General features: G+C 41.2%; 38 protein-coding genes, 3 tRNA genes and 1 rRNA gene. 25 read left to right on the forward strand and 17 right to left on the reverse strand.

What is annotated here, in order from left to right:
* Window positions 1-101 (forward strand): 5S ribosomal RNA (rrf, locus tag H5158_RS16065); the annotation flags it as partial.
* A gap of 163 nt (window positions 102-264) precedes the next feature.
* Here rrf and H5158_RS16070 read toward each other — a convergent pair.
* The 4 genes from H5158_RS16070 to uvrD all read right to left on the reverse strand — a co-directional run bounded on the left by H5158_RS16070 (window position 265) and on the right by uvrD (window position 6494).
* The gene (locus tag H5158_RS16070; RefSeq protein WP_182740424.1) at window positions 265-1113 is read right to left on the reverse strand and encodes a chemotaxis protein; all 849 of its coding nucleotides are present in this window, start codon (window positions 1111-1113) and stop codon (window positions 265-267) included.
* A gap of 66 nt (window positions 1114-1179) precedes the next feature.
* Entirely contained in the window at window positions 1180-2184 is a 1005-nt protein-coding gene (locus H5158_RS16075) for an ABC transporter substrate-binding protein (protein WP_259398841.1), read from the reverse strand.
* A 73-nt stretch (window positions 2185-2257) separates the two neighbouring features.
* Window positions 2258-4351, reverse strand: coding sequence for a GNAT family N-acetyltransferase (locus tag H5158_RS16080; protein WP_182740426.1), 2094 nt, complete (start codon window positions 4349-4351; stop codon window positions 2258-2260).
* Window positions 4329-6494 carry a DNA helicase II gene (gene uvrD, locus H5158_RS16085; protein ID WP_145242582.1) on the reverse strand — a complete coding sequence of 722 codons (2166 nt, stop codon included), beginning with the start codon at window positions 6492-6494 and terminating at the stop codon, window positions 4329-4331. The genes H5158_RS16080 and uvrD overlap by 23 nt, the downstream gene beginning before the upstream one ends.
* A gap of 327 nt (window positions 6495-6821) precedes the next feature.
* On the opposite strand from uvrD, the gene H5158_RS16090 reads away from it, so the two are divergent.
* From H5158_RS16090 to H5158_RS16100, 3 genes are all read left to right on the forward strand, one after another.
* Entirely contained in the window at window positions 6822-7046 is a 225-nt protein-coding gene (locus H5158_RS16090; protein ID WP_145242571.1) for a hypothetical protein, read from the forward strand.
* A gap of 111 nt (window positions 7047-7157) precedes the next feature.
* A complete protein-coding gene (locus H5158_RS16095) occupies window positions 7158-7526 on the forward strand; it encodes a YacL family protein (RefSeq protein ID WP_182719089.1) in 369 nt (122 codons plus the stop codon).
* Between the two features lie 181 nt (window positions 7527-7707).
* Window positions 7708-8331 (forward strand): dUTP diphosphatase, encoded by a 624-nt coding sequence (locus tag H5158_RS16100; RefSeq protein ID WP_149983053.1) that lies wholly within the window; start codon window positions 7708-7710, stop codon window positions 8329-8331.
* Here the strand turns inward: H5158_RS16100 and yrfG are convergent.
* On the reverse strand, window positions 8328-8978 hold the full coding sequence (yrfG, locus tag H5158_RS16105; protein ID WP_145242565.1) for a GMP/IMP nucleotidase: 651 nt from the start codon (window positions 8976-8978) through the stop codon (window positions 8328-8330). The two genes, H5158_RS16100 and yrfG, sit on opposite strands and share 4 nt — an antisense overlap.
* A gap of 61 nt (window positions 8979-9039) precedes the next feature.
* Here yrfG and nudE point away from each other — a divergent pair, with 61 nt between their 5' ends.
* The 5 genes from nudE to H5158_RS16130 all read left to right on the forward strand — a co-directional run bounded on the left by nudE (window position 9040) and on the right by H5158_RS16130 (window position 10999).
* Window positions 9040-9612 (forward strand): ADP compounds hydrolase NudE, encoded by a 573-nt coding sequence (gene nudE, locus H5158_RS16110; protein ID WP_179959231.1) that lies wholly within the window; start codon window positions 9040-9042, stop codon window positions 9610-9612.
* A complete protein-coding gene (gene cysQ / locus H5158_RS16115) occupies window positions 9605-10402 on the forward strand; it encodes a 3'(2'),5'-bisphosphate nucleotidase CysQ (RefSeq protein WP_145242561.1) in 798 nt (265 codons plus the stop codon). Before nudE ends, cysQ begins: the two co-directional genes overlap by 8 nt.
* Before the next feature lie 142 nt (window positions 10403-10544).
* A tRNA-Met gene (locus tag H5158_RS16120) sits at window positions 10545-10621 on the forward strand.
* Between the two features lie 158 nt (window positions 10622-10779).
* Window positions 10780-10856: transfer RNA gene (locus H5158_RS16125), tRNA-Met, on the forward strand.
* Between the two features lie 66 nt (window positions 10857-10922).
* Window positions 10923-10999: transfer RNA gene (locus tag H5158_RS16130), tRNA-Met, on the forward strand.
* A gap of 374 nt (window positions 11000-11373) precedes the next feature.
* On the opposite strand, the gene H5158_RS16135 is transcribed toward H5158_RS16130, so the two are convergent.
* On the reverse strand, window positions 11374-11646 hold the full coding sequence (locus H5158_RS16135; protein ID WP_145242551.1) for a hypothetical protein: 273 nt from the start codon (window positions 11644-11646) through the stop codon (window positions 11374-11376).
* Window positions 11647-11658: 12 nt separating this feature from the next.
* Window positions 11659-12234 (reverse strand): Fe-S biogenesis protein NfuA, encoded by a 576-nt coding sequence (nfuA, locus tag H5158_RS16140; RefSeq protein ID WP_145242549.1) that lies wholly within the window; start codon window positions 12232-12234, stop codon window positions 11659-11661.
* Window positions 12235-12379: 145 nt separating this feature from the next.
* Here nfuA and H5158_RS16145 point away from each other — a divergent pair, with 145 nt between their 5' ends.
* Complete coding sequence (locus tag H5158_RS16145) at window positions 12380-14932, forward strand: M14 metallopeptidase family protein (protein ID WP_182719090.1); 2553 nt, start codon at window positions 12380-12382, stop codon at window positions 14930-14932.
* Window positions 14933-14948: 16 nt separating this feature from the next.
* Here the strand turns inward: H5158_RS16145 and H5158_RS16150 are convergent, their stop codons facing one another.
* On the reverse strand, window positions 14949-15650 hold the full coding sequence (locus tag H5158_RS16150; protein ID WP_182719106.1) for a ComF family protein: 702 nt from the start codon (window positions 15648-15650) through the stop codon (window positions 14949-14951).
* Window positions 15651-15708: 58 nt separating this feature from the next.
* On the opposite strand from H5158_RS16150, the gene bioH reads away from it, so the two are divergent.
* From bioH to H5158_RS16175, 5 genes are all read left to right on the forward strand, one after another.
* The gene (gene bioH, locus H5158_RS16155; protein WP_182719091.1) at window positions 15709-16446 is read left to right on the forward strand and encodes a pimeloyl-ACP methyl ester esterase BioH; all 738 of its coding nucleotides are present in this window, start codon (window positions 15709-15711) and stop codon (window positions 16444-16446) included.
* Window positions 16447-16546: 100 nt separating this feature from the next.
* Window positions 16547-16855 carry a hypothetical protein gene (locus H5158_RS16160; protein ID WP_145242541.1) on the forward strand — a complete coding sequence of 103 codons (309 nt, stop codon included), beginning with the start codon at window positions 16547-16549 and terminating at the stop codon, window positions 16853-16855.
* Window positions 16856-16861: 6 nt separating this feature from the next.
* Window positions 16862-17740 carry a putative metalloprotease CJM1_0395 family protein gene (locus H5158_RS16165; protein ID WP_182740427.1) on the forward strand — a complete coding sequence of 293 codons (879 nt, stop codon included), beginning with the start codon at window positions 16862-16864 and terminating at the stop codon, window positions 17738-17740.
* A gap of 160 nt (window positions 17741-17900) precedes the next feature.
* Window positions 17901-18629, forward strand: a complete 729-nt coding sequence (locus H5158_RS16170) for a hypothetical protein (protein WP_182719094.1) — start codon at window positions 17901-17903, stop codon at window positions 18627-18629.
* A 69-nt stretch (window positions 18630-18698) separates the two neighbouring features.
* Window positions 18699-19484: an outer membrane beta-barrel protein gene (locus tag H5158_RS16175; protein WP_182740428.1), complete on the forward strand. Its 786-nt coding sequence runs from the start codon at window positions 18699-18701 to the stop codon at window positions 19482-19484.
* A gap of 64 nt (window positions 19485-19548) precedes the next feature.
* Here the strand turns inward: H5158_RS16175 and H5158_RS16180 are convergent, their stop codons facing one another.
* The 4 genes from H5158_RS16180 to greB all read right to left on the reverse strand — a co-directional run bounded on the left by H5158_RS16180 (window position 19549) and on the right by greB (window position 23610).
* On the reverse strand, window positions 19549-21882 hold the full coding sequence (locus H5158_RS16180; protein WP_145242535.1) for a Tex family protein: 2334 nt from the start codon (window positions 21880-21882) through the stop codon (window positions 19549-19551).
* A 163-nt stretch (window positions 21883-22045) separates the two neighbouring features.
* Complete coding sequence (locus H5158_RS16185) at window positions 22046-22627, reverse strand: CBS domain-containing protein (protein WP_145242533.1); 582 nt, start codon at window positions 22625-22627, stop codon at window positions 22046-22048.
* A 50-nt stretch (window positions 22628-22677) separates the two neighbouring features.
* Window positions 22678-22986, reverse strand: coding sequence for a hypothetical protein (locus tag H5158_RS16190; protein WP_145242531.1), 309 nt, complete (start codon window positions 22984-22986; stop codon window positions 22678-22680).
* A gap of 144 nt (window positions 22987-23130) precedes the next feature.
* Window positions 23131-23610 (reverse strand): transcription elongation factor GreB, encoded by a 480-nt coding sequence (gene greB / locus H5158_RS16195; protein ID WP_182719096.1) that lies wholly within the window; start codon window positions 23608-23610, stop codon window positions 23131-23133.
* A gap of 196 nt (window positions 23611-23806) precedes the next feature.
* Here greB and ompR point away from each other — a divergent pair, with 196 nt between their 5' ends.
* Together ompR and envZ are read left to right on the forward strand one after the other, a co-directional pair.
* Window positions 23807-24526: a two-component system response regulator OmpR gene (gene ompR, locus H5158_RS16200; protein WP_145242004.1), complete on the forward strand. Its 720-nt coding sequence runs from the start codon at window positions 23807-23809 to the stop codon at window positions 24524-24526.
* Window positions 24527-24531: 5 nt separating this feature from the next.
* Window positions 24532-25836, forward strand: coding sequence for a two-component system sensor histidine kinase EnvZ (gene envZ, locus H5158_RS16205; RefSeq protein ID WP_145242002.1), 1305 nt, complete (start codon window positions 24532-24534; stop codon window positions 25834-25836).
* On the opposite strand, the gene H5158_RS16210 is transcribed toward envZ, so the two are convergent.
* From H5158_RS16210 to H5158_RS16220, 3 genes are all read right to left on the reverse strand, one after another.
* Window positions 25833-27008, reverse strand: coding sequence for a tryptophan 7-halogenase (locus H5158_RS16210; protein ID WP_182740429.1), 1176 nt, complete (start codon window positions 27006-27008; stop codon window positions 25833-25835). The genes envZ and H5158_RS16210 overlap by 4 nt on opposite strands.
* 4 nt (window positions 27009-27012) lie before the next feature.
* The gene (locus tag H5158_RS16215; protein WP_182740430.1) at window positions 27013-30021 is read right to left on the reverse strand and encodes a LodA/GoxA family CTQ-dependent oxidase; all 3009 of its coding nucleotides are present in this window, start codon (window positions 30019-30021) and stop codon (window positions 27013-27015) included.
* A 504-nt stretch (window positions 30022-30525) separates the two neighbouring features.
* Entirely contained in the window at window positions 30526-32568 is a 2043-nt protein-coding gene (locus tag H5158_RS16220) for a glycoside hydrolase family 97 protein (protein WP_182719099.1), read from the reverse strand.
* Window positions 32569-32778: 210 nt separating this feature from the next.
* Here H5158_RS16220 and H5158_RS16225 point away from each other — a divergent pair, with 210 nt between their 5' ends.
* The 3 genes from H5158_RS16225 to H5158_RS16235 all read left to right on the forward strand — a co-directional run bounded on the left by H5158_RS16225 (window position 32779) and on the right by H5158_RS16235 (window position 36293).
* A complete protein-coding gene (locus H5158_RS16225) occupies window positions 32779-33408 on the forward strand; it encodes a methylamine utilization protein (protein WP_182719100.1) in 630 nt (209 codons plus the stop codon).
* Window positions 33401-34624, forward strand: a complete 1224-nt coding sequence (locus tag H5158_RS16230) for a hypothetical protein (protein WP_182740434.1) — start codon at window positions 33401-33403, stop codon at window positions 34622-34624. The genes H5158_RS16225 and H5158_RS16230 overlap by 8 nt, the downstream gene beginning before the upstream one ends.
* Before the next feature lie 67 nt (window positions 34625-34691).
* On the forward strand, window positions 34692-36293 hold the full coding sequence (locus H5158_RS16235) for a methyl-accepting chemotaxis protein (protein WP_182740431.1): 1602 nt from the start codon (window positions 34692-34694) through the stop codon (window positions 36291-36293).
* A gap of 276 nt (window positions 36294-36569) precedes the next feature.
* Here H5158_RS16235 and speE read toward each other — a convergent pair whose 3' ends face one another.
* Window positions 36570-37433 carry a polyamine aminopropyltransferase gene (gene speE, locus H5158_RS16240; protein ID WP_145241990.1) on the reverse strand — a complete coding sequence of 288 codons (864 nt, stop codon included), beginning with the start codon at window positions 37431-37433 and terminating at the stop codon, window positions 36570-36572.
* A 203-nt stretch (window positions 37434-37636) separates the two neighbouring features.
* Here speE and speA point away from each other — a divergent pair, with 203 nt between their 5' ends.
* The 3 genes from speA to H5158_RS16255 all read left to right on the forward strand — a co-directional run bounded on the left by speA (window position 37637) and on the right by H5158_RS16255 (window position 41860).
* Complete coding sequence (gene speA / locus H5158_RS16245) at window positions 37637-39514, forward strand: biosynthetic arginine decarboxylase (RefSeq protein ID WP_145241988.1); 1878 nt, start codon at window positions 37637-37639, stop codon at window positions 39512-39514.
* 64 nt (window positions 39515-39578) lie between these two features.
* Window positions 39579-40460, forward strand: a complete 882-nt coding sequence (locus H5158_RS16250; protein ID WP_182740432.1) for an acyltransferase — start codon at window positions 39579-39581, stop codon at window positions 40458-40460.
* A 140-nt stretch (window positions 40461-40600) separates the two neighbouring features.
* Window positions 40601-41860 (forward strand): mechanosensitive ion channel family protein, encoded by a 1260-nt coding sequence (locus tag H5158_RS16255; protein ID WP_145241985.1) that lies wholly within the window; start codon window positions 40601-40603, stop codon window positions 41858-41860.
* On the opposite strand, the gene chrA is transcribed toward H5158_RS16255, so the two are convergent.
* Entirely contained in the window at window positions 41823-42971 is a 1149-nt protein-coding gene (gene chrA, locus H5158_RS16260; RefSeq protein WP_149983071.1) for a chromate efflux transporter, read from the reverse strand. The genes H5158_RS16255 and chrA overlap by 38 nt on opposite strands.
* 122 nt (window positions 42972-43093) lie before the next feature.
* On the opposite strand from chrA, the gene H5158_RS16265 reads away from it, so the two are divergent.
* Window positions 43094-43888, forward strand: a complete 795-nt coding sequence (locus tag H5158_RS16265; RefSeq protein ID WP_182740433.1) for an ABC transporter substrate-binding protein — start codon at window positions 43094-43096, stop codon at window positions 43886-43888.
* A 77-nt stretch (window positions 43889-43965) separates the two neighbouring features.
* Window positions 43966-44598 (forward strand): OmpA family protein, encoded by a 633-nt coding sequence (locus H5158_RS16270; protein WP_149983073.1) that lies wholly within the window; start codon window positions 43966-43968, stop codon window positions 44596-44598.
* Window positions 44599-44656 lie beyond the last annotated feature (58 nt).

A 44656-nucleotide genomic window follows, 5' to 3' on the forward strand; every position in this document is an offset into this window, starting at 1 on the left:
CGTTTTGGACCCACCTGACCCCATGCCGAACTCAGTAGTGAAACGAAACAGCGCCGATGATAGTGTAGCATTTGCTATGTGAAAGTAGGACATTGCCAGGCTCCAAATTGAGAAAGCCGCTTCAGGAATGAAGCGGCTTTTTTATGTCTGTAGGAAAGCTAATGGCTTCGAGCCGTCAGTGTTAACCTTTGACATGCGTGCGCCATTTTTAATCTTGAGAAACTAGCGCCCTTTAAAAGGGACTGCTACCTAGAAAATACACTCCTAAAACAACCCATATTCTGCTGTTTCCTCAGCATGTTGATGCATTAAGTGATCAGGTCTAAAGATTGCACTTGGGTCTATGAGTACGCTATGTTTATGCTCAAGTTTTATTAATCCTCGCATCATATTTTTGGTCTGCGGGTCAATGTCAAAACCTACATCTGTTAGCTTATCTAAAGGCTTGATATCTTCTTTTTTATAACTGATATTATCCTCGACTTTATCAACAAGTAGTCCTATATGTGGGTTTCTACCATCTTTTGTGGTAAAAATGATGATTGGCTTATAATCTAAAATAATTTGTTCTTTGGCTGATTCGAACAGTCTAATTAATTGCATAAAATTGCTGTTTCGCTCAATGTTTAGGTCAATAAGAGCTTGCTTTGGATTACCTTTTTTTACTAGTTCAATTAGCTTATTAGCACGACTATACAAGCGTGAATGAGGGATCTTAAATCGTTCTATAATCGCTTTAAGATCTTCATTTTCGGTTTTAAAGCTGCTGTACCATTTTGCAAAATTAGATTGCTGAATGTCAGTGTTGTGATTAAAGGACTGATTTTGGCTAATACTATTTTCAAGTGCGAAAAACCATTCGTGTTGTTTTTGTTCCCACTCACTAAATAAATTCACTAATGATAAGTTGGTATCTTGTGTTGATTGTTTGTTGAGAATAATACCTAGATCAAATATTGGAGTGGGGGTTTCCATATAGTCTTTAACACCAATAAAACTTTTATTATCGTTAGGTAATGAGGTTAAATTATCTTCAAAGCGTTCAGTTAAAAGTATGTCGAGAATTTTTAATGAAATTGTTTTCTGGCCTACTCTAAAATTAATTAAGTCCATAGTGTCCTCACCTCCTAAATATATAACTTAATAATAGAACATTATTTAGAAAGCGCAGCTATTTTGTTAAAACACAGAGCGATAGATAATATGCTTATTTTTATCAGTTTTATTGACGAATAACGCGTTAACTTGTTTATCTTCACTGAAAATAATATTTAGGCGCTGCATTAAGCAATCATGTTGCAGTGGTTGCGGGCAGCGTTGTGCTGCGGCGCTAAACACCATTGCATTGATATAGCCTTCAAAGTGCAGACGATTAGGTGTGTTAATTTGCGCTGCAGCCATATCTTTTAAGAATTCAGTGCACCAATAGGCGTCACATTTATTAGGGTTAGGGACTACTTCGGTCGCCATAAGTTTACTGGAGTATTTTAGGCGAGCAAATAAGTCATTGCTTGAGGCAAAAGATATGCTGGTGTAGTCAGGCATAAACTGTTGTTCATGGGCACTATTTATAAATTCAGATAATGGTTTGTATGTACCTACTAAGCAAATGGCTGTAGCACCACTGGCTTTTAGTATTTCTAAGGCGCTCATTATCTCATTACTGTTTCGTTGATAGCGCGCGACTTTAACTGGCTTTAGATTGTGTTTGGCGAGCGATTCTCGCAATCCAGATTCTACTACAAGACCAAATTCATCTGCTTGAATTAAAAATCCAATACGTGTGTGATTGTTTTCTTCGACTAGGTATTTTATTTGCTCGTCAGCTTCATCATCGTAGCTAGCTCTTATGTTGAATACATTAATTGTTGGCTGATAATGCAAAAATTTAGCGCCGCTGTAAGGCATTAAATATGGAATTTGCAGTTGTTCAAGGATTGGTAAAACAGCAAAGCTTGTTGGAGTTCCCATTGCACCGAATAGCGCATCTACTTTGTCTCGATAAATAAAGTGACGAGTATTACTTACTGCGCGTTTTGGTTCATAGCCATCGTCGGCGACTATTAATTCTACGTGTGCTCCATTGATACCTCCGTTTTTATTTAGCTTGTTAAAATAGATATTACTACCTAGGTAAAGTTGTTCACCAATTTGTTTGGCAGGTCCTGTTAACGCGGTAGACATGCCTAATTTTATCGCTGGCTTGTTCTCGGCATAGGCGAAATTGCTATGTGAAAATAAAAAGAAGAAAAGAACGCTAAGGTAATTTTTTAAGTAAGTATTGTTCATACCAATTAGTAACAGCCTGTTTGAATAGTTTATCGAGTGATTTTTTACCACGGATCTGTAAAACTATTTGTGCCTTTTGTGATGACCAGTTTTGTAATATTAGTCTAATAAAAAGACATTTGGTATTTTCATCGCAATTAGATAAGCTGCTTGGTGTGCACCAAAGTGTCCGCCATAATAAAGGTTTGATGGTAAAAATTTGGTAATCTGTTGTTAGTAATGCAGCTAGACGTGTATCTTGGATGTTATCAGCGTTATGTTGAGCACAGTCACGCAGTACTTGTTCGACTAATTGTTGATCTAACTGATTGAAATGATCAAGTAGTTGCAATGCAAAGTCTGATTGAAAATCAGTTTTCAGATTTTTAATTAGCGAGCTGCGATCAGTTAAACTTTTAGCCACAAGAGCTGCATGTTCTGCAGTCGCTTTATCTTGCATAAAGCCTAGTTTAACTAAACTAAACCCCGCCATTTGCCAAAACTTGAGTAGGCTCGCATTAGCGCCAAAGCTGGCTCCAAACCAGTCACAGCTCGATGCTAGTTGCCGTTCACAATGAGCAATAAGTTGTGAGCCAATACATTTACTATGCTGTGATGGAGCTACAGCAATGCGCACAACACGAGCACACAACCTTGTTAGTACGTCAGCATTAGCACTTAACTGTGCTAATGTTTGCGCCATCAAATGCCCCTGTGGGCGACGTTGACCACTAACAACCTGTTGACTCAAGTCTGCGGTTAAACCGCCTTCAATCGCAATTAGGCATACTGCAATAATAACGCCTTGTTGCTGACATACAAAGATGCGTTGCTCTGTCGCGTCGAGTAAGTGGCGCAAGTCATTCACGCTAGTTTGATAATGCGCTAATGCTAATAGCCCAATGACTTGACGCAGTAGTGCTTCATTTTCAGCAAGGTGTTGGGGAGTCAGTTCAGAATAGAGCAGAGCGCTGGGGTCTAGTGTAATATCTTGATAATCGGCATCAAGTGCTAACAAATTACAAATATGCTGTTCTAGCGGATCATTCGCTGCGAAGCGAATTGGTTGCTCTAGAGTAACACTATGCATATTTTTATAATGTTGCTCTAGGTAACGTTTGAATTTTAAAGTATACCCGCGGCCATTCCCTTCATAACCTACCATAGTGCTGGCAAATATAATGCGGGGATAATGCGTGAGCATTTTAATTAATAATGGTACTGGGATCGCAGCAGCTTCATCAACCAGCAATACATCACAGTCAGGTAGTTCATTTAGTAATTGATCGGGTGCGATATAATGCAAGTTGGCGAGTTGTTTATCCCGAGTTTGATAGCTTAATCCTCGTGCTGCGGCAAAGTGTTTAAAACAGCTGTGTAGGGCGTTAAACTGCTGTGCACAAATGAGTATTTTTTTATCGTTAAGTGTTGCAGCAGCAAGCCCTAAAGCCGCCGATTTTCCACGGCCACGATCGGCGCTGATCAATAAAGGGCGATTGGCTCTACCGTTGGCAGTTCTAATGATTTGCTCGATGCAAAATTGCTGTTCAGTTAGGTTTATTTTACCTGCTAGCTGGCTTGTTTCTGGTAACGTTTGCCAGCCTGATTGTTGGCTGAGGTGCAGATACAAATTACTCTGGAGTAAGCGTGCCAAGCGTTGGTTAAAATAACTCTGCTGTTGTTGTTGAGCAAATGATTGAAAGGCGGTCAGTGCTGGGTCACACCAATAGTGTAAATCATCAAGTTCTGGCAACAATACAATAAATAAACCGCCAGCCTGAACAGTGCCACTAAGAGCGGCAAATTTGTCTGGCACTAAGCCACTAAAACCGTCATAAATAACATGCTGAAATTCTTGGCCAAGAATTTGATGAGTATGTTCAGGCCAGCTACTGTCAGTGAGTTCGCCACTAGTTGATAATACCTTAACAAGCGGATGGCAAAGTTGCTTGAGTAACTCATTAGCCTGTTGATAACACCAGTTTTGTTCGCCAGTAATGAGTAGCAATTGCCTATGTTTAGCATAGGCAATTTGCGGTAGGATATTACTTATTAACGAGTTAAATGGCTTGTAGTCGTGCATAAACAGTTACTAACCACTTACTACCAAAGTCATCAAAATTCACTTGTACGCGAGATTGAGCGCCACTGCCTTCGTAATTAATAACCGTTCCCATACCAAATTTTGCATGTAATACGTGTTGTCCTAAGCTAAAGCCACTTTCTTCAAATACGGCATGACTAACTGATGAGCTAAATCGTCCTGCTGCGGGTGGTCGCGATACTTGAGTTTTAATACGAATTTCTTCAATACAATCTTCAGGCATTTCACGTAAAAAGCGTGATGGACTGTGGTACTTTTCTTGACCATAAAGACGGCGGCTCTCGGCATGGCTAATATAGAGTTTTTCCATCGCACGAGTCATCCCGACATAACAAAGACGACGCTCTTCTTCTAACCGACCTGATTCTTCATTACTTTGTTGAGATGGGAACATGCCTTCTTCAACACCAACCATAAATACGAGTGGAAACTCTAAGCCTTTCGCTGAGTGCAACGTCATCATTTGCACTGCATCTTCATGTTCTTCAGCTTGGCCATCACCTGATTCCAGTGAGGTATAAGCCAAGAATCCTTGCAGTGGTGAGCTAAACTCTTCATCTTCCGGGAGTTCGTATTGGCCACAGGCGCTGATCAGCTCTTCTAAGTTTTCTACCCGAGCGCGGCCCTTTTCGCCTTTTTCTGCTTGATACATCGCCATTAAACCAGATGTTTGAATAGCGTATTTCGCTTGCTCTTCTAAAGTGAGATCACCAATTTTATCTTCAATATGTTCTACCAGTTCAACAAACTTAGTAACAACCGTCGCCGCACGTCCTGATAAATGTTGTTGTTCTACGATGGCTTTGGCGGCGTACCATAATGGTAATGATTCGCTACGCGCACAATCGCGAATATGGCTTAAGGTCTTATCGCCAATGCCACGAGCAGGAGTGTTAATCACTCGCTCAAATGCAGCATCATCCTGACGATTACCTACGAGCCGTAAATATGCCAGTGCATCTTTAATTTCCTGACGTTCAAAGAAGCGCATACCGCCGTAAATTCGGTACTTCAAGCCTTCTTGTAACATCGCTTCTTCAAGTACCCGCGATTGCGCGTTACTACGATATAAAATCGCCGCATCTTGTAGGGCATTACCAGCGTTTAACCAGCTGCGTAATTTGCTGCTTACAAAGCGCGCTTCGTCTAATTCGTTAAAAGCGGCATAAACAGAAATAGGTTCACCATCATTGCCATCAGTCCAGAGGCTTTTACCCATTCGGTCTGAGTTATTTTGAATAAGTGCATTAGACGCTTTTAGAATCGTGGCAGTAGAGCGATAGTTTTGTTCAAGGCGAATAGTTTCGGCTTTAAAATCGGTCAAAAAGCGCTTAATGTTTTCAATTTTAGCACCACGCCAACCGTAAATACTTTGGTCATCATCACCTACGATCATGATGCTGTTGGTATCGCCGGCTAATAATTTAAGCCATGCATATTGAATGGTGTTGGTATCTTGAAACTCGTCTACTAGCATATGGGCAAAACGTTGCTGGTAGTGACGTAGTAAGGTTGGATTATTTTTTAGTACTTCAAAACTACGTAATAAGATTTCGGCAAAATCAACTAATCCTGCTCGATCACATGCTTCTTGATAAGCGGTGTAAACTTTAAGCATCATTTGTTCGTTGATGTCGTAAGCTTGGATATCTTTGGGGCGCAGACCTTCATCTTTCTTGGCGCTGATATACCAGCCAAACTGTTTTGCAGGCCATTTTTTGTCATCAATATTCATGGCTTTTAATAAGCGTTTGATCATTCTAAGTTGATCATCAGAGTCTAAAATTTGAAACGCTTCTGGTAAGTTTGCTTCGCGATGGTGGGCGCGCAAAATACGGTGTGATAAGCCATGGAAAGTACCAATCCACATACCACCTACTGGTGCTTGAAGGGCTTGTTCAACGCGCGTGCGCATTTCTTTAGCTGCTTTATTGGTAAAGGTTACTGCAAAAATACTATAAGCGGAGGCTTGCTCAACCTGCATTAACCATGCGATACGATGAACGAGTACTCGAGTTTTCCCAGAGCCTGCGCCAGCAAGCACCAGCATATTTTGGAGTGGGGCTGCAACTGCATCCCGTTGTTTATCATTTAAACCGTCGAGTAATTCTGAAACGTCCATCATCACGCCTTTTCAATCAATATTAAAAGCAGTATAACAGGTGTTTTTGTTAGGCTAAATAAAATACTGTTTTTATAACCAGTTAATTTAATACATAGTCTAAAGGCTTTAAAAACTTAATGATTCATTTATAGTCATTTTTTAGCTAAGCTAGATCAATGGTGTGAAGTGATATCGCCAATTTGACTTATATTTAGTAAAAATCACGATTTTAGCTAGTTCTTCGTATTACCGTTGATTTTAACATATTGATTTTTAATAACTAAATAATTGGCATGAAGAATGTAAGTAGATAAGAATAAAATTAAATTAATAATTGAGGTTAACATGGCAGAGCAAGGTTCAGGCGGTAATGTTATCGCAGCGATTTGTAATATATTTTTCCCAGGTTTAGGGCAGTTAGTTCAAGGCCGGATCATGGCGGCAATTGGTTTCTTCCTAGCGTGGGTTATTAGTGGCGCGCTTATTTATGTTGCGATTGGTTTTATATTACTGCCGATCGTCTATATTTGGGCAATCATTGATGCCGCGCGGTTTAGATCTTATCGGTAGCTGTATCACTTTAAAGAATAGCGCTTTTTAGCGCTATTTTTGTATCTGGCTTTATTTATTCATAGCTGACTAGGGTATAATCCCGATCATTAGTTGTATTTAGGGAACCTTATGGAATACCAGTTTATACGTGATCCAATCAGTGGCTTACGTATCAAAATTAGCAGTGAACATGCTGTTATTGGCCGTTGGCTTAATGAAGAAATCGGTAAAGATAAAATCGCCATGGTGCAGGCTTTAATCGCCTCAGTTGCTAGAAGTTTCGAGCCGCTGACACTGCAAGGTCAAGAAATTGATTTGATTTTAAATAAAGATGAAGCCATTTTTGAAGCCCATGCCTTGCATCAAGACTCTGAAGATTTATTTGCTTATCAAGACGATGAACTGATGCTTGAAGAAAATGGTTTAAGTAGCGGCTGTGGTTTTGAAGATTTTGTAGACCTGATTAATTCATGGCAAGAATTTACTACAGGCAGGTAGCCGTCAGTTTTCAGTTAGCAAAATATCCTCGGGTGCCGCGTAATGAAATGCCCTTAGCTATATTGGCAATATTTGTGTTAGCGACCTCTGCGTATTAACCACAATCAGTACGTAGAATCGATTTCATCGAAGAGTATTTATCTGTATTATTACGGCAATTAAAATAGTAACTGGAAGAGATATGTCTGCCAATTTAAACAAACTAGTGGTGATGCTAGAAATGCAAAATGCCATGAACACCAAAGTTCATGATCAATGGTTTAGCCAAGGCTTTGAATGGTATCGCGCTATTTGGGTTGAATGCGCTGAAATGCTTGATCATTACGGTTGGAAATGGTGGAAAAAGCAAACTCCAGATACCGAGCAAGTTATTTTAGAATTGGTTGATATTTTTCACTTCGGTTTATCGTTACGCATTGATGGTGAGACCAGTTATTTAGAGCTTGCTAAGCAGTTGGAACAACAGTTAAGTGCACCGCAACAAGCTGATGATTTCAAACAAACGTTAGAAATTCTCGCCGCGTCAGCCGTCGCTGAGAAAACCTTTAACGCCGCAGCCTTCGCTGGATGTATGGCGCAAATAGGTATGGATATTGATGATTTATATCGAGGCTATGTAGGTAAAAATACGCTTAATTTTTTCCGCCAAGATCATGGTTATAAAGATGGTAGCTACATTAAAGAATGGCATGGCAAAGAAGATAACGAGCATTTAGTTGAGGTCGTTAAAAGCCTGAATACGGAACATGCTGATTTTGCAAAGCTTGTATATCAAGGCTTAGAGGCTCGCTACCCTAAAAATTAAGGCAGCATGTCACGAAAATCAGTGACGCTCAAATAGTCACTGATTTCATTGTGCGGTTGTTTACTATCTGGGTTTGCAACCGCCAATAAATGGCCAATACCATATTCTTTTGCGGCGTTTAGTACCGCTAAACTGTCGTCAACGAACAGCGTACGCTGCTTATCAAAACCTAAATCGAGTTGTACTTGCTGCCATAAGCTTTGCTGCTCTTTACTCACACCATATTGATGAGTCGACACCACACCATCTAAATAGTTATCAATATTGGTTTTTTCAAACTTGAGCATGACACTTTCCGGGTGTGCGTTGGTAAGTAAAATCAACTCTTTACCCGCTTTTCGCAACGATGTTAAAAATGCTGGTACATCCTCACGCATTTTAATGAGGTGCTGATGCTGATATTTTAGCTCCATAATAGGTAAATTAAGTTGTTGTTCCCAGTAATCTAAGCAATACCATTGGATTTGACCGCTAACGGCTTGATAGCGTTTTAATATATCCGCTTGGGCTTGTGCCAAACTAATATTCTTTGCGATAGCGAGTTGCTCAGGGATCACTGTCAGCCAAAAGTGATTATCAAAATGGAGATCGAGCAAAGTGCCATCCATATCTAGCAGCACAGTATCGATTTTTGACCAATTTAACATAGGAATTTCATCTTATAGGGTTTATTATTGAACTAACTGCCATGATAGCAAATTAATGCCAATGACACAGAAAAAGCACCCAACACCACCACAAATTCTTCGCACCGAAGTTGTTGCTAAAAGCCGATTATTTACGGTGGAATCACTTGAATTAAAATTTTCAAATGACGAACAGCGTCAATACGAACGGATCCGCGGCGGTGGCCGAGGGGCTGTAATGATAGTGCCATTAACAGCTGATAATGAATTACTGTTAGTACGAGAATATTGTGCTGGCACTAATGATTATCAACTAGGCTTCCCAAAAGGCTTAATTGATCCTGGTGAAACACCAGAACAAGCAGCAAACCGAGAATTAAAAGAAGAAGTTGGCTTTGGTGCTGAGCAACTTCAGCCACTTAAAGTGGTTTCAATGGCACCCAGTTACTTTAATGCGACTATGCACATATTGTTTGCGCAACAACTTTATCCGCAAACTTTAGTTGGGGACGAGCCAGAACCATTAGTGGTTGTTAAGTGGCCATTAACCGATTGGCAGTCATTATTACAACAATCAGACTTCACCGAAGCACGAAGCGTTGCAGCTTTGCTATTATTAACTAAGCATTTAGAATCAGGAGCTGCGAATGATTGAATTACTTGAGCCATGTATTGAGCTTGCGCAAAGCGCTGGTGCTGCGATTATGGCTATTTACAAGAAAGATGATATTGGCCAGCAAGAAAAGTCAGATCACACACCTGTCACTAAAGCCGATTTAGCCGCTAACGATGTGTTAGTTGCTGGATTAAAAGCACTAGCGCCAGATATTCCTATTATGTCAGAAGAAACACCAATCCCTGCTTTAGCAGATAGGCAAGATTGGCAGCGCTATTGGTTACTCGATCCAATGGACGGTACCGGTGAGTTTATTTTAGAAAGCGGCGACTTTGCGGTAAATATCGCTTTGATTGAAAACAATCGCCCAGTGCTTGGGGTGATTTATTGGCCAGCGAAAGAGACAACTTATTTTGCCAGTTATCAAAATGGTGCATTTAAGCGTGTTGATGGCGTAGAGCAGCAGATCAATGTTGCCACTCCAGATAACTTAACTTTGGCTGTTAGTCGTCGTCAAAAAATTGAAGCTGTTAGTCAATACTTGAACGCGCAGTTTACAACAGTTGCTGTAGGTTCATGCTCTTTAAAAGCATGTATTGTTGCTGAGGGTAAAGCTGACTGTTTTTTACGGATAGGGCCAACAGGTGAGTGGGATACGGGAGCATCGCAAATAATTGTTGAAGAAGCAGGTGGCTGTATTACTGATGCTGAATTTAATCCATTAACCTACAATCAGCGTGAGAGTACAGAGAACCCTGACTTTATAGTGATGGGTCACCCTGATTGGGAGTGGCAAAAAATGATCAGTCCACACCAAAGAGCGCTTTAATCACTCTGTTTGTTTGCTTTTTGTTCGGTTGAACAGCTTTAAGCAGTTTAACTGTTGCATTATAATATGATTCCTATACTATAGCGCTCTCTTCGAAACAGGCTCGCAAATAACGCGAAACCGTTGAAAAAGAAATTACAGGCGCGGGATGGAGCAGCCTGGTAGCTCGTCGGGCTCATAACCCGAAGGTCGTCGGTTCAAATCCGGCTCCCGCAACCAATTTTCTTAAATGATTTGGTGCATTGGAAGTTTTAAAAGGTCGTCGGTTCACTCTTCACCTTTCACAGCTCCCGCAACCAATTCTTTTAAAGAAGCGGTTACTGTAAACTCTTGGTGAGAGTTAAAAATCACTAGTCGATAGACTTAAAATATACAGGCGCGGGATGGAGCAGCCTGGTAGCTCGTCGGGCTCATAACCCGAAGGTCGTCGGTTCAAATCCGGCTCCCGCAACCAATTCTTTAGTGAGTTGGCTGACTTCTTTAATTAAGTAAGAAGTAAAATAACACTTAATATTTCAGGCGCGGGATGGAGCAGCCTGGTAGCTCGTCGGGCTCATAACCCGAAGGTCGTCGGTTCAAATCCGGCTCCCGCAACCAACTGAAATTACAATTACAATTTAGAATATTAAACAGACACGCCTAAAGCGTGTTTTTTTATGCCTGAAACTCAGTGAAATAAATAGCTCGTCGGTCTCAGCTCTACATTAGCCAGCAAAGGCCATCTATTTAAATCCGGCTCCCGCAACCACTGAAATCAAGTAATAATGAATCGACACTCTTAAAATGAGTGTTTTTTTATGTCTAAAATTCAGTGAGTGCGAAAATTGGGCTACTCATAACCCGAAGGTCGTCGGTTCGTTCTTCATAAACTCAGGCTCCCGCAACAACTGAAGTAAAGTACGACAAATTAAATAGGTATTGTTGATGAGTGCTTTTTCATGGCAGTATTTTGATAGAACCTAGAGCTTTGGCTATTTCCAAAGATCAGGATCTTCTTCTGGACGGGAATCTTTTCTGTCTAATACCTGCGAAAAGCGATTAGCAAAGATACCTAAGTAGCCCCAAGCGGCGAAGAATAGTGCGATGGCTAAAATTACTAAGCCGATGATTTGTAAGCTGTAGTGGCTATAATAGCCGAGGGTGATTAATATCACGGCTAGCACAAACAGTGCTAAGCCGCGTAAAAAGCGCTTTAAACTGAGCTTAGGCTCTGAACCTAAGCGATATATCAGCGGCTTTAGCATGACTGCCTACTATTAATAGTAAGAATGATCGCCAGCTTTGTGATCAGTAATATCAGCAACACCGGTGATTTCATCGAACTTAGCAATCATTTCTTTTTCAATGCCTTCTTTTAGTGTGACATCGATCATAGAACAACCATTACAGCCACCGCCAAATTGAAGAACAGCAATACCTTCAGCAGTTACTTCTACAAGGCTTACTTGGCCGCCATGGTTAGCAAGCTGAGGGTTAACCTCTGTTTCTAACATGTGTTGAATACGTTCGTTAAGTCCTGCATCATCACCGATTTTACGGGCTTTAGCATTGGGGGCTTTAAGTGTTAACTGGGTGCCCATTTTATCGGTAACGAAATCGATTTCAGCTTCTTCTAAAAATGGCGCGCTTTCTGTGTCAACTACAGCATCAAAGCCGTTAAAAGGAAGACGAATATCGGTGGCTTCTACTGCATCTTCAGGGCAGTAAGATACACCACATTCCGCTTGTGATGTGCCAGGGTTAACAACAAATACGCGAATATTTGTTTTTTCAGCTTGGTCAGCTAATAATTTTGCAAAATGCGATTGTGCGGTTTCGGAAATAGAAATCATAAAACAACTATACTTGACTAAATTACTCGGATACTGGTTATCATACTCCGCTCATCGCGTTGTCGCCAGTGTTGAGCGTAAAAATTTGGCATCTATTTTAAGCAATGGTAGCGTGCAAACATTGATCATTTACTGAGTGTTTTCTATGCGTTTGATAATAACAATCTTTACACTATTGCTAAGCTTTTCTTGTTTAGCACAACCGCTTTCATATTATTTCAATGATGATGTGAAATTTGATCCAACTATTCCCACTCCAGAGCAGGTTTTAGGCTATGAAGTCGGGCAGTGGCACGTACGTCATGATCAACTCGTTCGTTATATGGAAATATTGGCACAAAAAAGTGACCGTATTAATTTTGAAGTCATTGGTCGTACCCATGAGCAGCGCCCGCTCGTTATGCTAACTATCACCGCAGCTGATAAGTTGGCGAATGTGGAGCAAACACGTAAGGCGCACTTGGCTCGTTTAGCCGATCCAGAAAAAGCCAAAGAAACCGATCAGCCAGCGGTCGTTTGGATGGGTTATAGCGTTCATGGCAATGAATCTTCTGGTAGTAATTCAGCCTTGCTAGTGGCTTATTATTTAGCTGCGGCGCAAGGTAAAGAAATTGATACGCTATTAAATAACACGGTTATTTTACTCGATCCTTCATTAAACCCCGATGGTTTAGCACGCTTTGCGAATTGGGCGAATAGTAATCGCGGTATGAACTTATCGTCTGATCCACAAACTCGGGAGCATATTGAAAGCTGGCCAAGTAGCCGTACTAACCATTACTGGTTTGATTTAAATCGTGATTGGTTGCTGCTACAACACCCTGAATCACGTGCTCGTATTGCTAAGTTTCATTACTGGAAACCCAATATTCTTACTGATTTCCATGAAATGGGTCCCAATAGCACGTTTTTCTTTCAGCCAGGTATTCCATCACGTAAGCATCCGATCACCCCTGATGAAAATGTCAGTCTCACGAAGGCAATAGGTAACTATCATGCCAAAACATTGGATGAACACAACGCGTTATATTTTACCGAAGAAAGCTTTGATGATTTTTACTATGGCAAAGGTTCAACTTATCCAGATGTAAATGGTGGTGTGGGTATTTTATTTGAGCAAGCAAGTTCTCGTGGTCATCTGCAAGAAACCATAAATGGACCGCTGAGTTTTGCATTTACGATTAAAAACCAGCTGCTTACGAGCCTATCTACATTTCAGGCTGCGATAGATAATCGCCAAGCATTACTCGATTACCAAGCTAGTTTTTACAATAATGCTATAGAGCTTGCTAATGATGAAGATTATAAAGGTTATGTAGTACAAGGCGGTGCAGATACAACACGTAGCGCACTTTTTTTAGATTTACTGAAACAGCATCAGATCAAAGCTTATCCACTTAATAAAGCAGTAAAAGCGGATGGTAAGAATTTTTCTGCGAAAAGTTATTTTGTGCCATTAGCCCAGCCGCAATATCGCTTAGTTAAAGCCATTTTTAGTGAGCAAAAGCGTTTTGTTGATAACACTTTTTATGATGTATCCGGTTGGACGTTAGCCCACGCTTTTAACTTGGAGTTTGCAGCAATCAAAAGTGGCTGGGGCTTAGACGTTAGTAAAAATGCATGGCAACAGCCTGAAAAACCACAATTTGCTGAGTTAGATGCACAGTATGCGTTTGGCTTTAAATGGGATAATTATTTAGCTCCGAAAATGCTTAATAAATTATTACAGCAAGGTGTGCAAGCTCGTGTGGCGCTCAGCCCGTTATCAGCTAAATCGCTTGCAAGTACACAGGAATTTGCTGCGGGTAGTATTATTATTCCTGCTGGGATTCAAAAAAATCCGCAATGGGTGTCGTTATTAAATAGTGCACAAAATGAGTTTGGTATTGCGATTACGCCTATTACTTCTGGCTTAACGGCAAAGGGTGTCGATTTAGGCTCGCGGACGTTAGCGGTAGTTAAAGCGCCGAAAGTATTACTCGTTGGTGGCCAAGGGACTAGTCAATATGAAGTAGGTGAAGTGTGGTATTACTTAGATCGCTTTGTTGGTGTGGCATCTACCATTGTGGAAATTGAACGTTTTGGTGATCTTGAACTTAGTGATTACAGCCACATTGTTTTGGCTCATGGAAATTACAATAAGCTTTCAGATGCTGACAAAATAGCAATTAAAACTTGGGTACGTAAAGGTGGAGTTATTTGGGGCCACAAAGGTGGGGCTAAGTTTTTAGTCGATCAACAACTATTAAAAACCAGTTATTTATCACGCCGAGATGTTGCCAGCGCCTTCAAAACGGATGGCTTAAACTATGGTGATAAAGATCATCTAGCTGGGCGTCAACGTATTGCTGGAGCGATATTTAATACTAAAGCCGATTTAACGCACCCACTTACTTTTTCATTACAGCGTGACACCTTACCAGTATTTAAAAATAGTACTTGGTTACTTGAAATGTCAGCTGCACCATTTGTAAATGTGTTGCAGTATACGCAAAAGCCATTACTAGCTGGCTTTACCGATGATGTGAATGTTGAGCAAGTAGCGGGAGCGGCTGGTTTAGTGGCACATTCGTATGGTCGTGGCAGTGTGATTGGTATGACAGATGATCCGGTATTTAGGGGCTATTGGTACGGCACCAGTCGTTTATTGAGCAATGCATTGTTTTTTGGTCACACATTTAGAGCGAATGCCGATTAATTAATTAGCTTAAGTATTAATGACCTAATGGTGTTAAGCAGGTTACAAATGCCCAAACTTGCTTAGCACCAGCCTTTTTAAGGGCGACGGTAGCAGCATTAAGAGTTGCTCCTGTGGTCATCACATCATCAATGATAGCAATTGTTTTTCCGCTCATATCGGTATTACATATAAATGCGCCATGTAAGTTTTTTACTCGTTTAGCTTTGCTAAGTGATGACTGTGCTTGGGTTTTCTTTGTACGCTGTAAACTCTGAGAATCAATATTTTCATTTACTAAACATGGCAACCAGCATTGTGATACTTGGTTAAAGCCTCGCTTTAAAAAACGCTGCTGATGTAGAGGTAAAATAATAAATAAATCTGGCCATATTTCGCTATTTTTTTTACTAACAGTCAGTTGCTGGCTAATAATTAACGACAATGCGTTTTTATAATGAATTTGGTTACTAAATTTAAGTTGCGTGAGCCAACCATCGAAAGGGGGACGATACCACGCGCAAGCGAACAGGTAATCGAATTGGCAATCAGGAAATAACTCAACCACATCTGGGCGATACAGTAAATTAGCATGTGTGGTTATATCTAATAGCGGCAAATCAGCTAAACAATGTTCGCATAAACTATGTTTGGTACGGATAATACTTTGGCATTGCACACAAAAAGAAGGAAAAAACCAATCGCCCAGCTGTTGAAAACATTGATGAAAAGCAGTCATTGCATTCATTCCCTCAAACGCTATTATGAGCGCTAAGTTTGGAGCAAGGTTATAAAAAATGCAAAATGAGCTGGTGTTATTACATGGTTGGGGGATGAATCAAGGCGTATGGCAGTTGATCTTGCCGGAGCTTCAATTTATGCATAACGATACAGTACGCAGTGTTGATTTACCCGGTTACGGTAATAATCAAGCATCGCCAAAGCCGTATACTTTGCATGCCGCTGCATTACAATTAAGCAATCAATTACAGCCAAACACTACCTTAATGGGCTGGTCTTTAGGTGGTTTATTTGCTCTTTATATTGCAAAGCACTGGCCTGAAAAAGTCGCGAAAGTGATATTAGTTGCTGCAACTCCATTGTTTGCTGAAGGCGATGATTGGCCAGGAATTAAAGCAAATGTATTAGCTGCATTTAAAGAGCAGTTAGTCACTCATCGTGAGAAAACCATCGATCGCTTTTTGGCAATACAGGCGATGGGCAGTGAAAATGCCCGAGATGATATTAAACAACTTAAACAGTTACTCAATGAATTTCCGGCTCCACAAGAGTGTGCATTAACTGCTGGTTTGGATATTTTACAGCAAGATGATTTACGCGATGCTTTTGCCTGTTGTCCAGTGCCGATCCGTGCTGTATTTGGCCGTTTAGATGCATTGGTACCGTATCGCGCAGTAACCAAAATGAAAGTTTTAAAACACGATTTTGAGTATGAAGTGATCGATAAGGCGTCACACGCACCTTTTATATCCCATAAAAAAGAGTTTTTATCTGCCGTCAAATCAATGCTTTGAAAAGTAACTTTACGGTGGTTTGAAAAACTCTGCAGTAAAGCTTTATTTTGACTGTTTTATGAGCGATAATTAACCAATATATCATTGGTGGAGGTGTTATATGCCAATCGGATCTGTGTTTAATAACGGTGTTGAAGGTTTTAATCGTGCCAGTCAGGGTATAGAGAAAGCCAGCGCAGAAATAAATCGCGCCAGCATTGAGCAACAAGACGACGCCCAGCTTGCCCAACAGCGCCAGCTGCAAGCTGCTCGTCCGGAAGAAGCGGTAACCGCTCCTGTGTCACAACCACCACGTATTGATGAAGCCTTGGTCAATTTAAAGGTCGAAGAGTTTAATGCCAAAGCCAATACGCAATCAATTCAAACCGCAGACGAAGTGCTGGGGACTTTGATTGATATTCGTGTTTAATTTGCCATGAACATTGTCACGCCATTTCCAAATATTAATATAAACACCGCAAATGTTTATACGGAAACCGCTCGGCGTGACAACCAACTTCGGGAAGTTATCCCGCCACCTGCAGCTACAAAACCGACTAATGCTGAAAACAAAGCGCTTGGTGATAATGAAAAAACTAAACAACCCGGTACAACTGATACCGGCACTTATGATGCCAAGGGTAAACTTGCCGACGAAAAAGTAATTCAAGAGCGTCAGCAGGGAGATGCAGAGCAAAACCCAGAGCAAAATGAACAGCAACAACAAGATACAGAGAAAGAAGCAAAGCAAAAAGAGCAAGTAGCTCAGCAAGAGCAACAAGACGCTGAGCAAATTAAAGAGTTAAAAGCGCGTGATATTGAAGTACGTATTCATGAGCAAGCTCACTCATCAGTTGGTGGTCAACACGCAGGTTCGCCAAGTTATGAGTACCAACGCGGACCTGATGGTACCAATTACGCTGTTGGTGGCGAAGTACAAATTGACGTTGCTGAAATAGCAGGTGACCCGCGAGCTACAATAGAGAAAATGCAAACGGTACGTGCTGCAGCTTTAGCGCCGGCAGAGCCTTCTGGTGCTGATCGTTCGATTGCTGCTGATGCCACTCAAAAGCTCGCTGCAGCGCAAGCAGAGCTTAGTAATATAGACAGTGATGATGAAAGCAGTACGCAATCAGTATCGTTCAAAGTAGATAACGAATTAACAAAGGATGAGAAAGTTGCAGCTACTGCTGAATCAGAAACCGCAACGGCTAAGCGCGATATTGAAGTTGAGCAGCGTGCAGGTCGCATTGCGCAGTTTTATCAAGCCGCCACCTCGCCTTATGGACAGTCTGGCTTTTCTGCAACCATATAGTTGCTCCCTCGTAATATGTGTTTCCTCAATTTAAATCCAAATAAATCATTTTTTAAGTGTGGTTATTCACATTTATTTACCTAAAGATGTATGCACTTAATTGTGAAACATTACTGTAACTGCTATTTTCCCTACGATTTTTAGTATGGAAGACAATTAAATGAAATATGCAGTAATCGCAGGTGCTTTATCACTTTTTTCAATAACAGCGGTGGCGAATGAAACGGCTGGCTTAAGTTATGACTATGTCGAAGTTGGCTATGCAAAAATGGACGTAGATGGCTTGGATGAACTTAGCTTTGATGGCTATGCAGTTAAGCTTAGCAAGCAAGTAAGTAGTAATTGGTATCTAACCGGTTTATATGCAAGCACATCAGATGATCTGTCAAATAGTGTCTCTGAGGATTATCGTGATATCTTTCAAAACGGTGAGTATGTCGGAACGTCACAGTTATACACTGAAGGAAAGCTAGACGCTGAATTTACTAGATTAGAGCTCAGTGCGGGTTATATTCAACGTTTATCTGCAGTTACCAATTTAGATTACAGTATCAATCTAGGTAGACTGAAGTACAGCACTGACTTCATAAACCTCGTCGAAGAAAGGTTTAATGGCCAAGTATTCTCATCGTCAGAATCAGGTTACTCGGACTCAGATAGTGCTGATATCCTCTCTGCTAATGTGCAAGTTAGGCATTTAGTCACGGATAAATTTGAAGTCAACGCGGGACTTGGCTACGAGCGTTTACATGATGAAGAAAGTGACAATAACGTTGTTTTAAAAGCGGGTTTTAATTATACCTTGACTGAAAAAGCAATTTTAGGTGCTTCATACCGTTACGTTGATGAGTACGCAGACATTGCAGTGACGTTACGCTTTTACTTTTAATCTTGAAATAAAAAATTAAAATCGCCGCAAATAGATTTTGTGGCGATTTTTAGTATGGAAGACAATTAAATGAAATATGCAGTATTAGCTGGGGCTTTATCACTTTTCTCAATCACCGCCGCAGCAAACCAAGCATCACTTTTAAGCTACGATTATGTTGAAGTTGGCTATACAAAAACTGACATTAAAAGCAATGATAAAACGGACCCTGACAGCCCAATGTATTCTGGCTACGATGGGTACGTTATTAATCTTAGCAAACAAATTTTTGAAAGTTGGTTCGTGACAGGCTCGTATTCTCAAAGTCGTGTTGACTATTCTAGCACTACTACATTTACATCATTTGCTCCTCTACCAGATGGCACTTATACATCTAATATGACAGATTCTTACTATGAAACAACGGATATGAGTTTAACTCGTTATAATGTTGGCTTTGGATACATTCAACATTTTTCAAGAGAAACTTCTGTTGACTATGCCCTGAAGTATGGGAAAAGTAAGGTTAAGACTGAGGAAACATTTGTACATAGACTTGAATCTGATGGTAATGTTTTTGATGTTTCAAAAACATACTATGAAGGTTCAGAAACAGCTGACTCCTTTGAAGTAACTGCACAAATTCGACATTTATTGAGCGAACAATTTGAAGTAAATGCAGGCGTTGGTTATGAACGTTTACATGGCGTAGGTGCTGGTTATGTACGTTTACATGATGCTGAAAGTGAAAATAACCTCCTGTTAAAAGCGGGTATAAATTACGCAGTCACTGAAAAAATAACGTTTGCTGCTTCCTACAGTTACACCGATGAATACGCTGACATCGCAGCAGCAGCATTTCGTTATTATTTTTAAATCGGATTTAAATAGCAGAATTGCAAACGCCACAAACTGAGTTTGTGGCGTTTTTGCTTAAGCGTTATTTTTTCACTTTTGCATTTGCGAAGGCGTCTGCAAATGCATTACCCATCATTGCATTACCGGTATCGCGTGTTGGTTTTGCAGCGCGAGGTTGCTGAGCATTGTTACGATTATTGGCTTGCGGCTTTTGACTGACTGATGGAGCAGGTTTATTGCTGGTATCAATGTCATCGTCTAAACGCATGGTAAAACTAATACGTTTACGGGCAGCGTCAACTTCCACTACTTTTACTTTTACAATATCACCTGCTTTAACTACTTCACGCGGATCAGAGATAAACTTATTAGTGATCGCTGAAATATGTACTAAACCATCTTGGTGCACACCCACATCAACAAAAGCACCAAAGTTAGCTACGTTTGAAACCACGCCTTCTAAAATCATCCCTGGCTTTAAGTCACTGATTTTTTCAACACCTGCTTTAAACTCTGCTGTTTTAAAATCAGGACGAGGGTCGCGTCCAGGTTTATCAAGTTCACTGATGATGTCGGTAACCGTTGGTAAGCCAAATTTATCATCAATGTAGTCATTGGCAACTAACTTATTCAGCAGCTCTGAGTTACCAATTAGGTTATTTACATCGAGACTATTTTGTTCACAAATGCGTTTAACGATAGGGTAAGCTTCCGGGTGAACTGATGATTTATCAAGTGGGTCGCTGCCATTACTAATTTTTAAGAAACCGGCGGCTTGTTCAAATGCTTTTGGCCCTAAACGCTCTACTTTCTTTAGCTCTGAGCGTTTAGTGAATGAACCGTTAGCATCGCGATAATTAACAATATTTTGCGCTAAGGTTTTATTTAACCCTGAAACACGCGCAAGCAATGGCACTGAGGCCATATTTAAATCTACACCTACCGAGTTCACACAATCTTCAACAACAGAAGTCAGAGTTTGCCCTAGTTGGCTTTGTGATACATCGTGCTGATATTGACCTACACCAATTGACTTAGGCTCCACTTTCACAAGTTCAGCCAGTGGATCTTGTAAGCGACGCGCAATTGAAACCGCACCACGTAACGACACATCTAAATCAGGAAACTCATTAGCAGCAAATTCTGATGCTGAATACACCGATGCGCCAGCTTCACTGACCATAATTTTATTGAGTTTTAGCTCGCTATTTGCTTTGATTAATTCAGCAACCAGTTTGTCTGATTCGCGTGAAGCGGTGCCGTTACCAATAGCGATTAGCTCGACTTTATGTTGGCGGCATAACTGCTCTAGCGTTCGTACTGATTTATCCCAATGATTTTGTGGTGCATGTGGGAAGATAGTTTGTGTGGCTAATAACTTACCAGTGCTATCAACAACGGCAATTTTACAGCCAGTGCGCAGACCAGGATCTAGGCCCAATGTTATGCGAGGCCCAGCAGGGGCAGCCATAAGTAAGTCTTTTAAGTTTTTAGCGAACACATCGATAGCGCCTGTTTCGGCTTTTTCACGCATGGCTGCTAAAAATTCGTTTTCTAAATGTAAGCCTAGCTTAATTTTCCAGGCCCACTGCACGACAGTGAGTAACCACGGGCTGGCTACTTGGTTGTTAATATCAAGGCGGTAATGATCGGCAATCATCACGGCACACATATGGGCCGGGTTTTCTGAACTTGGCTCAGGGTTGATTGTTAACTGTAGAATACCCTCGTTGCGCGCGCGCAACATAGCTAAAGCGCGGTGCGAAGGCACTTTTTTAAGCGCTTCTTGATGCTCAAAATAATCTCGGTATTTAGCGCCAGCTTGTTCTTGGCCTTTGATTAAGCTTGCTTCGATTTGGCCGTGCTGACTGATGTGACTACGAAATTTGGCGAGCAGTTTGGCATCTTCAGCAAAGCGTTCCATTAAAATAAATTTAGCGCCATCCAGAACTGCTTTTTCATCAGCAAAGCCGGCTTCTGCATTTAGGTAGCCAGCGGCTTGTTGCTCAGGATCTAAAGAAGCATCATTAAATAAAGCATTCGCTAACGGCTCAAGACCAGCTTCAATAGCAATTTGCCCCTTAGTGCGGCGCTTAGCTTTGTAAGGTAAATATAAATCTTCAAGTTCAGTCTTGCTATCCGCATTATTAATATCGGCAGCTAAGCTGGTAGTGAGTTTATCTTGCGCTTTAATCGTCGAAAGAATGAAGGCTCTACGTTCTTCCAGCTCTCTTAAATACGATAAACGCTGCTCTAACAATCGTAATTGGGTATCGTCTAAACCACCCGTTACTTCTTTACGATAGCGGGCAATAAAAGGCACTGTTGAACCTTCATCGAGTAATTTTGTAGCAGCTATAACTTGTTGCTCTTGAGCATTCAGCTCAGTGGCTAAACGTGCAGAGATATTGCTCATGCAAAAACCTTATTAAACAATTTGAAGACCAGAACGATAGTTTTGGCGTAATTAATTGCTTGAATAATATCACAGCAGGGCTTAATAAAAAGGCCTTAAAGTATGCTATTTATATACTTTAAGGCCTTTTAAAGAGGTGGTTCAATTAAACATGTATCAGTGCTTAATGAGGGTGTTCAATATGTTGCATTACTTCACTAAAACTGTGCGCGATAGGTGTGATATGTAACGGAATTTGTAATGTTTTAGCAATTTCTCGAGCTGAAATTAAACCACAAATTTCATTATGTGCGGTAGTAACCAGTAAAAACATAATACCGTTTTGTTCCATTGTTTGTAGTGCATCACCAATACAAGCATAGCTTAAGCTTTGCATACTTACGCCAGTTAAGTGGCTAAGTGGTGTCATTACATGAAGTAAGTTAACTTCGTTGCGAGGTACATTTAAGCGCTGTGCTAAAATCATAATTTTTGAGCTTTGTAGATCCGCACTAGATGCTATACCAAGTAATTTTTCTTTGTCATCTACTACTAAAATAAAGTCTGTATGTTGGCTAGTGATCTGTTTTAATGCATCAACAATGCTGGTTTCAAAATGAGCACGTAGCGGGTCTTTTTGAGTAAAATTATTGACCATTTTCAAAGCCGGAGACGTTAAATCAATTAACGGCTGAGTGTCACGGTAAGTGTGAGATAAAACGCCTTTAGAAATGTCTTGAGTACGAAGTTCTTTAAAGTTAGCCATAGTAATCACCAATTATATTATTAAATTTAATCAAGTTTTTAAGCGATAAATTAAATAAAATAAGCCGGTGGTCCACGCTGATACGCATAGCTAAAAGGTTGTACGAAAGTGGTACTCACATAAAGTGATAAAATGTTTTCAGGGAGTGGTTGAAGCACCCTGATAGAGATCCCGTCAACGTGTGTGTCTAAGTCAACGTCAAGATTAGCTTGGTCAGGAATGTCACAAGCAACATAGTTTGCGGTTGGGGATAAATGGTCGTGGTCGTCAAAACCTTGAGCAATTACAGTCAAACTCACACTCATTAAGAGTGTAAATAACACGGCATTACTTACTATGCGATGTATTACGTTTGACATAACTACTACCTTCTAATATTCAACTCAAGCGCGAAATGCTTTACTTGAGTACTTTTATTTATAGTCTACAAATTCACTTTAGACAATCAATAATTAACCTTATCTGAATAATGAGAAGCGAGGATCTATCGTTTTACTGAGGATTTATGAAGCCCCAGAGTAACTGATACTGTTAACGTACCACTCTTTTTTGCCCTGCGGAGTTGTAACATAAAACTCATCATCCACTTGTTTTTTCAATAATGCGCGCGCCATCGGCGAATCAATCGAGATATAATCTTTGCGGTCATAAATCTCATCAGGGCCAACAATGCGAAACTTCAGCACTTCACCTTGTTCATTTTCTATTTCGACCCATGCACCAAAAAACACTTTACCAGCTTGCTGCGGCGAGTAATCAATTATTTTTAGATCTGGCATGCGTTTGCGTAAATACCGCACGCGACGATCTATTTGTCTTAACAAACGTTTATTGTACTGGTAATCAGCATTTTCTGAACGGTCACCAAGGCTAGCAGCCCAGCTCACTATTTTTGTGACTTCAGGGCGTTTAACATTCCATAAGTGGTCGTGTTCTTGTTGCAGCTGTAAATACCCTTCGCGGGTGATTAAATTAGTTTTCACGTTTAAATTATTACCTTGAGAAACACCTAGGCAAGGTATAAAAATCTTGTTGGCTTGTCGAGCTGATTTTTGTTCTCGCCAGCATTTTTGTGGGCTTGAAATGTTCAGTAACAATCTAGTGACCTAATTAGTTTTTTATTATCATGTTTTTCATTTATATTAATCATAACAGTACAGAAAAATAAGAATGAAAGTGATGGGACATGAAACCACAAAAGTATTAGTCGTTGATGATGATATGCGCTTACGCAGCTTGTTAGAGCGCTACTTGGTAGAACAAGGATTTATTGTGCGTACAGCTGCTAATTCAGAACAAATGGATCGGCTGTTAGAGCGTGAAAACTTTCACTTGATGGTACTTGATTTAATGTTACCCGGTGAAGATGGCTTATCTATCTGTCAGCGGTTACGCCAAAAAGAAAATGAAATTCCAATTGTCATGTTAACTGCCAAAGGTGATGAGGTTGATCGTATTATCGGTTTAGAGCTTGGTGCTGATGATTACATCCCGAAACCATTTAACCCTCGTGAATTATTAGCGCGTATTAAAGCCATTTTGCGTCGTCGTTCAAAAGAAGTGCCAGGTGCACCGTCAGCAGAAGAAAATCATATTTCGTTTGGTGAGTTTTCGCTTAATTTAGCCACCCGTGAAATGAGCCAAGGCGACAAAACCATGTCGTTGACCAGTGGTGAGTTTGCGGTATTGAAAGCGCTTGTTACACATCCACGAGAGCCGCTTAGTCGTGATAAGTTAATGAACTTAGCGCGTGGTCGAGATTACAGTGCATTAGAGCGTAGTATCGATGTACAAGTCTCACGTTTGCGTCGCATGATCGAAGTCGATGCCGCTAATCCACGTTATATTCAAACTGTATGGGGCTTAGGTTACGTATTTGTTCCAGATGGTGAAAAATAGCCATAATGAGTATGTTTCCCAAAAGTGCATTTGGACAAACGGTGTTTTTAGTTGCGGCACTATTGTTGATCAACCAAGTAGTGTCTTACATCACGGTTAGCCTTTACGTAGTTAAGCCTACTATTGAGCAAGTTAACCTTATTCTCGCAAAACAAATCAAAACTGTGTTTATAGACTGGGAAGATGGCGTTGAAATAAGTGATGAGGTGTCTGAAAAGTTTTTTGAAATAACCGGTATCGAAGTTATGACCCAGCGCCAAGCGATGAGCGAAGGTTTGGCGCAAACTCGTGAATATTCGATGTTGTCGCGTAGTATGTCTGAGCAACTGCATGGTTCAGCCCGAGTGCGTATTAGCCAAACAGATCCGCTTGTTTATTGGGTAGAAGCGCCGCAAGCACCGGGTTACTGGGTTAAAGTACCGCTAACTGGTTTTAAAGAAAATAATCTCGAATTTCTAACCTTTTATTTATCTAGTATCGGCTTTTTAAGTGTACTCGGTGGTTGGCTGTTCGCACGTCATTTGAATCGACCTTTAAAAGCGCTGCAACAAGCGGCGGTAAAAGTAGGGGTTGGAGATTTTTCTACAAAATTAGAGGAACACGGCTCAACTGAAGTCATCGAAGTAACCCGCGCATTTAATCAAATGTCACGTGGTATAGCAGCGCTTGAGAACGATCGCCGTCTACTTATGGCTGGGGTGTCTCATGATTTACGTACGCCGCTGACGCGCATTCGCCTTGCTACCGAAATGATGTCGGATGAAGAAGATTATCTGCGTGAAGGGATCATCTACGATATTGAAGACATGAATGCCATTATTGATCAGTTTATTGAGTATTTGCGTCATCACAAACGTGAGGAGTTAGCGCTTGAAGATCTCAACGCGATAGTGTCAGAAGTGGTGCATTCAGAACAAAAACATCAACGCACTATCACTTTTAGCGAAAATCCTAGTATTAGTAACATTCCTTTAAGTATGGTGGCAATCAAGCGAGTTATTACCAACATGATTGAAAATGCAATCCGTTATTCGGATGGTGATATTGATGTTGAAACTGCGCTAAGTCGTGATAAAAAATACGCTATGGTGATTGTAAAAGATCATGGCCCAGGTATTCCTGAAAGTGAACTTGAAACGGTATTTGAACCTTTTAAACAAGGCGATGCTGCGCGAGGCAGTGAAGGTAGTGGGTTAGGGCTTGCGATCATTAAGCGCATAGTTGATATGCATGGTGGTAAAGTAAAACTGGTTAATCGCCCTGAAGGCGGTTTAAATGCTGAGGTTTATTTACCAGTCAAAGTGAGTTAGCTGTATATACTATTATATACTTTTATACTACTCGGCTGCTGTCTGCGCTGCCAAAAAGGACTGTTTGACCAGCGTTGCTCTTGAGCGTAAAAATAGCGTTTGTGATCTAAATAACGATGCCAAATCTGTTCTATTTGTTGCTGGTATAGTTTTTTAAATTGTAGCTGGCTATCGTGTTCTATTTTATTGACTATCTCGAGTTTTTTCATCAGATCGGCAAGTTGCATCGCACTTGCCATCGCATTAAAAATTCCTTGCGATGAGATTGGGTCAAAGCTCAGTGCTGCATCACCTAAAGCGGCCCATTGTTGGCCTGCAAAACACTCTAAGCGAGTGGAGTTCGCGCTGACGATACCGTGCAGTGTTATTGGCTGTTGGCATACATCGAGAATCTTCGCTTGATTGGCATAACATTGCGCATGTTGAGTAAATAACTTTGTATCACGTTGTAAGCCTTTGGTCAGCAAATCCGGATCCGTTTGAAATGCTAAAACACGACGTTGGTTTGGTAATGGTGCACTGTACCACCAGCCGTTTTGCGTGGCACAAATGCTGCCTAGTTGATTTTCAATAGTATTAGCCACGGTTGCCCAGCAAGATATTAGACGGTCATGTTGTTTGCGAGCGGTGTATTTTTTTGCAAAATGAGCCTCTCGGCCAGTGGCATCAATTACGAATTGACTCGCAATGTTGATTGTTTGCTCTTGTTGTAACTGTGTTAGTGTTATTTGCCAGCGTTGCCCTTGGTATTCGCTGTGTGCTAATTTGGCAGGCCAAATACAGCGGACACCCCGTTGCAGCGCTTTTTCGCGTAAAAAACTCTCAAATACTTGACGATCCAAGCGCCAACCTAAACCATCCGGGTTACTGAGATTATCAGTAACATAGGGTGTTGATTGGCCCCAACTTATTTGCAATCCTGCATTGTGTAAATGCTGTGGGGTAAGTACGTTGGCCACCAGTTGGTTTTCAAATTCAGTTAACAAATCTAACTGTTGTAAAATACGCCGTGCGGCAGGTGCTAAGCATTCACCAATTCGCTCTTCGGGCATCTCAGACTTATCAATCAAAGTAACTTGATATGAATCACATAAAGCAAGTGCGGCGATACAGCCTGCCACACCTGCACCAATGATCACAACATCCGTTTGTAATTCGGTCTCTTGCAGCATTGCTTTAGCGTCCTTTGTTGCGATGAAAGCGGCTCGCTTTTTCAGTAACACCTAAGTTGGTTTGACTACGATGTGAAGCATGCTCAGCCGAGAGAGTCGCTTTTGTATGCTGTATCGCTTTACTCGCTAAGTTAACTTGTGCCTCATCTTGTGGATTGTTGGGCAATATACCAACCTGCATTGCGCTAGGAAATTGTGCATCGCCTATTACGCCGATATGCGGTTGTACAATCGCAAGTTCAGCAAAGTTGTCTATCATACTATTGATTTGGTTTGTATATGTGGCAGGATTACCGTGCAGAGGTAAATCATCAAGCCAATTAGTACGATAAGCAAAAGCCTGTTGACGAGTACTGTCAGGTAATGAGGTATCAAGCACTTGTTGATAGCGGAACTGATTCATTATTTGATTTGGCACTCGAGCAGGCCAAAATGTCGGTAAAAATGGATCGTACTCAGAGCTGTAGCCATCTCTACAGCTCGCGGTATCAGTTTGCCAAGGAATAGCCATCCAGCGTGTTATCCCGCCTGCTACTTGACCACCAAATAAAGGTCCTTGCGCGAGAGTATAAACGTCGCTATTCATCACAGGACCATAATAGTAACGGTCGCTTTGTAAGTCCGCTTGGGCGTGTTTGAGTCGAAATGCCGACATATACATGCCTGCAGTTCGCATTGGCCAAGTCATTTCACAGCCCGGGTGAAATGCATCAGCAAGGCAAAACTCCATCGCGCCGCGAGTAAGTAGTTCTGGCTGCTCAGCAATTGGATAATCATCTAACGCGGTTACATTTGCATGTGCCGGACAAGCTGATTGAGGGGTGTAATCATTAATAAAATCACCTTTCACCCATTGGTCTAAAAAGCTCAACTGCAAATTTGATAGCGTTGCATGCTGGCGCACTGAGCCCGTGGGAGGAATGCTAATCGCGTCGCCATACAGCCAAGGCCATAGTTGTGGAGCTTGCGCACCGGGAACATCAAAACGACGAAAGTTATTAGACAGTGTACGGCGTAATTCCTGATAGGCAGGAGAGGGATCGCTAAGCTTTTCTAGCCATTCATTGGTGGTGTAATTAAACTGACCCCCCCAGCCAAATGCGCCAGCAAATCCGTCATTAACCCATTGTAAATCCGTCATTCGGGCAAATATGGGTTGAATGTCGTTACTAAAGGAAGGTCGCTGTGGTCTTGCCAGCATACCAGCATCTACAGCAACGTCGCGCATTAAATCCCACATGGTGCGTACTGATTTTTGCATCGGTGCATAATCCGGTGGCGCGCAAATAACCCAAGCGGGTTCTACTCTTAGCGATACCCCCTGATATACAACCTCTGCTGTAATTGGGCCATCTGAGGTGTCATCATACCAGCCTTCATTATTTGCAAAGGTAATGGCTATATCGCCGTTTACGTTGCGTGACACGCCATGACCACCGAGCATGAGTAAGCGACCGTATTGATCACTGCGCATTTCGCCTAAGTACACATCCTGATCCATAAATTGGCCAATAAACTCATGCTTAGATTTTACGTTTTTGCCGCTTATACTGTGTTTACCCCCTTTGATTAACAGCTTGCTACGATCGGCTACATTGTTATTACGCAGTAACGATGGCGGCGCATCTGCGGCTTCTGGAATATCTAAAGCAATTTGAAATTCGTACCAGCAGGCTTTTTGATTTGCTAATTCAGCATGCCAAGTAATGTCTGCATTATCGAGGGTTAGTTCTTTTATCGCTTTACCAGCGGCATTAAAACCGTAAATTCTAAACTCAGCTGCTTGGCGCTTTAATGCACCTGTTTTATCTCGGTAACTGTATTCATCAGTATGAGCTATGGGCTGCGGTTGTTGCGGGCCAATAAAGTAGCCTTTTTTACTATTACCCACGCGCATTACACCAATAGGCGGATAAATACCGGCATAAACAATACACTCAGAGTCAGTATCTTGATCTTGCTGTGGCTTAAATTCACTTAACTGTTTAGGCTCTTGTAGCTGCTGACCGTTGGCTGTATGTCGGGCATGAGCACTGGCCGCATAGGCTGACTTTCGAGCCAATGCAATGCTACCTAGAGGCTCATGGGCGGCTAAAGTACGCCAAATATTAAACGCTAAGTTATTACCAAGCTCAGCTTGACCAATCGCGGTAATATTTTGTTGTGCTAAATGCAGCCGCGCAATACATACGTATGGGCTTTCTTCACAGCTCCACACGGCTTGTGCATCATCAAGTGGCATTGTTTTTGGGTTTGTTCTTAATTGTACTTCAAAGCGAAATGTTGCACTGCCTTGACGTAAACGTCGCTGCAAATCTAAAGCGAGGTAATTATTATCGACACTTGGTGCGCCAAGTTCACAGCCTTCAGGCACTAAGAGATATTTTACAATCTGTCGTTCGCCTAATTTGAACGGTAATATTGCCCAATAATTAGCGCTTAAACAGCTTGCTTCAACTTTTTGCATAGCCTGTAAAATATTGGCTGTTTGTATGTGTTTTGGATTATTTAAATAGGCATCATAGTTTTTATCGATCACGCCTGCAGTGGTGAATTGGCACATCTGTTGCGCATTTTTGGTGAAAAATCGATCCATGTTTTGAAAAATAAAATCTGCGGTATCACCTTCGCCAATCAGCTTTGGCCCATCTACTCCAAAGAGCTTCACTGCCAATCCTAATGTGCTGTGTAAATCTGGTGATGATGCTAACGTATCACTTGAAAAGCGCACTGCACATTCGTATTCTTTGCCTGCAAAAATGCCAATTTTAAATTGTGGGTCTATATCTGGATTGATAATAAAGTGGCCGTAAGCGATGCCATGTTGCTTTCTAAATACAGCTCGTTGTGCTGGCTGTTGACCTTTTTCTATACGCGGCACTTGACCAAGGCCAACAAACATTTCAGTTAACCGCTGGCAGGCTAATTCAACATCTTTGTCATTTGACCAACATGGCACATTGTTAGCAGTTGCTAGCGTTTTAATACTGCGATTTTTGGGTTTCTTAGCCATTATTATATTCCTTATAGTATTGAAGCGGCTCTAGAGGTATTAGCTCTAAAAGTCCTTTTAAGCAAGTTCACTATTATTGAGCTGACTGCCATTTAGTTGTTTATTAGTGCTGCGTAATTTTTCAAAATTATTAAATATATGCCTCACAGCCATGCTTGGTATTCCTACTGTTACTAATTAACTAACTTTTTAATCTGTAAAAGTAGAGCAATAATGGAAATAAAACTATTACACGGTATTTCACGTGCTATTTATAGGATGTGTTAGGTATTTTCAGGGGGTGATACAACAGCGCCATCAATATAAGCATAGTTGCTTTTGGTTGCAGTAATGATGATGCCAACAGTTTAATGAGGTCATGAACTGTAGCATTGAACAATTATTTTAAGGGCTAACTCATACGTTAACATTATGAATTGGAGGTTCTTTATTTGCCGATTGTTTATCAAAAAGAAGACGCGAGAGAAACTCGCGCCTCCTATTTTCACTATCGACTTCGCGCTATTATAAAGCTTTAAATCTAATTGCTGTGCCGCCGCTGGTGGCAAGTTTAAGCGTTAACTTATCAGCAGCTGTGACTATGCGCTTTTCGATTTTTAAATCGTATGGGTTGTTTTTCCACTGCGCATTATTACCATCACGATAAATTTGTGCCTCAAACTTTTTACCTTGCTCTAAGAAGTCGAGTTTTATCTCTATGCTGCGAGCTTGCTCATCGGTTACTGCTCCTAAAAACCAGTCGTTACCAGAGTAGTTATCACGCTTACGCTCTTTGCGAGCAAACACCACGTAATCGCCAACCTCACCCGCTAGTGCGATACTTTGTTGCCAATCTGTTGGTACGTCTTGAATAAATTTAAATGCGTCCGGTTTGGCTAAATAGTTACGCGGAAGATCAGCGGCCATTTGGATTGGACTATACATTACGACATATAACGCGAGTTGTTTCGCAAGTGTGGTTTGTGGACGATTTGTATCACCACCTAATCCATTAAAACTCATATCAAAAATGCCGGGTGTAAAGTCCATTGGCCCAGCTAACATACGGGTAAAGGCGAGCATTGGAATATGCTCTGGTGGATTTGGCGGTGTGCCCCATGCATTAAACTCTTGGCCGCGAGCACCTTCGCGGGCTATCCAGTTCGGATAAGTACGGCGCAGACCTGTGTCTTTTATCGGTTCATGGGTGTTAATACTGATTTTATGTTTTGCAGCCAGTTGCACGCTGTGTAGGTATTCATTAACCATAAATTGGCCATCGTGCCACTCATGGCGAGCAATGCCGTTTTCATCAATGCGTTTGATGTTGCCGCCATCTGCTACGTAACCTGTTTTTACTTGGCTAACGTTAGATTTTTCGTACAGTGCGTAGGCGTCTTCCATCTGGTTGCGGTAGTTGGTTACGTTGCCAGACGTTTCGTGGTGGCCAATCAGCTGTACGCCTTTTTCTTTGCCATAGCGAGTTAGCTCTGCAATATCAAAGTCAGGGTAAGGTTTGGTAAAACTAAAAACATCACCATTGAAGAACCAGTCGCCATCCCAGCCAATATTCCAGCCTTCGACGAGTACCCCATCAAAACCGTATTTAGCTGCAAAATCCATGTAGCGCTTGGTTTCTTTGGTGGTCGCACCGTGCTTTTCACCGCTGCCCCAAGTGTTCTCATTGATATGCATGCCCCACCAAATACCGACATATTTACCTGGTTTAACCCACGATACATCACCGAGTTTATTTGGTTCGTTGAGGTTTAAAATAATATCTGAGTTGATCAAATCAACGGCTTTGTCACCAATTTGAATGGTGCGCCACGGAGTATTAAATGCGCCATGTTTTTTAACCGCAACACCATCAGACCAAGGCGTTAAGTCGGCTTGTAAAGTCCCTGGGCGACGTTGATTGAGCACCATCCCTGCATAATCAACTAATGCAGCTTCGTGAATGCTCACATGGACGCCATCAGCGTTTTTAAAGGTAAATGGAGTATGCGCAAGAGCAGCTTGTTGCAGTGGAGTGGTGTTATAAACATATTCATAACGGTTCCAACCACGAGCTGGGATCCACCATGCGGTGGCTTTATCCGCACCACTAATTGCAAATTCGGTTAGCTCCTTAGTGATTTCAATATTTTCAAATCCAGCTTGTTTAGGTACTTCGTAACGAAAACCGACGCCATCATTAAAAGCTCGAAAACGAACCGTGTAAGTGCCGCCTTGTGGCGCTGGCTTTTTAAACGTAACCGCGAGCTCATTATGTTTATCTATAATAGTTTGGCGTTCACCCCAAGGTTGCTGCCATTGGCTGTTATGTTGGGAGTTGTTAACGTCGGTGATTGTAAAACCTTCAGCAAAGGCGGCTTGTTGTTTAAATTCGAAGCCAAGAGCTGAATTTTCAATAACATCTTTGCCGTTAAAGCTGATTTTATAACTTGGTGTAGCTTGCTGATCCGAAATGGTTATTGTTATATTTCCGTTCGGGGATTGAATCGTCGCGTCTTTAGCAAAACAAGCACTTGAAAGTCCAAGCAGAAGTAGCAAAGGTAATCGCATAGCTGTTCCTTGAGGTGTAACCTAATTGAAGCATTTAGCATAAAGCGCAAGGGCCTAGATTACGAGATGACTGCATACGTATTCAGCTCATTAGTTAGCTTAGGTTAAATATTGAAAAATAATTAACGAGATATTTTTAACAGAATATAATTAACAAAAGATTAATCTAATTGGTTTATAATGAATGAAGTTAAATAAGAAGATATTAAAATGTTAAAGCAGACCTTCATTCTTTCATTGTGTTTAATGGTTTTTAATAGTTACGCTGGTATTATCACCATTAATGATCAACAGCAAAAACCGCTCGCTAATGCCGTCGTCTGGTTAACGCCTGCGGATAAAAGTGTTGAATTCCCCGCGCCAACTACACCCTTTATAATGACTCAAAAAGACCGGCAGTTTATTCCCCATGTGTTGGTGGTACCGCAAAATGCTCAAGTTGAGTTTCCAAATGCAGATTCAATCATGCACCACGTGTATTCGTTTTCCAAAGCTAAATCGTTTGAGCTAAAGCTATACCGAGAGCAACCACAGGATCCGATCAGTTTTGAGCAAACGGGCGTAGTTGAATTAGGCTGTAATATTCATGATTGGATGTTGGGGTATATTGTGGTGGTTGATAGTCCGTATTACGCAATGACCAATGATAAAGGACAAATTGAGCTGGCGCTTGAGGCCGGAGATTTTACACTCAATATTTGGCACTCCGAATTTAGTGACATCAGCAAAACTGAAAGCAAAGCCATTGCACTAACTAGTGCGCCGGTTGTTTATCAAATAAAACAGGCGATTATTTCTCGTGTTGCGGTGGGTGTTGATGAATTTGACGACTATGAATAAAGCTTGCTTTTACCTAGGTGTAGTGGGGCTAACATTAACGTGCAATGCTTTTGCACAAGTAAAGGGCTTAGTGCTACTAAGTGCAGTTCAGGGTGATCAATACGTAAGTTGGCAACAAGGTAGCGTAGGGCTATACCGATACGATAGTGACAATGATGGCATTGTGCTTTCTCAGGGAGTCGTTGATTTTAGGACTGATTTAACCACCGCTTGGTCAGCACATGGGGTTATTAATGCTTATCAAGATCCGCAGCCGACTTTAGGTTTTAGCCAAGCATATTTGCAATATAAGCCGCTAACAGCGAGTAACTATAAATGGCATCTGCGGGTAGGTGGTTTTTACCCGTTATTATCATTAGAAAATCCAGATATGGGCTGGCTTTCACCATATAATTACACTAACTCAGCAATAAATTCATGGATAGGTGAAGAGGTACGTACCGTTGGGGTTGAGGCCACTATCAAGCGGCCAGGGCGCAGCTTTAACAGTACCCATAGCTTTGCATTGGTTGGCGCTACATTTAAAGGTAATGATCCTGCAGGCACATTATTAGCTTGGCGTGGCTTTGCAGTGCATGACCGCCAAACGACCTTTAATGAAAGTATTGCGTTTGCGCCAATCGCTTCATTTAATAGCACCGAACTTCAGTATCAGGCAAATCAGGTCTTGCCCTTTGAGGAGGTTGATGGGCGCTTTGGTTATTATGCAGGAATTCACTGGGATTATTTAAAAAAATCACAATTTCGTTTTTATTATTACGATAATAATGGCGACCCTGCAGCACTAAATAGAAGTACTGGGCAATATGCATGGGATACTCGTTTTAGCAGCGTCGCGTGGCTATATAAATTTACTGCGAATACGCGCTTAATTGCGCAAATGATGTCGGGCACTACCGCTATGGGTGCTAAACGCGGTGTAAATAATAGCTTCTATAGTCACTTTATATTAGTAAGTCATAAAATGGCCAAGCATCGTATTTCAATGCGTTATGATTATTTTGAGGTAACCGATCATGACGACTGGCAATTTGATCCTAATGCCAGTGAAGGTGAAGGTATAACCGCGACCTGGCGCTATCAATTAACGCCGCAGTGGCAACTAGGGATTGAGGGCTCAGCATTACATAGCCAAGCAGATAATCGCATGGCGATGAATAATCCCAAAAACCTATCACAGCAACAAATTAGCTTAAATGTTCAGTGGCGCTTTTAATGGTAATTCAGATAGTTTGAACTATATTAAGTTGTGGCTGATGTTGTATTTTATGCAAAGGTGAAAAATGAACTTACAGAGTATTCGAATCAAGAGCTCGCTGCCAATTGTGTTACTTGGGATTGCGATAATAGTACTGATAGCAGGCTATACTCACTTAATTAACTTACAAAAAGATGCGTTAGAAGCACAATCTGAGCGATTTTTAAATGCTATTTCAGTAGTGGTTAATGGTGACCGTGATCTTTACCAAGCCAAAGTAGCTGAACTACACCTAGTAACCAATAAGATAGGTAATGCCGAAGAGTTGCAAGATCATCAAGAAAACGCACAGCAAGTGACCGATCGTTTTAATCAATATTTACATTTTTTATCAGCCTACCCGCAAGTAACGGCGCAGTTTACTGGCTTTGATAGTGCCTTTGAAAAATGGTTATCAGCATCAAACGCGTATATCAATGACCCACAAAACAAGCAAAAAAATCAGCAGGCTAATACTGAGTTTGCAGCGCTGCGCGATATTTTAGATAAAGCAGGTGAACAAGCTGAATTGACGTCTAAACAAGAAAAACAACAGCTGCTAGAGAAGATAACCACAACGAAACTGTTTTTACTGACTATGGTGGTGGTGCTGTTAGCCATTTCAGCTTGGTTCAGTTATATGATCCCACGTCAGTTAACGAAGCAAATGCATTACGTGACTGCGAGAATTAATGATATTGCCTCTGGTGATGGTAATTTAACAGAGCGTATTGTGGTAAAAAGCCAAGATGAATTTGCCGAGCTGGCAACGGCATTTAATCGCTTTTTAGATAATTTGCAGCAATTGATCCGTGATATTTTAGGCCAATCTAATGAGCTTAACCATTTAGGAACTGATTTAAGCCAGTTCGCAAATCAAAATAATCAGATCACTCAAAAACTCAGCCAAGCATCTGAATCAATTGTCAGTGCGGTTCATCAAATGAGTGTTGCTAGTCGCGAAGTAGCTAATGTGGCGCAGCAGTCATCAAAAGAAGCCGATAACTCACAGCACCTGGCTAAGCAAGGTTTAACGGCTGTGGCTAATTCGAGTGATAAAATAGTCGCGCTATCTGAAAATATGGAACATGCCAGTAACAAATCAACCGAACTGCAACAAAGCTCTGATAATATAGCTAAAGTGCTGGAAGTGATCCGCGCGATTGCAGAGCAAACTAATCTACTTGCGTTAAATGCTGCTATCGAAGCGGCGCGTGCTGGCGAACAAGGGCGGGGGTTTGCGGTGGTCGCCGATGAAGTACGCACCTTGGCAACGCGCACTCAAGAAAGTACCAACGATATTCAAAAAATGGTTGAGCAGTTTGCCAATAGTGTCGAGCAGTCTTTAACGGCAATTAATGGTGGCAAACGCTTTGCAGATGAAGCCGTAGCCTCGTTTACGCAAACCAATGATGTGCTTAATGCGATGCAAGAGTCATCAGTAAAAGTGAATGATATGGCTATGCAAACAGCCCAAGCTACCGATGAGCAAACCGCAGTAGCGGAAGAAATAAGTCATAATTTATCGTCATTGAACGAGCAAACCATGCAAGGTGGCGAGCTGGCACGTTCAACCGAAGAAGTCGCGGTAAGAATGAATCAATTAACCGATGAATTAAACCGCCTATTGCAGCGCTTTAAAGTTTAATTGTTTGCTGTAGGCAATAAAAAAGGGTTCGATAGAACCCTTTTTTGCGTTGTTAGTATCTAATACCAATCGACTTAAATATTTAACCATTCTAGCGCGCTAAATAAAGCGCTAACTGCGTTAGTAATTTTTCATGTACGACTGCATGGATGCAAGAGGTAGAGCAATGCAGGAGCAATTGCCGAGAACAACTACATGTCAAAATCTCTGCCTTGTTACCACTGTATTTTTCTGTCGCTATAAATGGTCAGTAACTTAAAACGATTGGTATAACGTTTACTTTTTTTCGAAAGCGCGCTTCATAAAGTTTGGTGTTGCTAATGCGCCATGGTGAATACCATTATTGTAATACTCTGTAGTTTGCGCAAGCTCTGCTGCTGCGTCTTCTCTAAAACCAGCGAATGCTTCATCTTTACGAGCAAGTGTTACTGACCATAAGCCACTTGGGTAAATAGGTTGTGGGAATGGCAGTGTTTGTAAGTCGTTAAAGCCTACATCAGTCATCGCATCGCGCATTTCAACCAGTAATGGCATATGCATAAGCGGTGATTCACTTTGTTGGACCATAATGCCGCCAGGGCGTAGTGCATTTAAACAGCTCGTGTAAAAGGCATGGTTAAACAAACCTTCACCTGGACCGACTGGATCAGTGCCATCAACAATCACGATATCGATTGATTCTGCTGCAGCTTCACGCATGTATTTAATACCGTCGTCAAACATTACTGTAGCGCGAGGATCTTGGTTTGCTTCACATAACTCAGGGAAGTATTTAAGTGACATTTGCGTCACTACTTCATCGATATCGATTTGTGTAACAGACTCAACGCCCGGGTGCTTGAGTACCTCACGTAAAGTGCCGCAGTCACCACCACCAATAATAACTACATTTTTTGGGTTTGGGTGTGCAAGTAGTGCAGGGTGGCTGATCATTTCATGGTAAAAAAAGTTTTCACGGCTAGTTACCATAGTACAACCGTCAATAATCATTAGATTACCGAAGTCTGTTGTCTCGTACATTTCGACTTTTTGAAAAGGCGATTGCTGTTCTTCTAGCTTTTTGTTGATGCGCATAGAAAACGCACTGCCGTCACGTTCACTGATTTCTGTAAACCATTTACTTTGATCTAAATTTGCCATGTCGCTAGTTACACTTTTGAGTTGAGTATGAAAAAGGGGCAATTCTGCCAGTGCTTGGCGTTTTGCTCAATGAAATTTTATCAGTATAGCGAATATATTTTATCTTAGCTTTGGCTTAAAGGTCATTTTTTGTTAGCGTAGAGGGTTATGACGTACTAAAATGCGTGATTCCGCGAAACTTGTTAACTATAGAAGAATTTGCCATGACTTGGGGTTTAGATACAGCACGCTCTACATATAACGTTGCTCATTGGAGCGATGGTTACTTTGATATTAATAGCCAAGGTGAGCTGGTTGCTTTCCCAGATGGCGATCAAACGAAAGCCGCTATTTCATTAACCGAGTTAACGGAACAATTTAAAAAGCAGGGTTTAACGTTACCAGTATTAGTACGCTTTACCGATATCTTGCAAAATCGTGTAGATACTATGACCAGCGCATTTAGTAGCGCGCGCAATGCCCGTGCCTACCAAGGTCAATATACTTGCGTATATCCGATCAAAGTAAATCAGCAGCGTTCAGTAGTAAGTAAGTTATTGGCGCACCCGAGTGGCTTAGTCGGTTTAGAAGCCGGTTCAAAACCTGAGTTAATGGCGATTTTAGGTGTGGCAAAACAACCGATCACTATTGTTTGTAATGGATACAAAGACAGTGAGTTTTTACGTTTAGCATGTATTGGCCAAGCGATGGGCCATAAAGTTAAAATCGTAGTTGAAAAGCTATCTGAGTTAACAACGTTATTAGCCGAGATTGAAGATCTAGGCATCGAGCCTGCCATTGGTATTCGCATCCGTTTAAACTCAGTGGGTAAAGGGAAGTGGCAAAATACCGGTGGCGAAAAAGGTAAATTTGGCTTAACAGCTGGGCAAGTATTAACGGCCGTTGAAGTACTCAAAAAACACAATAAGTTGCATTTAATGCAAATGGTGCATTTTCATATAGGCTCACAAATTGCCAATATTCGCGATATTCATCGTGCTTTACGTGAATGTTCACGCCACTTTGCAGAATTAAGCCAGCTAGGTGTGCCATTAAATACCGTTGATGTAGGTGGTGGTTTAGGCGTTGATTACGAAGGTTCTGGCTCGCGCAGTGCCTGTTCAATGAACTACACAGTAGAGGAATATGCTCGTAATGTGGTGAATGCGTTTGCTGAAGTGTGCGAACAGCATGACTTAGCGCATCCGGCTATTATTACTGAATCAGGCCGTGCGTTAACTGCTCACCACGCAGTGTTGATCACCGATGTGATTGATGTTGAGCAAGCACCAAATCACAGCAACCCTAGTGCACCTGAGCCAAATAGTGCGTTAGTGTTAGATGAAATGTGGCAATGTTTACAGCGTTTAAACCCGCGTATGGCATTAGAAATTTACCATGATGCAATGCACTTATTTAGTGAAGCGCACGACCAATACGTACATGGTTTAGTAAGTATGTTGGAGTGGGCGAAAATAGAGCAGCTGTATTTTACTATTTTGCATCGCGTGCGAGCGTCATTAAGCAATGCGCGTGCTCACCGTGAAGTACTGGATGATTTAAACGAAAAATTAGCCGACAAATTATTTGTGAATTTTTCATTGTTTCAGTCATTGCCTGATGTCTGGGGGATCCAGCAATTATTCCCGGTAATGCCGATTGAAAACCTTGATAAGCCGTTAACGCAACGCGCTATCATTCAAGATATTACCTGTGACTCAGATGGGCAAATTCGTGAATATGTTGAGGGAGCAGGGATCGAAACAAGCTTACCTATTCCACAATATGTACCTGGGCAACAATACCACATTGCGATGTTTATGGTGGGAGCTTACCAGGAGATTTTAGGTGATCTACATAACTTATTTGGTGATACTGATTCAGTCCATGTAGAGCTCACGGAACAAGGTTATCAACTAACCAATGCGATCAAGGGTGATAGCGTTAAGGATGTATTAAAGTTTGTTGATTATGATAGCGATATTTTCTCGGATAACTTTGCTACCACAGTACAGCAACTCGACATTAGTGACTCTATTAAGCAGCAGTATTTAGCTGAGCTAAATGCGGGCCTTGAAGGGTATACATATTTTGAAGATTAATTGCGATACTCTTGTATCGCATTCTAAATTGCCGAACAGTTTTAATGAAAGGAATTAAGTAGTAATGTCTTGGATCCGTTGTGTTTTTAGTATTTTCTTTTACACCATAAATACACTAATTTGGTTTGTTCCCATTTTTATTTGTGGCCTAATTAAACTTACCCCTATCAAACCCTTACAAAAGTTAATGAGTTGGACAGCTAAGCAATGCGCCTCTATTTGGGTTACGTTTAATACGTTAAATCAAAAGTTATTAACACCAACCAAGCTAAGTGTTACCGGCCTTGAAGAGCTCAAACTAAAAGACTGGTACTTAGTGATTGCCAATCATCAGAGCTGGGTGGACATTTTAGTTTTACAGCGTGTGTTTAATCGTAAAATTCCATTTTTAAACTTCTTTTTGAAAAAAGAATTGATATACGTTCCTGTTCTGGGGCTATGTTGGTGGGCGCTCGACTTCCCTTTTATGACTCGTACCAGCAAAAGCCAATTAAAAAAGAATCCTAAATTACGTGGTAAAGATTTAGAAACAACCCGTAAAGCCTGTGAAAAGTTCAAAGAAATGCCGGTGAGTGTGGTTAACTTCGTTGAAGGTACTCGCTTTACAGCGCAAAAACATTCGCGCCAAAATAGCCCGTTTCCTCATTTACTCAAACCTAAAGCGGGTGGGGTGGCGTTTGTGATGCAAGCTATGGGTGAGCAAATCTCTAAAGTGGTAAATGTCACTATTCAGTATCCTGAGGGCATTCCTACGTTTATGGATTTTGCCAGTGGACGAGTAAAACAAATTAATATTTATGTAGAAGTGATGCCGGTAAGCCAAGAGTTGATAGGTGATTACACGGGAGATTCTGAATTTAGAGTACGTTTTCAATCAGAATTAAATCGCTTATGGCAAGAGAAAGAACAACAGCTTAGCGAGTTTGAGCAAAAACTTAAGTCATAGTCGCAAATGCTAATAGGTAACGGCCCAAATCAGTACTGTTAAGCTTGTATTGGTTTTGGGTTTGTTACAGTGTTAAGCAACAATCAATATAGCTAAAATGACTGTTATTGAGCCTCCCGCAGCAAGGAATTAGAATTATCATGACGACTCCAACTCATTTACAGCAATTTGTGCAGCCTTGGTTTCAGGGTATGCCTGACACAGTATTATTCAGTTCTCTTACAGCCACTGCAATTGGAGTGTTCTCGCTGTTAGTGGTGTATTTATTTACCCGCCGTTTAATGCTACCAGGTATTCAAAAGGTGGTGACTAAACTTTCTCCTGAGCGAATTGGGCTATTGGCGCCTATGCTGACAAAACTTAATCGTCGTTTTGCCGGGATGTTGTGCTGTGTATTATTCTTAGCAACATTTGATAGTGTTTATCCAGTTACTGAATTTGCTGCTGAAGTGCTGAAGACGATTGGCCAAACTTTATTAATTATTCATGTTGGCTTTATCATCAGCAGCATAGTAAGTATTGCAGGTGGCATTTATAACCAACTAGAGTTTGCTCGCGAAGTGCCGATTCAAGGGCTGATCCAAGTAGTAAAACTTATTACCTTTATGATTTGTGTGATTTTGATTGTCAGTATCGTACTGGAAAAATCGCCAACCTATATTCTTTCAGGCTTCGGGGCAATTGCTGCGGTGACCTTGTTAGTATTCAAAGACACTATATTAGGTTTTGTAGCCAGCATTCAAATTGCAGCAAATCGTTTAGTAACCTATGGTGATTGGATCCAAGTAGATAACTATGGTGCTGACGGCGAAGTAATTGACCTTGGGTTAAATACCGTAAAAGTACGAAACTGGGATAACACTATCACCACTATCCCCACTTATATGCTGGTGGCCGGCTCATTTAAAAACTGGCGTGGTATGCAAGAATCTGGAGGTCGTCGGATCAAGCGCTCACTCAATATAGATATGAATAGCATTCGTTTAGCTGATGACGAGCTGACTAAAACGATTTCTCAAACTATCGCGTTAAAAGAATATATTAAGATGAATACCTTACCTGATCCGGTATCAAATTTAGGGTTATTTCGTCGTTATGCTGAAGGATATTTAAAGCAGCACAGTAAAATAAACACGTCACTGACATTAATGGTGCGGGAGTTACAACCGTTAAATCATGGCCTACCGATAGAGTTTTATTGTTTTAGTGAAGATAAGCGCTGGATATCGTACGAGCATCTGCAAGCAGAGATCATGGATCATCTACTTGCGGTATTACCTATTTTTGACCTACGCGCTTATCAAAGTGTCTCGGGGCAATTTAGTCCTGCAGCAATCACCCCAACCGCTATTAAACCTACCATTAAAGTGGCAAATAATACTGAAGTAGGCCAAGGCTAACAAATACGATTAATAGCCACCAAATAGGTGGCTTTGCTAACCTTAGCCATGCAAAAGCTGCAACAACAATCACAATATGCCAAATGTTGTGAACTGCGGATGTCCAAATTGGTGAATACAATGCAGCCGCTAAAAAACCCACCACAGCGGCATTAAGCGCGGCAATACAGCTGGCAAAGCGGGGGCGTTCAGATAATTGCAGCCAGCTTTTTTGAAATGCTAACATTAATAAAAAACCAGGAGTAAAAATCAGTAAGGTTGCAATCACCGCACCAACAAGCGGCTGCTCGCTATTAAGCTCTGCGCCTAAATAACTAGCAATGGTGAACATTGGCCCAGGCACCGCTTGTGCGCTGGCGTAAGCTGATAAAAATTGCTCAGTGTTTAAACTTGGTAAGCCAGCTTGAAGTATCGGCAATACCACATGACCGCCGCCAAAAACCATAGCCCCAGCTTGATAAAAGGGTGCAAAATCTGCAAATTGAGAACCTAGTGGGACAAAGCTCACTAGCAATAATAGTGCAAATAGAATGAGTGCAGGCCAGTTAACTGTGCGCTGCTTAGTTGCTGTTTGATTACTTTGAGCTAGATTAAGCAATGGCCATATTGCGCCAATAGCAGCGGCTGCTAATAGAACCAATATTTGACTGCTCAGGCTCGGTAATAAGATCAGCACTAAGGTACTTAACATAGCAAGCGCTTTGAGTACCCAGCTAGTACAAAAGCTTTTTGCCATACTCAGTGTAGCATCGGCCACAATTACTACGGCAAATAGTTTTAAACCGGCAACTATTGCAAAGTAAATAGCATCAAATTGGTGGGCGCTAATCGCTAATAAAGCCATGATCAAAAAGGAAGGTAAGGTAAAGCCAACAAAAGCAGCAATACCGCCTAATACGCCTGCTCGCTCCACACCAATAGCAAAACCCACTTGGCTAGACCCAGGTCCAGGCAGAGCCTGACTAAGACTGATTAGTTGTGCATAACGTTGAGCATTGAGCCATTGCAAGTTATCAACAAAATGACGTTTAAAATAACCTAAATGTGCAGCTGGCCCGCCAAAGCTCATGCAACCAAGTAAAAAAAACTGCTTAAAAATAGCTAGTAACATGAATTCTCTCGTTTCTTATTGCCATAACAGCTTAGTATGACAAAATTTCGTGACAATTTTATGGTTTTTAATCTTTGTACCTGTCTACAATGTAAAAAAGGCTTTGTTAAAGTTAAGTAGTTATGCGATTTATTTTTTATATTTTTATAATTTTTGCCTTTATAAACTATGCCTATGCTGCAAATGAACCTAATGCGGCTGTGCAAAAAATATCGTTAGCCGTGGATCATGCACCACCGTATAGCCAAATTAATCAAAATGGTGAAGTATCAGGCGCGATTGTTGATATTTTTCGGGAGATGAAAAAGCAACTTCCTTTTAAGTTAGAGCTGGTTGGTTGCCCATTTTCACGCTGTGTAAGAATGTTAGAGCAAGGCGAAGTTAATGCGATGGGAGGTTTGATCCTCACACCTATGCGTCAGCAAGTAATGCAATTTGTAACCCCACCTTATATGGTTTTAACCTCGTCATTTGTATTTTATGCACGCGAAGATAGCCAATTACAAATCAACAACTATGACGATTTATATGGTAAAAAAATTGCGATTATGCGAGGTGCCGTACATTTTAAACGTTTTGATGAAGACGATGAACTGACTAAAATAGCTGTTTTAACAGAAAGCACAGCTATTAACCTATTATTGAAAGGGCGTGCAGATTTAGTTATTGCCGTTGAAGATACCGCGGATCATGCTATGAGTGTGCTGAATCAGCCAGCCAATAAACTAGTTAAAATGCGGTATCGTTTTAATGACATAATCTATGGTTATCTCGCTTTAAGTAAACAGTTTTCAGTAACCCCATTAGCGCAGCGGGTTGATGCGCTAATGAAAACAATGGCTGCCACTGGTCAGCTAAATACATTAATTGCTCCCTATGAACTTCCTCCTCTTAACGAGCAAGCGCTGAGCTTTTAACATCTTCTTCATATTTCGTTCATTACAATGTTTGCATACTAGCTGTTAATGAAAGAATTAATAACCAAGGAAATACCATGACTTTAACCAAACCATTACTAACAGCGACTATTGTTGGATTATTATTAACGGGTTGTGAGACTACCAACACAGGAATGGGAGCTGGTATTGGTGCAGCTACAGGCGCAGTACTTGGTAAGGCAACCGGAGATCATGATGATAAACGTATCTTCATTGGTGCCGCTATTGGCGCGCTAGCCGGCGCTGCGGTTGGTGACTATATGGATAAACAAGAAGCGGCTTTTCGTGATGAGTTAGCCGGCTCCGGTGTTGAAGTTGTGCGTGAAGGCGATAACTTACGTTTAGTGATGCCAGCTAATATAACTTTTGCCACCGATCAATCGTATATTTCATCTGGCTTTCATAACACCCTTGATGCTATTGCTAAAGTGATGAATAAGTACGAAAAAACTTATTTAAGTATTGAAGGCCATACCGATAGCACAGGTAAAGATAGCTACAACATGACGTTATCGCAACAGCGTGCGCAGAGTGTGAAAGGTTACTTAGTGAATCAGCAAATTCTAGCTGGGCGTATTAGTACACGTGGTTACGGCGAAACTCGCCCAATTGCCAGCAATGACAGCGCCAACGGCCGCGCGCAAAACCGCCGCGTGGAAGTTCAAATTGTACCAAATACTAAAGGTTAATGTTTTATCTCAATCATTTGCTACCTAAGCAAATGATTGAGATTATTTACCGCTTACC

It is taken from the genome of Pseudoalteromonas sp. SR45-6 (assembly GCF_014163545.1).
GTDB classification, from domain to species: domain Bacteria; phylum Pseudomonadota; class Gammaproteobacteria; order Enterobacterales; family Alteromonadaceae; genus Pseudoalteromonas; species Pseudoalteromonas rhizosphaerae.

Coding starts and splice junctions, on each gene's coding strand:
- H5158_RS16225 (WP_182719100.1), top strand. CDS start 32,779: ATGTTAAAGCAGACCTTCATTCTTTCATTGTGTTTAATGGTTTTTAAT.
- H5158_RS16215 (WP_182740430.1), bottom strand. CDS start 30,021: ATGGCTAAGAAACCCAAAAATCGCAGTATTAAAACGCTAGCAACTGCT.
- H5158_RS16180 (WP_145242535.1), bottom strand. CDS start 21,882: ATGAGCAATATCTCTGCACGTTTAGCCACTGAGCTGAATGCTCAAGAG.
- H5158_RS16080 (WP_182740426.1), bottom strand. CDS start 4,351: ATGCACGACTACAAGCCATTTAACTCGTTAATAAGTAATATCCTACCG.
- H5158_RS16150 (WP_182719106.1), bottom strand. CDS start 15,650: ATGACTGCTTTTCATCAATGTTTTCAACAGCTGGGCGATTGGTTTTTT.
- H5158_RS16100 (WP_149983053.1), top strand. CDS start 7,708: ATGTCTGCCAATTTAAACAAACTAGTGGTGATGCTAGAAATGCAAAAT.
- H5158_RS16145 (WP_182719090.1), top strand. CDS start 12,380: ATGCGTTTGATAATAACAATCTTTACACTATTGCTAAGCTTTTCTTGT.
- H5158_RS16160 (WP_145242541.1), top strand. CDS start 16,547: ATGCCAATCGGATCTGTGTTTAATAACGGTGTTGAAGGTTTTAATCGT.
- bioH (WP_182719091.1), top strand. CDS start 15,709: ATGCAAAATGAGCTGGTGTTATTACATGGTTGGGGGATGAATCAAGGC.
- speA (WP_145241988.1), top strand. CDS start 37,637: ATGACTTGGGGTTTAGATACAGCACGCTCTACATATAACGTTGCTCAT.
- H5158_RS16265 (WP_182740433.1), top strand. CDS start 43,094: ATGCGATTTATTTTTTATATTTTTATAATTTTTGCCTTTATAAACTAT.
- H5158_RS16210 (WP_182740429.1), bottom strand. CDS start 27,008: ATGCTGCAAGAGACCGAATTACAAACGGATGTTGTGATCATTGGTGCA.
- ompR (WP_145242004.1), top strand. CDS start 23,807: ATGGGACATGAAACCACAAAAGTATTAGTCGTTGATGATGATATGCGC.
- chrA (WP_149983071.1), bottom strand. CDS start 42,971: ATGTTACTAGCTATTTTTAAGCAGTTTTTTTTACTTGGTTGCATGAGC.
- H5158_RS16095 (WP_182719089.1), top strand. CDS start 7,158: ATGGAATACCAGTTTATACGTGATCCAATCAGTGGCTTACGTATCAAA.
- H5158_RS16250 (WP_182740432.1), top strand. CDS start 39,579: ATGTCTTGGATCCGTTGTGTTTTTAGTATTTTCTTTTACACCATAAAT.
- H5158_RS16235 (WP_182740431.1), top strand. CDS start 34,692: ATGAACTTACAGAGTATTCGAATCAAGAGCTCGCTGCCAATTGTGTTA.
- nfuA (WP_145242549.1), bottom strand. CDS start 12,234: ATGATTTCTATTTCCGAAACCGCACAATCGCATTTTGCAAAATTATTA.
- H5158_RS16185 (WP_145242533.1), bottom strand. CDS start 22,627: ATGGCTAACTTTAAAGAACTTCGTACTCAAGACATTTCTAAAGGCGTT.
- H5158_RS16270 (WP_149983073.1), top strand. CDS start 43,966: ATGACTTTAACCAAACCATTACTAACAGCGACTATTGTTGGATTATTA.
- speE (WP_145241990.1), bottom strand. CDS start 37,433: ATGGCAAATTTAGATCAAAGTAAATGGTTTACAGAAATCAGTGAACGT.
- H5158_RS16090 (WP_145242571.1), top strand. CDS start 6,822: ATGGCAGAGCAAGGTTCAGGCGGTAATGTTATCGCAGCGATTTGTAAT.
- H5158_RS16190 (WP_145242531.1), bottom strand. CDS start 22,986: ATGTCAAACGTAATACATCGCATAGTAAGTAATGCCGTGTTATTTACA.
- cysQ (WP_145242561.1), top strand. CDS start 9,605: ATGATTGAATTACTTGAGCCATGTATTGAGCTTGCGCAAAGCGCTGGT.
- H5158_RS16230 (WP_182740434.1), top strand. CDS start 33,401: ATGAATAAAGCTTGCTTTTACCTAGGTGTAGTGGGGCTAACATTAACG.
- H5158_RS16070 (WP_182740424.1), bottom strand. CDS start 1,113: ATGGACTTAATTAATTTTAGAGTAGGCCAGAAAACAATTTCATTAAAA.
- H5158_RS16165 (WP_182740427.1), top strand. CDS start 16,862: ATGAACATTGTCACGCCATTTCCAAATATTAATATAAACACCGCAAAT.
- uvrD (WP_145242582.1), bottom strand. CDS start 6,494: ATGGACGTTTCAGAATTACTCGACGGTTTAAATGATAAACAACGGGAT.
- H5158_RS16175 (WP_182740428.1), top strand. CDS start 18,699: ATGAAATATGCAGTATTAGCTGGGGCTTTATCACTTTTCTCAATCACC.
- H5158_RS16075 (WP_259398841.1), bottom strand. CDS start 2,184: ATGTCTACCGCGTTAACAGGACCTGCCAAACAAATTGGTGAACAACTT.
- yrfG (WP_145242565.1), bottom strand. CDS start 8,978: ATGTTAAATTGGTCAAAAATCGATACTGTGCTGCTAGATATGGATGGC.
- H5158_RS16220 (WP_182719099.1), bottom strand. CDS start 32,568: ATGCGATTACCTTTGCTACTTCTGCTTGGACTTTCAAGTGCTTGTTTT.
- H5158_RS16135 (WP_145242551.1), bottom strand. CDS start 11,646: ATGCTAAAGCCGCTGATATATCGCTTAGGTTCAGAGCCTAAGCTCAGT.
- nudE (WP_179959231.1), top strand. CDS start 9,040: ATGACACAGAAAAAGCACCCAACACCACCACAAATTCTTCGCACCGAA.
- H5158_RS16170 (WP_182719094.1), top strand. CDS start 17,901: ATGAAATATGCAGTAATCGCAGGTGCTTTATCACTTTTTTCAATAACA.
- envZ (WP_145242002.1), top strand. CDS start 24,532: ATGAGTATGTTTCCCAAAAGTGCATTTGGACAAACGGTGTTTTTAGTT.
- H5158_RS16255 (WP_145241985.1), top strand. CDS start 40,601: ATGACGACTCCAACTCATTTACAGCAATTTGTGCAGCCTTGGTTTCAG.